The organism is Acinetobacter sp. AG1, assembly GCF_001005525.1.
Taxonomy (GTDB): Bacteria; Pseudomonadota; Gammaproteobacteria; order Pseudomonadales; family Moraxellaceae; genus Acinetobacter; species Acinetobacter modestus.
Window position 1 is genome coordinate 57,672 of sequence record NZ_LBMZ01000121.1, and the last position, 57,671, is coordinate 115,342.

Genomic DNA, 57,671 nt, shown 5'->3' on the forward strand with positions numbered 1-57,671 from the left:
GTAAGACCGCCACAGTAAAACCAATAATCGCAATACGGTTATACGGCAACATCAGGCTTGGCGTCAGGGCAATTCCACCACTAAGCCATGCGACATTCGACACTTCAACATTCTGTGCGCCAAAGATCATCCGAACCGATTGCATCAAGATTAAACTCACACCAAAGGTTGCCAATAATGTTTCTAGTTGGCGGCCATATAACGGGCGAATCACAGTGCGTTCAATCAGCATGCCGATCAATGCACTCACCAGAAATGCAGCAGGAATTGCAGCCAATAAATACCAATCGACTAGGCCGGCAAAGTGCGTTTTAAAAAAGCTTTGAATGACGTAAGTGGTATAAGCTCCAATCATAATGAGTTCACCATGTGCCATATTGATGACACCAAGCAAACCATATGTGATTGCAAGACCAAGCGCTGCTAAAAGTAAAATACTAGCGGTACTGAGACCTGAAAATACATGCCCTGACCATTCACTGATTTGAATACGCGTTTTAATTTTATTTTGTGCTTCGACCAACGCTACTTTTAATGCGGGATTATTTTGTGGTTGTTCTAAGCTTTGATTGATCAACGCCAATACATCGGGACGATTCGAATCCCCTAAAACTTTGGCCGCTTCGATCTTGGTAAACTCATCTGGGCTATTAAAATCTAAACGGGCTTTCAGTTGTGCCAAACGTGCATTAACCGCTTCACTTTTTTCATTTAGATAGAGTTGCTTAACTGTGGCAACATCGAGCTCATCTAAATTATTTTCTAAAATGTCCACCGCAGCTAAACGTTGTGATGCATCGTCTGAATTGAGTTTAACTTTGGCTTGTCCAAAGTTCAGTGCCTTACGCAAGGTATTGACCAGCGTCACTTGAGCTAAATCTGAAGGCCAAGTGTCGATGGCTTGCAATTGCGGATAACTTAATAATTTTTCATCGTTTTTTAAAATGTAAGTATGACCTGAACTATCGGTATATAACTCATTTTGATCAATATACGCGACCAATTGATCCAGTTGCTCAATACTCGCTGGCCATTGATTCAACATGGCACGACGAGCAGTAAAATCGGATTTAACAAAGGTCTGGATGGCATCCTGAGAAGTTGTAGACGTCACTGTTGTTGGTGAGGTAAATTCTGCCCATGCAGGATTAAAAATGATCTGTGCCATGATGCAGAGCAGTGCCAAAACATAGTGTTTCGCCATAAGACTCCCCTTATATTTTCTATTTAAACCAATCAATCAGAAATAAAACTAAGAAAAACCTGCTGCCAAAACAGCAGGTTGCATGAGAAAATTATTTAGGAATATATGGGCTCCAAGGCTCAGCTTTGATGGTTTGTGGTGTTTTATAAACTACATCAAACTGACCATCAGCCCGGATTTGCCCGATCATCACAGGTTTATGTAAATGGTGATTGGTTTCATCCATTTTGAGGGTATAACCCGATGGTGCTGCAAAAGTTTGACCTGCCATTGCATCACGAACTTTATCAACGTCCGTTGTACCTGCTTTTTCAACCGCTTGTTTCCACATATTGATACCAACATAGGTCGCTTCCATCGGATCGTTGGTCACAACTTTGTCGGCATTTGGAAGCTTGTACTCCACTGCATACTGTTTGAATTTATTGACAAATTCGGTATTCTTCGGATTTTTAACTGACATGAAATAATTCCATGAAGCTAAATGTCCAACCAATGGTTTGGTATCAATTCCACGTAATTCTTCTTCGCCAACTGAGAAAGCCATCACTGGAATATCAGCAGCTTTAATACCTTGGTTACCTAACTCACGATAGAAAGGAACGTTGGAATCGCCATTGATAGTTGAAATCACCGCAGTCTTTTTACCCGCAGAGAATTTCTTGATATTTGAAACAATGGTTTGATAGTTGCTATGACCAAATGGCGTGTACTCTTCCATGATGTCTGCATCGGCAATCCCTTTAGACTTCAAGAATGCACGTAAGATTTTATTGGTTGTTCGCGGGTAGACATAATCTGTGCCGAGTAACACAAAACGTTGTGCTTTACCACCCTCATCTCCCATTAAATATTCAACGGCAGGAATGGCTTGTTGATTCGGCGCTGCACCTGTATAGAAAATATTTTTAGACTGTTCCTGACCTTCATATTGCACTGGATAGAACAATAAGCCATTCAGTTCTTCCACGACAGGCAGAACAGACTTACGTGACACTGACGTCCAGCAGCCAAAAATCACCGCCACTTTATCTTGAGTAATTAACTGGCGTGCTTTTTCCGCAAATAATGGCCAATCTGATGCTGGATCAACAATAACAGGTTCGAGTTTTTTACCCATCACCCCACCATTGGCATTGATTTCATTAATGGTCATCAATGCAGTATCTTTCAGAGATGTCTCAGAAATTGCCATCGTGCCTGAGAGTGAATGTAAAATCCCCACCTTAATCGTATCGCCACTTGCTGCAGGTGCCGCTTTAGTTTCAGTTTTTGTTTGTTCTGTTTTTTCTGCTGGTTTTGAACAACCGACCAGTCCTACCCCCATCATCGCTGCCATAAGTACAGACATCGACATCAATTTATTTTGCATCTTTGTTCTCCACAGGTTGATATTGTGATTTTTACTGAGTGGAGTTATTCAATTTCTATGCCAATAATTTAAGTTTTTGTTTTATTTATATATTTATCAAATAAAATAAATAAGAATTCAATCTTGTATACAACATTGCATACAAAAAGAACGAGGTGAACTAAAATGATGCAGACTTTTCCATCAAACATGGAAAACTTATCTTGATAAAAAAGCCAAGCATGAGCTTGGCTTTTAATCTTTCAATTAAAAAGAATTAAACAACTATATCCGCTAAATTACCTTTCTGTTCTAACCAATGCTTACGATCACTCGAACGTTTTTTTGCAAGCAATTTATCTAATAATCCTGCGGTAAAATGCGCATCATCCAAATCGAGTTGGACTAAACGGCGGGTATTGGGATCCATAGTAGTTTCACGCAATTGACTCGCATTCATCTCACCCAATCCTTTAAATCGAGTGATTTGCGGATTTTTATTACCTTTCACTTTTTTCAAAATGCTTTCGAGTTCACTATCATCCAACGCATAATAAACATCTTTACCAATATCAATACGATACAGTGGTGGCATTGCGACAAACAAATGACCGTCTTCAACTAAAGTCGGGAAATGCTTCACAAACAACGCACAGAGTAATGTCGCGATATGTAGACCATCCGAGTCTGCGTCGGCAAGGATACAGATTTTGCCATAACGTAATTCAGATAGGTCATCGCTGCCCGGATCAACTCCTATGGCAATCGCAATATCATGTACCTCTTGAGAAGCGAGCACCTCATCCGAAGATACTTCCCATGTATTTAGAATTTTTCCACGAATCGGCATAATCGCTTGGAAATTCTTGTCACGCGCTTGTTTAGCACTTCCACCCGCAGAATCTCCTTCGACAATAAATAATTCGCTGTCTTCACGCGTTAAACCCACACAATCAGCCAGTTTTCCGGGTAACGCAGGACCAGAGACGATCTTTTTACGCTCCACTTTTTTCGCTGCTTTTAAGCGACGTCCAGCTTTAGCAATTGCCATTTCAGCTAACTGCGTTGCAATCTCAGCATGTTGATTTAACCATAAAGCAAAGGCATCTTTGGCAATGTTCAGAACAATATTGGATGCTTCACGGCTCGATAGACGTTCTTTAGTTTGTCCTGAAAATTGTGGCTCTTGAAATTTTAAAGATAGAATGAAATTGACACCATCCCAAACATCTTCCGCAGAGAGTTTCATATTACGTGGCAACAAATTACGTAATTCACAGAATTCACGTAAGGCTTCTGTCACACCAGAACGTAATCCATTGACATGCGTACCACCTTGTGCAGTTGGAATCAAATTAACGTAACTTTCTTGTATTTGTTCACCACCCTCAACATTCCAACAGATCGCAAATTCACAAGCTGCTCGCTCTGCTTGTCCACTACTGACAAAGGCAGGATCAGGTAGAATCTCTCGATCCTCAAGTTCATCCATTAAATAGTCGACTAGACCATTTTCAAACTGCCATTCAATTTTTTCATTATTGATTTTATCGTCATAAATAATTTTTAAGCCCGCCGCTAAAACGGCTTTAGCTTTCAAATTATGCTTCAATGCTTTTAGTGCAAATTTTGGACTATCAAAGTATTTTGCTTCTGGCCAAAAACGAACGGTAGTTCCTGTCGCACGTTTCGCAACTTTACCTTCTAACACCGATAATGGCGCAACAGGCTCACCTTGTTCAAATGCCATTTGATACAAGTTACCTTGGCGTTGTACCGCAACCTCAACGCGTGTTGATAAAGCATTCACGACAGAAATACCAACACCATGTAAACCACCAGAAAATTGATAATTATCGGTACTAAATTTTCCGCCTGCATGTAATTTGGTCAAAATAATTTCGATACCACTTTGTCCATATTCAGGATGAATATCGACTGGCATACCTCGTCCATTATCTTCGACTGACAACGAACCATCTTCATATACGGTGACACAAATTTGATTGGCATGTCCTGCAAGTGCTTCATCCACCGCATTGTCGATCACCTCTTGTGCCAAATGGTTTGGACGTGAGGTATCGGTATACATACCGGGACGACGACGAACAGGATCTAAACCTGAAAGAACTTCAAGGGATTGTGCCGTGTATTGTGTCACTGGGTCTGACTTCCTTATTAGAGGGCTGTCGATAAAAATCGGAGTACGAAAGGTAATTTTTCTTCAAAATCATCCATTGCATGATTACCATCAGCGTCGGTTAAAATCAATGCAGATGGCTGTGCTGCATTATAATAACGTTGTGCTTGACGATAATCCAAGACTTCGTCACCTCGTTGCAACAGTACAAGAATTTTATCAGCATGCTTTAACTTCGTGTCAGCAATTGATTGTAATTGCTGCAATTGGTCGGCATCGAGTGTCCATGAATCAGTGACTTTGAGCGGGATTTGTTCAATCCCAAATAAATCTTCGAATAACTGCCATGGTTGCATAGCAGGATTCACCAGTACAGCAGGGCATCCATATTTTGCGACAAAATATGTCGCATAGAATCCACCTAAGCTACTTCCAACCAATGTAACTTGATCGAGTGGTAAACTTTCAATCAGCTTAGAAACATCTCTTAAAACGTGTTCAGGCGGTTTATTCAAATCAGGTAAATGCACATCAGCATGCTCAACATTTGTGCAATATTGTTCTAATTCTTGCCCCTTTTTTGACATGGGGCTGCTCTGAAAGCCATGTAAATAAATAATTTGCATACGCACCATAATAGACAACAGCTTGACTTATTGCCAAATAAATCACATTATTCGGGTTAATAGATAAACAAATAACAATATAAATTACATTTAAGCTTGATATTGTCTGACACAAAAAACGATAGTGCACTCCGTTCATCAGTATTCTAAAAAAATTACTTATGAAACACATAAGATGTAAGCGTTTGTTGTAGTTTATCTAAAGAATATTAAGTCAATTACTTCAAACCTTCGGTATATATCAAGGATGGGGAAATCAATATGCCAAGTTTAACGCCTCTGCATGAAACCTACTGCAAATGGGACAGTACACCCCCGAGTCAGGCAGATGTTTTGGAAGGTTTGGCACAAGTTGTGAGCACAAGCTTAAGTGGTGTTCACGAATTGGTGCAATTAGTGCAAACAGAAGTGTTACGGACAACACTTGGTTTAAGCGCACAAAAAGCTAAAAAATTACAGAAACTTCCACAGTTGCAAAAATTTTATCAATTTTCTTATGACACATTACAGAAGTACGGTAGCAGTTTTCTTGCACCAAGTTTACGTCATATTATTGAAAAATTCCCGGTGCTGCATGATAAGCCCCTGACACCAACACTACATTTTGTGGTGGGTGCATTAAATGGGATTTTTGGAGACTTTTTCTTAAAACAACACAACCCAATGGCTTTACCTATGGTGCTTTATGATCATTATGGATCATTACAACAAGGTGAATTAACTGGTCGTATTGTCATTCTTACACATGGTCTGTGTATGAATCATCTCAGCTGGTCAAATAGCCGTTATGGTGGAATTGGTGAACGTCTGCTTGCGCAACGGGACAACAACACCATGTTATATCTGAACTACAATACAGGGCGTCGTATTTCTGCAAATGGTCGAAGCTTTGCAAATGTACTTGAAGATTTAGTGCAACGAAATCCACGAATCACTAGCATTGATTTAATCGGACATAGTATGGGTGGCTTGGTTTCACGGAGTGCCCTATTTTATGGCAAACAAAATCTCTACCAATGGGTGCATATGGTTGAGAATTTAGTTTGTATTGGTTCGCCACATCATGGTGCAGTGCTAGAACGCTTTGGTTTTATTTTGCAAGATAAATTGGGCGCGTTCCCTTTTATTAGCTTAATTGGTCAACTGGTCAATATTCGTAGTAATGGTATTTTAGATTTGCGTCATGGCAGTGTTCGAGATGATGATTGGGAACATAATGATGCACGTATTGGCTTTGCTGATGACAATCGTAAACCTGCACCATTACCCTCTCATATCAATACCTTCTTAATTGCAGGTACTTTAGAATTTGAGAAATTGCGTAATAAAGCACTCTCTGTCATTGGCGATTATTTGGTCAGTGTAAAAAGTGCGCTAGGTGAACATCAAAATCCACGCTTCCAACTTAAATTACCAGAAACCCATAAAGCCGTATTCTATGGTTTAAACCATTTTGAAATTCAGTACCATTCGAGTGTTGCTGAACAGATTACACGTTGGTTATATCCCGATGTTGACGAAGTCGTTGAGGAAGGTATCCAAACACATTTAATCAATGTTCCGAATAATTATACTTTTGATGATCTAGATGGCATCGTAGAAACCTGATGTCAGTCTTCTTGATCCAATAAAAAAGCCAACTTATCGTTGGCTTTTTTATTATTTAGCAGCACTATAATGTCTAAACAACTGCCACAAACATACCAATAAGATCAAACTAAAATATAGCAATGACCACACTGGTAGAGATTGTCCTAAGAAAGTCCAATCAATTGCTGCACATTCGCCTGAACCTGAAAGCACTTCCTGAAATACCGCTTTCATTGGCAATGCATCAACTAAATAGTCCAAGCCTGGACCACAACTTGGCACCTTATCAGGTGGTAAATGTTGTAGCCAAACATGACGAGATGCCACGCCCACTGACCAACCGATGGATAAGGTTGCTAATAGTGCATAAAAACGTTTAAAACCATTTGAAATCGGATTATGAATAAATGCGACTAACGCAATCAATCCCATTCCAATTAAGCCAATACGTTGGAAAATACACAGTGGGCAAGGCTCTAAACCTTGCACATGTTCTAAATACAACGCAAACGAGATACCAATAATACTCGTTAGTACCAGTAATGCACTAACTAAGCGGTAAGTCCATCGCATGGGAAGTCCTCTAAAATTTTAACGGTATTGTGCAAGATATTGTTCGAAGCTGATGTCGTTATCTTGTTCAAGTTGCACCTGTTTTTGCAACGATGTTTGCGCTAATTCTGCAAAATATTGTTCTCTTTCTGCACCCAACTGATGTTGTTCATAACGATTGACATGTTGTTGAGCCATGACACTCCCAAAGCTCCATGTCCCACCATTATCCAAAGTATCTTTAATCATATGCGCTGAAAGGGTATTTTCAACATGATCTAAACGCTGCTGCATCACTTGGATTGCCTCAGAATATAATTGTGAATCATCCATTTGATCTAACAAAGTAGCGCAGTCTTGAATCGCATTTAAATGACGCTGTGCCCAATCATGCAGTGAAACTATTGTTTCACCTTCTACAATTTTAGCATCTACTGCACGTCCACGATTGACCACTTCAGTTTGATTATGATCAATTTGTTCTTGCTCTTCTGCAAACAAATCAGGACTGTCATTTAATAAACAATACAATGCTAAACTTTCAAGAAAACCCGCTGAAATTTCATCAATTCCAATCGCACTATAAGGGTTCACATCTACGGCACGTAATTCTACATATCCAACACCACGATTCTTCAATGCTTGTGATGGGGTTTCACCTGCTTGTGGTACTTGCTTAGGACGAACTAGACTGTAGTATTCATTTTCGATTTGGAGCACGTGATCATTGATTTGAATCGGCTCACCCTGTTCATCATTTAAACCTAAATCGGTAAATTCAGGATAAGGGGTATGTACCGCTTTTTGTAATCCGTCAAGATAATCATGTAGATCGTTGTAATGAATACCTAATTCTTTTTGTGCTGAATTTTGGTAGCCCAAACGCCCCATTCGCAAAGCAGTCGCTTCTGGTAAGTATAGAGTCCCTTTAACCAAAGGCTGTAAATGATGCTCGCGCCCTGTTAAAAAGCAACGACAAACCGATGGGCTAGCACCCAACATATACATCACTAAAGGGATCAAACGAATAAAGTTTCGAATCAAACCAAAATAACGATGGCTACGATAATCCTGCAAACTGAGTTGTTTTAATTCTGGCTTGATTTCATGTTGTTGCAATACTGCAAACAATTGATCAGGAAAAGATAAGTTGTAATGCACACCCGAAATGGTTTGCATACGGCGACCATAACGTACACCTAAACCATGACGGTATAAGGTTTTAAAGCGGCCAATATTAGAAGTGCCGTACTGTGCTAATCGGATATTTTCTTCATTATCATCCAACATACACGGCATGGACAGTGGCCATAATCTTTCGCCTTCTTCTAGCTGCTGATGCACAATGCTATGAATATCTCTTAATTCATCTAATGCAGCCGCGATGGTTGTTTTCGGCGTAGTAATAAACTCCATCAATGCTTCTGAATAATCTGTCGTGATATGCGGATGTGTCAGTGCAGAACCTAAAGCTTCTGGATGATTTTTTTGTGATAAAAATCCATTGCTTTGCATACGTAAACTTTCGCGTTCAATGCCGCGTAGCATCCCCTTTAATAGCGAAGCATCTACCCAAGTCGGTATCACAGAGGAAGAATGTATGCTGGGTTGATTCATAATTTATATGCTCGCTTATTTAAGATCAGCCAACCACATAAATGGTCGCGACTTGGTTATTCTGCCAATTATAACGACAATTGTGATCTAGTCATCTGATTTAGTTTGGCAATTTTTATCACAATCTTGTTATATAAGACATGCTGAAATTGTGATTTTATTAAAAAATAAATCTTCCCATGAGCACTGAACTATGCAAGCACAGGACATTCTTAATTTTTGGTTTAATCCTGAACACCGTTCACTTTGGTTTGCCAAAAGTGATGAATTTGATGCAAAAATTCGCGACCAATTTCAAATAATTCACCATCAAGCGATCCAAGCAGAGCTTTGGTCTTGGCGACACACACCAGAGGGTCGCTTAGCCGAGATCATTGTGCTAGATCAATTTTCTCGCAACTTATATCGTGATCAAGCGCAAGCTTTTGCCTATGACAGTATGGCATTGATGCTTGCTCAAGAAGCAATTAGTTTACAACTCGATGCTCAACTTAATCCTGAACAACGCTCATTTTTATATATGCCATTTATGCATAGTGAATCTAAATTAATGCATGAGTTTGCTTTAAAACTGTTCCAACGTTTAGGGAGCGAAATTAATTTGAGCTTTGAAAAAAAGCATAAAGTGATTATTGACCGTTTTGGGCGTTATCCACATCGTAATGCCATCTTAGGTCGAAGCTCGACACCTGAAGAACTGACCTTTTTAACAGAACCGAATAGCAGCTTTTAAGTCTATCGTCTCCTGAGACATTGAACATAGGAATTGCAAAATGAAATCTTTATTCATATGTGCCCCTCTCCTTGTTACATTAACACTGGCAGGATGTGCAACTGTTCCATCAAAACCTAAAACTTTCGATCAACTTGGCCAGTTCACAGCCTATCCACTAAACAATAAAACGTTCCGTGTCGGTTTTCAGGCAGATAATAATTTGAGTTATGGTACGGCAGAAGAAATTACTTTACTCAAAGCTGCACAAACTACAGTCAAAAACGGTTTCCGTTATTTTACCGTTGTCGATGATCCAAGTAATGCACGTCACAAGACACAACGCCAAGCTGTGATTTATCCGACACCCTCTTATTACCCATATGGTTATTATCGCCGACATCCTGCCTTTTGGCCTGATCCATTCTATGATATGCCTCAAGTGGTCAATCTTGATCCAATCCAAGTGTCGTATACTATCGAGTGTTTTCAGACTCAGCAGCAATCACCTGATGCTTTTGATGCGCAACTCATTTTGCAATCATTAGGGCAAAAATACGGATTGAGTCCAACAGGAGACGTGTTGCAGCCCCCTGCACCACCTCAAAACAAAAATTAAATTAATAAGGATGACTCAATGAATTCAGTCGAAGAAATTCACGTACCGAGCCTGCAAAGAAGTAAGTACTTCGCCACTATGGCATTGATCATTGCGGTTGTAGCATGGATTGGCTTAATGGTCGCGGCGCATTTTTTACCTGAATATAAATGGGTCATTCATATTTTTATGTTAGGTGCGGAAGCAGGTGTAGTTGGTGGGCTGGCTGATTGGTACGCTGTCACTGTGCTTTTTCGCAATCCTTTTGGAAAAATGCCTTTACCCAAACTATTGCGTGACCATACCGAAATCATTCCACGGAATAAAGCTCGCATTGCAGAATCAATGGGCCGATTTGTACAAGAAAACTTTTTATCTCCTCAAATTGTTGAACGCAGTTTAAAAAATGCCGACCTCAGTTTGGCCGTCGGTCAATGGCTAGCAAACCCTCAAAATAACCAGCAAGTCGTACAGATGATTCAACATACTGTACCGAAAATTTTTGAATTTGTGAGCCAAGATCAAATTGCCCACTTTGTGCAAAACAATAGTGTGCAATGGGTCCGCAGTACTAAAATCAATAAATTGGCCAGTGAAATGTTACGTGCTGTTTTGGAAAATGATTTCCATCAAGACGTATTGCAACGCGGTCTTGATCTGGCGCATGAGTGGATGGTCTCTCATCCTGAAGAGGCACGAGATCTATCACGTAAACTGTTCCAAGAATTAGGTGTTTGGAAGCTTGCTAAAGGCGCAAGCTGGATTGGGATTGATGTTCAACAACGGACGATTGACTCACTGATTGAAAAAGTTGAATCGATGTTGGCTAATCCTGAACATCCATGGCGACAAGATATTGAAACAACCACACATTCACTCATGTTACAACTCGCTGATACGGAGAGTGAGGCCAGTCAACGTTTGAATAGTGGTAAAGATGCCCTTCTTAATAGCCCTCAAGTTCTGAACTTTATTAGTGGTGCTGTGGCAATTTTATGTGATGCGATTAAAACGGATTTAATGCAGGAAGATTCTGGTATTGCAACTAATTTACAGGCTGCGATACAACAGCTTGGTGAAAGCTTGATTCAGAATGAAAAAGTACGCCAAGTATTGAATGAGAAAATGGTCGGCTTAGCGACGAATTTCAGTGAGCAATACAGCGATAAGATTATTCGCTATATCAGCGAGCGTATTCACGAATGGGATTCACGCGAAATGATCGCCAAAATCGAAAGTGAGGTGGGTGGTGATCTGCATATGATCCGCGTCAACGGTGTGATTGTCGGTGCTTTTATTGGTTTAGCCCTCGGTATCATTCGTGCCATTGTTGAAAATGTTTTGTAAATGATATGATTAAGGACGGTAAAACAGTGATGTTTTGTCGTCTTTTTTTATTCCTTCATTGAAATAAAATAAGCTCCAATGTGAATATAATCAAATTTAGAGATGTGTTATTTCACTCCCTTTTCGTAGATCAAACCATGTATTTACTTTCTTGATAATAACGAATCAAAGTATCTGTATCTTGTTTTAAAAATGCAGTTAGATAGACTTTCACTTGTACCAATGAAAGTTGTTTAAAATGAACTTTTTCTTTCGCCTGTCGTGTAACTAATCCAAACATTTGTTTTTTAGCAACAACAGCTGGAATATCTGTCTTGACGATAAAATTAAGCTCTTGAAATGACCCATAGGTATTTAATACGATTTCGATCGTCTGTTCTGTCTTTTCATCGGTAATGGTAAACGTTGGGCTAGCACCATTAAGCTGCAGCCAACGGCTTAATTGTTTTTTCCAGCCCATTTTATCAAAACGAGTTAATACCCCAATGGTATTCAGTGCCTCAAGCTGCTCTACATCTTTTAAATCAATATGATGTGGGTAGCGTATTTTTAGATCGAAACTGTCCATTACTGAATGCCCTATTTGACAAAAAATAGTATTTATTTTAATCACTATCTGTAAATTATATCGCTTAAAAAATAAAATTTAAACACCATATATATTTGAAAATTAACAATTAAATTTACAATTTTAAATCAAAATTGACCAATTCTGTCAGTATTGTTTTTATTAAGACACAATTCCAATATTTCTCTTGATGTGAAACACATGTTTCAAACCAATAACAGACATATCTCTTTTTATTTAGAGATCGATAATTTGGAAAAGGCCGCTCTTTCTAGATACAATCAGTCCTAAATAAAACATCAATCAGGTTAAAAACCATGTTGCAGCTTCAGTCAAAACTCCCAAGCCAAGGTGTTACTATTTTTAGCGTGATGACTGAACTCGCACAACGACTGAATGCACTGAATCTGTCTCAAGGCTTCCCCGATTTCCCTGCTCCACCTGCATTGCTTGAAGCGCTGAGCCAAGCCACGCTTTCAGGTTATAACCAATACCCTGCGGGAGATGGTGTTTTAGTACTCAGAGAACAACTGGCCAAACAGTTTTTACGAAGAGATCAACTGCAACTCGATCCTGTCACCGAAATTACCATTACCCCTGGTGCAACCATTGCGATTTTTTGTGCCATTCAAGCCTGTATCCATGCAGATGATGAAGTCATTATTTTTGACCCGAGCTATGACAGTTATGCCCCTGCAGTACAACTGGTAGGGGGAAAATCCGTTCATATTCATTTAGAAGCACCAACATTTCAGGTGAATTGGCAAAAAGTTAAAGATTGTATCAATGCAAAAACTCGCATGATTATCGTCAATACACCGCATAATCCAACTGGTTCGATTTGGTCAGAACAAGACTGGCATCAACTGATTGAACTCATTCAAGATAAAAATATCGTTGTGCTATCTGACGAGGTCTATGAACATCTAGTTTTTGATGGACAAAAACATTTTAGTGCGCTGCAATTCCCCGAATTACGTGAACGCAGTTATGTAATCGGTTCTTTTGGCAAAAGTTATCATGTTACAGGTTGGAAAACGGGGTATTGCGTTGCAGCACCACATTTAATGCGTTTGTTTCGTCAAATTTATCAATTTGCCAATTTTTGCGGAACCACACCTTGCCAAATAGCATTAGCGAACTATATGCAACAACATCCTGAGCACATTCAGGAGCTCCCGAACTTTTATCAGGCAAAACGAGATCTTTTTAATACTCAAATTCAAAGTTCACGTTTCAAATTTATTCCATCACAAGGTACCTACTTCCAAAATTTAGATTACAGTGCGATTCGCCCTGACTTGAATGATGTGGAAATGTGCCAATTCCTCGCAGAACAACACAAAATTGTCGCGATTCCTATTTCCGTTTTTTATCAACAAGCGCCTGAATCACTACGCCTGATTCGTTTTTGTTTTGCCAAAACAGACCAGACTTTAGAGCGTGCGAGTCAAATTCTCGTACAATGTTGATCTACAAAAATAAACTGAACAATCATGCCTCCAACAGTAACGATAATGTTATGTTGGAAAAAATATTGCCGTTTCAGGATGAAGCGTGAAGGAAACTGAATGACACCACGCCAACCTTTGGTCATGCAACCCAATCTATGGAAAACTTTTTTTGTTTTTCTTGTTCCGTTGATTGCTACCAACATTTTACAGAACTTATCGGGAACGATTAATACCATCTTTGTAGGTCAAATGATGGGAGTTGATGCGATTGCTGCGGTGTCTGTATTCTTCCCAATTCTTTTCTTTTTATTGGCATTTGTGATCGGGATCTCCGCGGGAACGACTGTACTGATTGGACAGGCATGGGGTGCACAAAATCTTGAAAAAGTCAGAAGTGTGATTGGCTCTACCCTATTTATGACTTTGATTGGTGGCAGCATTATTGCTGTTTTAGGTTGGAGCTTTGCCGAGCATATTTTGCAATTATTAGGTACAGACCCTAAAGTCATGCATCTTTCTTTACCCTACGTTCGCTGGATGCTCGTGGGTAGTCCATTATTGTTTGTCTATATTATTTATACTTCGATTTTACGCGGTGTCGGTGATAGTGTTACCCCTCTGATCGCATTGAGCCTAACCAGCCTGATTGGTCTGGCAGTAACGCCTGTTTTACTCAAAGGCTATTTTGGATTCCCTGCTCTAGGCATTGTTGCGCCTGCTGTTGCAACGATTATGGGATATGCTGCTGTACTGATCTTTCTAAGCTTCTACCTCAATTATAAGAATCACCCTCTCAAAATAGATGCGCGACTTTTGCAAAGCATTCGCCATGATGCAACATTAAGTAAACTGATCCTAAAACTTGGTATCCCAACAGGCATCCAGATGGTGACAACTTCATTGGCAGGCTTAGTCATTATTGGTTTGGTTAATCATTATGGTGCACATGCGACCGCAGCATATGGTGCAGTGAACCAAGTCCTCAACTATATTCAATTTCCAGCCCTCTCTATTTCAATTGCGGCTTCTATTTTTGCCGCTCAAGCGATTGGTGCAGGCAAACCCGAATTATTAGCCAAAGTCACACGAACGGCTTTAGGAATGAATGTCATATTTACTGGCAGTTTGATCACTTTGGCTTACTTATTTTCCAAATATTTAATGGCTCTATTTATTACCGATCATAGCGTCATTGAACTTGGGCAGCAGCTCTTATTTATTGTGTTATGGTCAATTTTATTCTTCGGTGCAAGTGCTATTTTTGCTTCAATCATGCGGGCTAGTGGAACCGTCAATGTCACAATGATGATCAATATTCTGACCATTATTTTAATTGAAGTTCCTTGTGCCTATTGGTTTAGTTCGTTATGGGGCTTAACGGGCATTTGGACTGCTTATGCACTTTCTTTTGTGTGCTTATGTGTATTACAAGCATCTTATTATCAGTTTGTTTGGAAGAAAACCAAGATCAAAGTCCTTATTTAAAAATTTCTTTGATCCTCAAATAAAAAAGCCATTCTCTAAGAATGGCTTTTTTATGCTTGCAACTTACATCATTTTTGTTGCAAGTGCAGCAATACGTTGATAACCCGTCGGGAATAGACGTTGGAAAGAATCCACAATACGAGCATCTGTTCCAATTAACAGACGGCGTTTATCTTTCAACACTGCATTTAAAATCTGACGTGCAGCTTCTTCTGGTGGTGTACGTAAGAATTTATCAAACTGCTTGATCGATTTATTTGGATCCATACCCAAGCTCTTTAAGCTGTCATTCATTTTGGCAGCTTTTGCGATATTGGTACGGATACCACCTGGATGTACGCAAAGAGAACTTACGCCACTCTTTTCAATATCAAGTTCTTGACGTAATGATTCAGTAAAACCACGTACCGCAAATTTTGTTGCATTGTATGCAGATTGTGTTGGTTGCGAAGTTAAACCAAAAATACTTGAGATATTGATGATATGACCATCTTTGGTTTGCTTAATGAATGGTAAGAATTCTTTGGTGCCGTAAACTACGCCCCAGAAGTTAATTCCCACGATCCACTCTAAATCTTCATAGCTTGCGCCTTCAACAGTTGAGCCAAGTGCCACACCTGCGTTATTGAAAATCATATTCACTGAGCCATGATCTTGAACAGTTTCTTGCGCCCATTGCTTCACCGCTTCACGGTTTGAAACATCAAGAACTTTGGTCGTTACTGTGATTGGGTTTTGTTTTACCAACTCAACAGTTTGCGCTAATCCTTTCTCATTGATATCACTCAATGACAAATGGCAACCTTGTTTAGCCAATAAAATTGCCAATTGTTGTCCAATCCCAGAACCTGCACCTGTGATCGCTGCGACTTTATTTTTAAAATTTTTCATTGCCTATCCTTTGTATTGCGAATGATATGCACACATTTGTCTTGATCATGTGCAGTTTAAGCTATAACCAATATAATTTTGACAATACGGGTTGTCAATATAGTACACTACAGCTTTAAGACAAATGGCAATAACCAACATATTGCTTGTCATATTAGGTCTATTTACATTTCATGACGTAAGATGTTTAGACACGATGAAATAAGTTTTACGAAATTTAGTTATTCTAAATTCGCAAGACCTGTTTAAAATGCAAATAAATCTTAGACATACGATTTAAAGACTTTTTTAGGGAACGGTTTTTCCATGGCAACTGAAGATCTAGCGACACGCAAGAAAAATAATACCGAAGCGAAAGAGCGTCAGTTTAAAGGTCTTTCTTTAACTGAACGCAAAGAAGCTCGCCGCGAAAAGTTGATTGAAGCAGGTATTGCAACCTACGGTACACAGGGGTTTTTTTCGGTCACTGTCAAAGATGTCTGTAATGAGGCGAAGCTGACTGAGCGTTATTTTTACGAATCATTTAAGAAAAGTGAGGAGCTTTTCCAAACGGTATTCTTAAAAATGATTGGCAAAATGCAAAATTGTTTAACCCAAGCCGTGCTCATGGCTGCACCTGAACCTAAGAATATGGTCACGGCAGGTTTATCCGCATTGTTGAGTGCGATTAAAGATGACCCTCGTATGGCACGAATTATTTATATCGATGCCATGTTGGTGCAAGATTTACATAATCAGGCGACGATTCAAGAAACCTTGACTCAATTCGATCGTATTATCCAAGCTTTCGTGATGATTACCATGCCGAATGCACCTCAAAGTGGTGAAGAAGTTTCATTAATGGCAACAGGTTTAAATGGTTATGTGACGCATATTATTATTCGTTGGGTTTCCGAAGGCTTTAAACAACCCTTAGAAGATGTGTTATCTGCTTGTTGTGCTGTGTTTTTATCATTTATTGAAACCACCTCACAAAAAAATTAAAATCCTTTTACAGTTTTGTGACGAACACAATAAAAAGGTTTCAATGGTATTAACCAAATGAATTCATTTGTTTTATTTGCAAACAACTTGTCATCATTTGGTCACTGCTCTGCCCTAGAATTGTCACAATTTATTGCTAAATTCGACTTTATTAACTCTTTTGCAATGATATTGTCATAATTAATCTTTGTAATAAGCCTGTCATAACAACAAAACGGTTCACCGTTACAGATTTTAAGGGTATTGCGCAGTGAAAGATGACTATATTTTAATTGTCGATGATGAGCTACCGATCCGCGAAATGATCCATACCTCTTTGGATATGGCAGGCTTCCAATGTTTACAAGCTGAGGATGCCAAACAAGCGCATCAGATTATCGTCGATCAGCGTCCTGCTCTTATTTTGCTGGATTGGATGCTACCAGGTGGTGTCAGTGGTGTAGATCTATGCCGTCGTCTCAAACGTGATGAAAACTTAGCTGAAATTCCTGTCATCATGCTGACAGCACGTGGTGAAGAAGACCATAAAGTGCAAGGGCTAGATGCGGGTGCAGATGATTACATGACCAAACCATTCTCTACACGTGAATTGGTTTCTCGTATCAAAGCCGTATTACGTCGTGCAAATGCACTCAGTGGCGAAAAAGTCATTGATGCTAATGGCTTAATGCTCGATCCGGTCAGCCAGCGTGTGAGCTTTGGTAACAGTATTCTCGATATGGGTCCAACCGAATATCGTTTATTGGCTTTCTTTATGACACACCCTGAACGTGCATATACACGTGCACAATTACTGGATCAAGTTTGGGGCGGTAATGTCTATATCGAAGATCGTACCATTGACGTGCATATCCGACGTTTACGCAAAGTGTTAGAACCTTTTGGCGTAGATCGTTTTGTACAAACAGTACGTGGCACAGGCTATCGTTTTTCTACACGAGCTGATTTAGCAGCAGGTTAAAATCCTTTATGTATGAACCTTATCCCGTCCCTGAACTGGCACGTGAACATCAACGTTTCCGTCACAGCAATTTATGGACGTTTGCAAAACAAGATCTAAGACTGCTACTTTTTTTCTTATTGATTGCGAGCTTAATTGGATTCGGGGTTGGATACTTTTGGAGCTGTATTTTTGTCGCGTTTGTCGTTTTTTTTATACTCCAACTCCGCTCACTGTATTTAGTCAATGAGTGGATCTCAAATCGTCCCTATGATGTCCCCCCAAATCTAAGCGGTATTTGGGGTGCATTATTATTTAATGTCTATCGAGCGCAGCGACAAGAACGTATCGTTCAAGCCGAAATGGTAGGTTTGATTGATCGTGCACAATCATCTCTGGTTGCATTGGCTGAAGCTGTCGTTTTGATTGATGACCAACATCAGATTGAATGGTGGAATCCTGCTGCCGAGAAGTTATTGGGCATCAATCCTTTGGATCGTGGACGTAATTTACTGGCTATTTTGCGTCAACCCAGTTTTATTGAATATTTTAATCATATCGATCAAGCACCTGATGGTATCCGTCTACAGGCTCAAATGGACGAAGACCGATATGTGCAAGTGAAGTTAACTCGCTTTGGTGGGGAAAGTCGCTTATTGGTGGCATATGACACCACTCGCGTACATAATCTTGAACAAATGCGTAAAGACTTCGTGGACAACATTTCTCATGAATTACGTACACCGCTCACCGTATTGAGTGGTTATATCGAAACATTTATCGATCAAGATGACATTACTCCTCGCTGGAAACGCGCTTTCACTCAAATGCAATCACAAACCAAACGCATGAATGCATTGGTGAATGATTTATTGCTTTTATCCAATTTAGAAAACAATAAAAAAGTCGCAAAAAATCAAATTATTGACATGGCAAATTTGATGAATCAATTATTTGATGATGCGCGTGCTTATAATCTCGATTATGGTCATACTTTAAATTTAGATATCGACAGTCATTGTGATTTAATCGGCTCTGATATGGAAATTGCCAGTGCGTTTAGTAATTTAATCACCAATGCAATTAAATACACACCGAAAGGCGGCATTATTACGATTGGCTGGCATGAAGATGGCGATCACGCTTACTTTACCGTACAAGATAATGGGATTGGCATTAATCCAAAACATCTACCCCGTTTAACTGAGCGTTTTTATCGTGTTGACAGCGCACGTAGCCGTCAGACAGGGGGGACAGGTTTAGGCTTAGCAATCGTCAAACATGTGTTAATGCAACATGGTGCGCATTTAGAAATTAGCTCCAAAGAAAACGAAGGCTCAACCTTTACCGCTGTCTTTCCCAAAGAACGTTTGTATCGTATAGGTTAAAATAGAGGGAGCTAAAATTGCTCCCTAAATATTTGATATTACAATTTAATTACAATAATAATATAATAATATTTTGATTAATTTCACCGCTCACACATTCTTCTTTAGACGTAATATATTTTATGAATTCTCATTTCTTTCGTAGTTTCGCCTTTCTCCTAGGCTTAAGTAGTTCATTTTCAGCGATCGCAATGCCTACTGATCCATTGATCGGTACTTGGAAAGTGGTAGATGAACGGAGTGGTTCTTATCTATCTGATATTGTGATCAGACGTAATTCTAAAACTGAACAATATAGTGCTGTCATTGTGAAAATGTACCCTCAAGGCAAAGAGGAGGTTCCTACACTATGCACCCCTTGTACTGGTGCTTTAAAAAATCAGCCGATTATTGGTATGGAAGTACTGAGTAATCTTAAAATGCTGAATCTAAATGAAGAATTTGGACAAGGTGTATGGATAAATCCTTATGATGGATATAAATATAGTTTGAATGCGCGTTTAAGTAAAACAGGTAAAATGCTCACAATAAATGCTAAAAACCCGAATAATAATACGTTTAGAAATATGACGTGGATTCGTCTCTAAATTAGAAATCTCCCTTTCAAAATTAGATTAAAAATCCATCAAAAAGAGCGTATATAAATACGCTCTTTTTTCAAATAATTCTGTGATTTTGAGATAAATAACACATAGATAAAAATACATTTCAAATGAAGGAATGACTTAAACAGATACAGGTTTCGACTCCACCAAATGACTGGGTAAACCAAAAATATGGTCGAAAAGATAATTATAAACAAAGGTATAACAAGGTATCAGAACCATCAGGCTGAAATCTAACAAAAATGCTTTTATTAAACTGATCTGCATCCACCATGCAATAAGTGGAATCAAAATCATCACTAAAACAATCTGAAAGCCGATGGCATGTACTACCCGTCTCATTACTGTGCGTTTTTTGGAGATCTGCTTTTTTTCCCACATCTCAAATACATGGTTATAAAAGTAATTGATCGTCACTGCGATCACAGCAATCAAGATCGACAAAGGTCCCGTATGACTTATGCTTGTATTCGAAAGTACAGCCAGCACCATCGCACAGATAAAAAAGCTAAAAACTTCATAGAAAAACACGTAGGTGACTCTTCTCTTGGTTCCTTGCATGACCACGCCTTAAAATTAATAATAAGTGGATTTTACGCTTTAAATTTGATAAAAAAAGTTAATCGTCATCAGATTTACTGACAAGGAAATTGTCATGAAACTTAGTAGTGATCAGCTAGAGTTGATTCTTGAAATTATTGATCGTGGTAATTTTTCCGCAGCGGCACGTGCCTTGAATCGAGTGCCCTCGGCTGTCAGCATGGCGATTGCGAACCTCGAAGCTGAATTGAATTTAAAATTATTTGAGCGCAGTAAAAATCATCTCGCCCCTACCGAAGTCGCTCTTTCAATTGAACCGCATGCTCGATTGATTGTCACCAAAATGCGCCAACTTGAAATGCATTTAAGCGAGCTTTCGATGGGACTCGAAACTGATATTTCGATTGGGGTTGCGGCAGACGTTAACCAAAAATTTTTATTAGCGGGAATTGAACAACTGATTCAACGTTATCCACTACTCAATATTGAAATGGTTTCAGCGCCTCAACAAGAATTAAAAGAGCGCCTAGAAAAAAATGAAATTGACTTATATGTTGCTTATAGTTCTTCAAATATTGATACCAACCAACGTTTTCGATTATTAGCGATGGAAAAGTTTGTAGCAGCCATTTCACCCCATAATGCACAGAAATTGAAAGAACAACAGCGCAATGAACTCACCACGCTGTCTGAATTAAGACAAATTATTGTGGCGAGTAAACATTATGCTTTACCCGATCCACGCATTCTAGTTTCTGAAACCTATTGGACGACTGATAATTTGTCGATGGCAATTCAGATGGTCGAGCAAGGATTAGGTTGGGGAAATTTTCCCCTTTCTGTTGTGAAAGAGCCTTTTAACCAGCAAAGTTTAGTTCGTTTAGCATTTAGTGATACGACCAATGGGTTAGATATGCCAATTCATGCGATTTGGCTAAGCTACAAACCACTCAGCCAATCTCTGCAATTTCTTATTGAGTTTTGGGCAAAACAAATTCAAATCGAATAAAAAAAAGCCCGACATCCTGTCGAGCTTTTTTCATATTCCTTTCACTAGGTACAACTCCTGTCATACCTCACATCCTGATGCACAAACTTATCATTCTTTTTTTATGTTTTGGAACTTCCTGTTCCTGATGAATCGATATTAGACAATTCAATTAAAGCTGCAAATGGGATATTCACCTTAATCAATGTAAGAAAAAGCGTACATGATTAAATCTTAGATCAATTTATCAAATAGATTAAATCTAAGCTTGAACTTAAATGAATGCTGTTAATCACCCAATAAATTCATATGATCTATTGAACTCGTCATTCCCATATAAGCATCATAGCTTTGAGCGAGTAGACAAATGATAACAAAAGCGATCAATATTAATATTTTCTTTGTCATGGTCATCTTCAGTTACTCAAATAAAGAATCTATGAAAAAGGTATAAGATTTTTACCATCTAATCTAATATAGAAAAAACAAGCAATGATCTAATTTTGAGATATGTGGACATTAAAACAATTCAATTATCTAATCACGATTGTTGAAACTGGTGGCTTTATTGCAGCGTCAGAAAAGCTTTTTATTGCCCAATCAGCACTCAGCAGGCAAATTAAAAACTTAGAAGAAGAACTGGGTTTTGAAATTTTTGATCGCTCAGAGAAAAAAATAAGACTCACCCCTGCAGGTGAAGCACTATATAAAAGTTTAAAGACCAATCTTGATCATTTAAAAAGCTCGATTGTGAGTGCTCAAAGTATTAGTCGCGGTGAAGGGAGAATTATTAAAATCGCACATTCTAGTAGTATTGTGCTTGATCAAAATAAGCTCGAAATCTTTGAGCAGTTGTGTGATACACATTTGATTGATATTGAAATGAATACTTTATCATCTGAACTACAGCTCGAATATTTATTAAATGGCAGCATTGACTTGGGCTTTATTCGCCCACCGATTTATCACAATCTAAATGATGTAAATTCGATCAGTTTATACACTGCACCCCTATATGTTGCTTCTCATAGCTCAGACTCCTTTTTCTACGAAAAAGAAAGTGTGACGATTCGTGAGTTAGCACAACTTAATTTTGTTTCTGTGCCTCATAAAGGGCGTGGTGGGCTAAGCTATCTGGCTGCTAATTTATGTTTGGTTAATGGTTTTACTCCCCAAAGAACCAAAATCTATTCGAGAAAAAGGTCTCAACTGGAATTAGTTGCGAATGGTTTTGGCATTTGTATTGTACCTGAGGAATTTAAAGTGATTCTTCCAAATAATGTCAGACTCATTCCCATTCATGATGACAATGCATTGAGTGAAGTTCGATTAATTTGGAAAAAGAATGAAGATCCAATCATTAACAGTTGTGCAGATGCTATTCATGCTTATTACAATGCTAAGCAGATGAACTTTTAGAAACTTACTGAGTTTCAGATCAAATGAAAAAGCCCGACATCCTGTCGGGCTTTTTCGTATTTCGCACTTTAGGTATAACTCCTGTCCTACCTCACGTCCTGATGCCTAAACTTATCATTTTTGTTTTATGTTCTAGAACTTCCTGTTCCTGATGAACCCATATTAGGTGATTTAGATAGGTACGGATATGGGTCATTGACTGGAATTGGTGTAAGAAAAAGCGTACATGGTTAATTTTATACTTGGTAAAAAATATCAAAACTGCTCAAAAAGAAGCCAACTTGTTTCTGTGTCGGCTTTTGGGTGTTTTTTTAGGTTATGTTAAATTTATAAAAAATTGATTTAATTAAAATAATTAAGATTTATTTCGGATACCGCCCATTATGTTAAATGGAATGCTATAGCTTTAAGTGTATTGTATATTGCATTTTCTAATTTTTAGGGGCCGATTTTGATGAAATTTGAATTTTATATTGATGAGTCTGGTAATACAGGGGATATTTTTTGTAATGATTTTTATGCAAAGTTATCAGATCAACCACATTATGTTTCTGTAGCTATAGGCATAGATTCAGAAAAAAAAGAGAAATTAGAAGAAAGTCTTACAGAACTTTTTTCAAAGTATACTAAGACTGGGAAAGAAATAAAATGTAGGGATTTTTATAAAAAAAGACCTGCCTTAATTAAAGAAAGTATTGATTTTATTGTAAAAAACAATATCCCATTTTTTATAGATACAGTAGATAAAAAGTATTGTATTAATACAACTATGTGTAATCATTATTTATTTAACCCTTGTTCACTTAAAGATTTCGATAAGGAACAACATCAAAAGGTTGCAGATTTTTTAACTAAATATATGGATGAAAATTATTACCAAAATTTTAATAATTTTTTGTTAGAACCAAATGACTCTAATCTAATAGAACTATTCCAACTATTTAAGGATGCAATGAATAGAAATATTAAGGGGCTATTAAACAAGAATTATTTAACAAAACAATTAGAAAAAAATAAAAATTTGTATTTATCTTTAAAAGATAAATACAATGAAAAATCTTTAGGTTGGTTTACTCCTATTCCGGATTACACAAAGAACGGAAATAAAATTATTCTCTTACCTAATTTATCAACACTAGCTCACCTAGTAGCAAGAGTGAATTATTTTTATGATCTGAAAAATGTTCAATTCATTCATGACACACAAAATGATTTTGATGATATATATTCTCAATTAATAGCATCTTTATCTGATAAAAATAAATTTGATGTGATGGAAACACCTTATGCTAACTTTTATACAGATACAATCCCCAATGTAAGTTATTGTAATTCAAAAGATTCTGTTTTTATTCAGCTAGCAGATATACTTTCTGGCTTCATCTCTAGATATTATAAAAGCTTGTTTTCAAACCCTAAGGAGATAGAAAAAATTTATGATGATATTTTTTGCCAAATATGGTCGAAAAGTTTAGATAGAACTGGTTTTGGTATTCATATGACAATGGGAATATCTTCAAGAAAATTAATTGAAAATAGATTTAACACTTGTAAAAATAAATAGTTACTTTAATATTCTACATGTCCAGTTAGGATTGCTATCTAACCAACGCAACTGGATTTAAAAATGAAATTAGATAGCAATAGTCTGGGTGTTGCGTACCTAACTCATCATGAGACCCGCAGCAGTTTTTTAAAGGAAGTGATTATGTCACAACTGAAGAAAACAAACTCAGCGGGTTTAGTTCTTGGGTTTCCAGCGGTATTTAATGTACTCGTCGGTTATTTTGATCCAAGTTTAGCGTACTTGTTGACTTTGATTTTTATCGTTAGCTTGTGTGTTGTTCAAAACTAAGCTGACGGCCACTCAAAAGGTGGCTTTTTTTATTCTTAATGATTAAGTTTCCCTAAAATTAACATAATACGCTTTATGCGAAATACGTAACAATAAAAAAGCCCTTTAAAGTTTTAAAGGGCTTTTTAAACTTATTTCTAAATTAAACCGAGTGACCTAAACGCTCACCCATCACCACACTCGAGTTCGCTTTAAACTGCGCTTCCCACACCATTTTATCTTTTTCAAATAAAACCACAGCAGTAGAACCTAGGTAGAAACGACCTAACTCAGCCCCTTTTTCTAACTGCATTTGGTGATGTTGTAATTCAACACGACCTGTAGGTTTTACTTTACCCGTTGCAACAGTTTCAATGCCTGCCACAATCATTGCACCGACTAAGACCACCGCCATACGACCAAGTTCAGTATCAAATAAACACACCATACGCTCGTTACGTGCAAACAAACCTGGTACATTTTCAGCAGTGGTCTGGTTGACTGAGAACAACTCACCTGGAATATATAGAGTTTCGGTCAACGTGCCCGCCAATGGCATATGTACACGATGATAATCTTTCGGTGATAAGTAAACCGTTGCAAACTGACCATCAATAAATGGTTTCGCCAATTGCGGATCACCAATCAATTTATCAACAGAAAAACTTTGAGCTTTGGCTTGAAAAATATCACCTGCTTCAATTTTACCCAACTGTGAAATCGCACCATCCGCAGGGCAAACAATACTATCCGCTTGTTCATCTACACCACGTACACCTTGTTTTAATGCACGAGTGAAAAATTCATTAAATGATTTATATTGATTTGGATTCGTTTGTTCGGCAATGCTCATATCAATGCCATATTTTGCTTTGAATGCTTGAATCACAGCAGTTTTCACCAAAACATTTTCACTTGCGGCAACTTTACCAATGACACGGCTCAGTTGATGTTGCGGTACTAAATTTTGTGCTTTGATAAAAAGTTGTTTTTTTAAATCTGCTGAAAAACTCAAGACGGTGACTCCCCTGAAATAATAGGACTATCGAGGCGATTGCCCCATTCACTCCACGCACCATCGTAGGCTCTGACTTGCCAATTGAGCAATCTTGCCAATATATACGCCAAACCCGAACGATGATGTGACTGACAATACACCACCACAGGTTGTTGTAAATTAAAGCCTAATTGTTCTAAACGTTGTTGAGTGCGTTCAAGCGGGTGTAATTTTAGATGATTTTCACGGTTTAGGGCAGTACTCCATTCAAAATGCAATGCATTTGGGATGTGACCACCGCGTCGCGCAGCTAAACGTAGTCCAGTATATTCTTCATTAGTACGACAATCCCAGAGCTGAATATTCTGTTCTTGAACCTGCTGAAGTAATTCATTGTATTCAACTCGATACTGTTGCAAACTATTCAAATTAACTTGCACAAGCTCGCTCACAGGGGTGACTTTATCTATATCTGCTGTAGTCGGTAAGCTTGCTCCCAACCAAGCATGAATCCCACCATTAATCAAACTGGTGCGGTTAAAACCAAGACAATGTAAATTCCAAATTAAACGCCCTGCCCACGCCCCACCTTCATCGTCATAAACGACAATATGATGTTGAGATGAAATATTTAATTTTTCGACGAGAGCTTGTAAACCTGCTAGATCAGGTAATACCCCATTCGCCTGTTCATGCTGTGCAACCAAGAATTTAGGCTGTAAATGAATGGCATGAGGAATATGCAATTGTTCATAAACCGATGCTCGGCTTAAATCAACGACACGAATCAGCTCATGTCCTAAATAAGGTACAAGTTCTTCAGGCTCAATCAGTAAACCCAGTTTAAAATCTACATCAGTCATTTTTATGCTATTTTCTATCCGCATTGAATCAATTTTAACATAGCCGACTTTTTATCTTTGTCTGATTTTTTGCTTTCAATTAGCAGAAAATCAGCTATAGATTAGCTGACATCTTCGATCTCAAACACCTGTCTTAAATATGCAAGGAAAGTTTCATTGTCAGTCATGGTTTTGCCCGAACTATCGGAAATTTTGGCCACTGATTGACCATTACACTCAACTAACTTCAATACAATATTCAGAGGCTTTTGCCCCATATCATTGGTCAGATTCGTCCCAATGCCAAAACTGACTTGAAAACGATCTTTAAAATATTGATGCAATAGCCATGCTTTTTCTAAATTGAGACCATCACTAAAGGTCAGCATTTTGGTTTTGGTATCAATTTTTAATTTGCGGTAGTGTACATACGCTTTATCCCCCCATTCATAGGGATCACCACTGTCATGACGTAAGCCATCAAAGAGTTTGGCAAAGTACAAATCAAAATCACGTAGAAAAGCATCCATTCCGACCACATCGGTCAAAGCAATGCCTAAATCACCACGATATTCTTGTACCCATGCTTCTAGAGCCGCTTTTTGAAAATTACGTAATCGGACATCTAAAGCTTGAAACGCTTGTAAAAACTCATGTGCCATCGTCCCGATTGGGCTAATACCCAAATCTTTAGCAAGTAGAACATTACTGGTTCCACGAAACACTTTTGGTGCAACCGCATGAAAGGCTTGTACCACATGTTTTTGCCATTCAAAACTATAACGACGGCGTGTGCCAAAATCCGAAACTAAAAATGGTGGATCACTCTCTTTTTGTTCTTTAGCATATTGTTCTAACTGAAGTAATTTCTGTTGTAAGCGACGTTCACCTTCCGCCAATACTTCATCGCTACGGATACGGCGGAAATACAATTCATTGACGATCGCCAATACAAAAATCTCAAACATCATGGCCTGAACCATCGGCCCTTCAATCCGAATATCTAACCGACCCGTCTCATCAATACTGGCTTGGATAAAACGTCTTTTTAGCTGGAATAATTCAAGGTAATCAACAAAATCACTTTTGATGAAACGTAAAGAACGAAGATATTGCAACTCATCTTCAGCAAAACGCAATTCACAGAGTAAATCAAGCTGATGATTCAGATCTTCTAGAATCTCAACCAAAGGATAAACCGTATCTTCTAAGTTTCGACAGCGAAATAAATACACGCTATGCGTCTGTGGAAATTGATGCAGCACCACTTGTAGCATGGTGAATTTATATAAGTCAGTGTCGAGTAAAGATCGAATAATGGCAGACATAGCGGATGGTTATAACCGATTCTTTTGCATAATAGCTATTGTTATACAATCAATTGACTCATATTGAATAGTAGACTTTTGCTGCACAACTCATTTTTATATGCGGTGTCTGATACACTGCCTCACTCTATTTCATCTATTTTTTAATCTTATGCGCGCATTAATTCAACGAGTTCTAGAAGCGAAAGTCGTGGTTGAGGGTCAAACCACTGGCGAAATTCAGCACGGCTTACTCGTATTCTTAGGTCTAGGTAAAAGCGATACTTTAGAGCAAGGACAAAAGCTCATTGATAAGATTTTAAAATATCGAATATTTGATGATGAACAAGGCAAAATGGGGTGGAATCTAAGCCAAGCTCAGGGTGGACTTTTATTGGTCTCACAATTTACTTTGATGGCACAAACACAAAAAGGCTTACGTCCTGATTTTGGACCTGCAATGCCCCCTTCGGAAGCCAAAGCGCTCTATGAACAATTGGTTGAATACGCACAACAGCAATTTACTCATGTCCAAACAGGTATTTTTGCTGCTGATATGAAAGTCCATTTAATTAATGACGGACCTGTGACTTTTAATTTAGAAATTGAATAAATGAGACATAAAAAAACTCCCTTTTAGGGAGTTTTTTTATGTTGGTTTATTTACCTGTTTTTTCTTTAATAAATGCACGTGCTTGGCGAATTTTTTCTTTTACTGGTTTTGGCACTTTCGGTGGAATCAATTTAGCTGCTTGGTTAAACCAAACTAACAAGCTGAAATCACCTTCCATTTTAATGCTGCCATCTTGCATACCTGTCATGAATGCAGTTGGATCACCCTTCACTAAAGTTTTTACGCCTTGCTCACTTGAAGCAAATTGCAAAATAAAATCAGCTTTTTCAGGACTACCCGCAACCGTATCAATTTTGCCACGATTAACAATAATCTGACGTGCCAAACCTAAATCTGTACCAATTTGAATACGAAATTCACGGTCATGAACCAATTCAATAAACTTTGGGCTCGTACGTGCCAATTGCTTCATACGTAACGCCAAACCTGCCACTAATAGATCAAGTGGGTCAGTGCTTACATCAACGATCGGTAACTGAATCACAGGTAAAGAAGAAAGCTTCATGACATTTATGCCTACAGTATAATGATGAAAATTAAGACAACCGTATCCTAGCACAATTGTCGATATGTCTGTAAAAGCTTTGTTGCAGAAAGTTAGCACAAAAAAGGCATGCTGAGCATGCCTTTTTTGTAGTTCAAATTATTATAAATTATCGGCTAGAACATTGTTGTTGGTCATCCTTGTAGACTGGCGTATGTTCAATATACTGACGTTTCGCCAATTGCTTTTGTGTTTGTTTGTCTTCACGTAAAAGTATGAATGTAACCGTTACCATCGCAAGGCTCAGGGCTGTCAAATAACTATAGGCGACCGACATTTCGAACATGGTTTGCATACCAAAGCGCACCACTTCTAATAGTCCCCAACTCAACATACCCGCTAGCATAAAGCCTAACCAACGACGATAAGGAGAAAAGAAAACAGCAATAACTGCGACAGCGATTAAGCCAAATCCAACCCACATGGTGAAATTCGCTGCTTCCATAGAAACCTCCGTCTTTAAAAGGTGGTTTGGATCGTGTCCAAACCTCATATTTGTTCTGTAATCTCTAAACAGTATTCGGTATTGCATTAACGTCTTTATGCATTATGGAGGTTTTTTTATAGAAAAAAAGAGCTTGAAATTAACCATACGACACAAGGTGTCGCAATATGCTTTTGTCATTACATTTTTTTAAATTACAAAAGTCTCAAAGTGCTATATAGCATCAATTGCGGCGTGTCATTACAAAAAAATATCGCTCTTTTTAATCATTCAGAAACTTTTTTCAGAATTTTTTTATCGTTGTTTTTCTATACATTTAGACATAAATATGACGAATTAATGACGCTTGTAGAATAAATAAAACCGCTTCGAAAGCGGCTTTATTTACGTCTAAGAACTCGCGTGTTAAGCACGATTTAAATCTTTATCATGCATACCCAATAAGTACAAAACGCCATCTAAACCTACACTCGAAATCGCTTGATTCGCATTTTGACGAACAAGTGGTTTAGCGCGGAACGCCACGCCTAAACCAGCGATTGATAGCATTGGTAGATCATTAGCACCATCACCAACAGCCATCGCCTGCTCTAATGAGATTCCCATTTTATCTGCCAATTGACGCAATAATTCAGCCTTACGTGCGCCATCCACGATTGCACCTTTGACTTCACCTGTCACCAACCCGTCTTGTACATCTAAAATATTGGCATGTACCTCATCAATACCGAGCTTTGCTTGTAAATATTCAGCAAAATACTGGAAACCACCCGATAAGATTGCCGTTTTATATCCTAATGCTTTCAGAGTTGAGATTAAACGTTCCGCCCCTTCCGTCACGGTTAAACGTTCTGCAATTTTAGGTAATACAGAAGCATCCAAGCCTTTTAACAATGCAACACGTGCACGAAAACTTTGTTGGAAATCGAGTTCACCTTGCATAGCACGCTCAGTAATTTCAGCGACCTGTTCACCGACACCTGCTTCTAGCGCCAATTCATCAATCACTTCTTGTTCAATCAGTGTTGAGTCCATATCGAAACAAACTAAACGACGATTACGACGGTAAGCATTATCTTCTTGTACCGCCACATCAATATTCAGTTCACCTGACAAACTCAAACATGCAGCTCGCATCGCTTGTGCATCCAACATTTGTCCACTTAAGCCAAACTGAACACAAGCACGACGTGGAAATTGGCTTTCTGCATCGAGATCTAAACGACCAGATAAGCGTGTTACTGTTTCAATATTGAAGCCCTGACTCGATACAATTTTAGTGACTGCCTGCAAATGCGCAGCGGTAAGCTCAGGTGCAAGTGCCGTCACGATATAACGTGTACGCCCACCTTCACTCACCCATTGATCATATTCTGCGTTGGAGATTGGTTTAAATCGCACAGTTAAGCCAATATCATGTGCTAAAATCAAAATCTCTTTCATTGCTAATGCTGTTGCAGTCTCATTATCCGAAGCAATAACAATTCCTAAAGTGAGTTGATTATGGATAACAGCCTGACCCACATCGAGTATTTGCAAAGAATGCACGGAAAGTACCTGCATTAATCGAGTAAACTGATTCGGTTGATCTGGTCCTAAAAAGGATATAAGAATGATTTCACGCATGAATTGACTCGTGTTTGAGCGACAACTATTGTATGTAAGAATCATAACATAACCCAACCTAAATCTATTTGCCTTGGAAGTTTAACTTGAATGCGCCTCGCCAAGGGCTATTTGCTAGCCTACTAATTGTAAGTTTTGCATTGCATACCTTTTTATTGGTGATTGCAACGACACATCAACTCAATGAAAATCGCGCCAGCCAAGGACAACTGATGACCAGTCAGTTAGTGGCGGATAGTCTTTCAGAGTTGGAACCTGCCAATACCGTCTCATTGGCATTGGTTGCCAATCGCTATGCCACCAATCCCAGTATTGCTTCAATTCGTATCTTAGATGCCAATAAACAAGTCCTTGCAACCAGTGGTATGGCAAAGACGCGTCAAGGTGAAGTCTTTGTTCGAGATGCACTACAAAATGAGAAGAAAGTTGGAACGGTTGAAATTACGCTTATCCAACCAAGTATTGGTGAAATCTTACGCACGCAGTGGCTGGCGATTTTGGCATCTTTATTTATTCATGGGTTGATCTGGTTGGCGTATCGTGCCATTGCACGTCCAACACGTAGTGAATATTTAGCTCGTATTAACCAAGAAAATCATCTTAAACATGAAATTCAACGTTTAACTCAGGCTCTCGCACTTGAGAAGCAAAATACAGTCACGTTAGTTGCACAAGCACAGCAACAGGCAAAAGTACAACCAAAATCACGTATTGAAAAAGCTTCAACAGATCAACAAGTCAATCTAGATCATCAAACTGTCGCACTGAATATCCAGTTTTATGATCCAAAACAACTGTTGAGTAGTGTCAATCAATCGGTTTCTGTGCCTTATTTTAAACTCTGTCAATTATTCTTGGATAAAAGCATTGATCTCTGTGCGAAACATTACCAACTCGACGCTGCACAAATGAACGTCGTTCAAGAATTTAATGCCGAAGGCGCAACCTTGTCGACGACATCAGAACATCCTCATGCATTAGAATGCCTGATGATGATTGGTGCTGTTTTCCAGTTATTGGCAGATGTTTTATATAAGCGTTATCGTGAAGATAAACGTTTTGCACTACAAACACGCGGTGCTGTTGCTAGTGCTGTAGACGCGATGCAATTAGATGCCATTGAAGCAGCCAAGCGCTTAACTCAACACTTACATGCCAAAGAAGCAGCTTTACACCTCAATCATGAGCAACTCAAAACGGTTCAAAACAGTTATGAATTAGTTGTGATGCCAAATCCGAGTAGTATTATGACTCGTCATGCCTTTATGATTAATGGGATGAATGAGCAATGTGCTACCGTAGCACAAAATCTGCGCACTGAAATTTTGATGGGTAAAAAAGTAAAAGCTTCGACTGAATCTTAGGTCGATCGAATGTATCGGTTCAAATTCAAAATGCAACGCTCCCTTACAGGGCTATAAATGCCCATTAGGATAAAGCGTTGCTTTATTATTTGCTTGATTCACTTTTTTAATTGATAAAGAAGCACAGGCGAAATTTATTAAAATACGGTAAACTACACCAGATTTATCGAATACTAGTGCCCTAAAAGGCAGCATAAAAGGTGAAAGCGAATGCCGCTGAGTCGTGTTGAAGAGCTTGTCGCAGATATTCGTGCAGGCAAAATGGTCATCCTAATGGATGATGAAGATCGTGAAAATGAAGGTGACTTAGTCATCGCTGCAACGCATGTTCGCCCTGAAGATATTAACTTCATGATTACGCATGCACGCGGCCTAGTTTGCCTAACTTTGAGTCGTGATCGCTGTAAACAGCTTAATTTACCGTTAATGGTAGATCAAAACGGTGCACAACATGCCACTAACTTCACGCTGTCGATTGAAGCAGCAGAAGGGATCAGTACTGGTATCTCCGCTGCTGAACGCGCGCATACGATTCGCACCGCAGTTGCAGCACATGCTAAACCAAGTGATATCGTTCAACCTGGTCATATTTTCCCATTGATGGCTCAACCGGGCGGCGTACTGCATCGTGCAGGTCATACGGAAGCAGGGTGCGACCTCACCCGTTTAGCAGGTCTAGAGCCTGCCTCTGTTATCTGTGAAATTATTAATGATGACGGCACTATGGCTCGTCGCCCTGATTTAGAAGTGTTCGCAGAGAAACATGGCTTAAAAATCGGTACGATTGCGGATCTGATCCATTACCGCATGACCAATGAACAAACTGTTGAACGTTTGTCTCAAGAAAGCATTGATACAGAATACGGTACATTTGAACTGTATAAATACCGTGAAATTGGTAATCCAGATATCCATTTAGCTTTAGTAAAAGGCGAACCGAAACAAGGCATCACCACTGTTCGTGTGCATGGTTTTAATCCTGTTCGCGACTTATTAAAATTAAATAAGGCCGATGGTTCGGCAGCGTGGAATTTAGATCTAGCAATGAAAACAATTGCTGCAAGCGATCGCGGTGTATTGGTATGGATTGGTCAAGATCATTTAGAAGATCTAGGACATGCCTTAGAGCAGTTAAATCAACCAAAACCGCTTAAGTCTAATGCAGCACTTTCGCATCAATACCAGACGATTGGTGTTGGCGCGCAGATTTTACGAGATTTAGGTGTTGAAAAAATGAAGCTTCTGAGTTCTCCGCTTCGTTTCAATGCTTTATCTGGTTTCCATTTAGAGGTAGTGGAATATATCACTGCCGATCAAATCACAGCAAAATAATCGAGGTTGCTATGGCAATTCGCCGAATTGAAGGTTTATTACATCTCGCAAGCGAAGGTCGTTATGCGATCTTAGTAGGACGTTTCAACAGCTTCGTGGTTGAACATTTACTTGAAGGCGCGATCGACACTTTAAAACGTCATGGCGTTTCAGAGGATGCGATTACTGTTATTCACGCACCAGGTGCGTGGGAACTTCCTATCGTTGCAAAAAAATTAGCGGCTTCAAACAAATTTGATGCCATCATTGCACTCGGTGCAGTGATCCGTGGTAGTACACCACATTTTGATTTTGTTGCAGGTGAATGTGCAAAAGGTTTAGGTGTAGTTGCACTTGAAAGCACAATGCCTGTGATCAATGGTGTCTTAACTACAGACAGCATTGAACAAGCAATCGAACGTTCAGGTACGAAAGCAGGAAACAAAGGTAGCGAAGCTGCATTGACTGCAATCGAAATGGTTAACTTATTAAAGGCAATTTAAAGCATGTCGCAAACACTTCAGGCCGCTTATGCAGCGAAACGCAAAGCACGTCGTTTTGCTGTACAAGGGATTTATGAATGGCAAATGAGTCATAACCCTGTCCATGAAATTGAAGCACGTACACGTGTGGAAAATGCTATGCACAAAGTTGACCTTAACTATTACCATGAATTGCTCACTCAAGTGGTTGCTCAACATGAAGCTTTAGATGAGTTACTCATCCCTGTACTTGATCGTGAGTTAACTGCACTAGATGGTGTAGAGCTTGCAACCTTACGACTTGGTGCTTATGAATTACGAGATCATCTCGAAGTTCCATACCGTGTTGTACTTGATGAAGCAATTGAGCTAGCAAAACACTTTGGTGGTGCAGACAGCCATAAATACATCAATGGTGTATTAGACCGTCTTTCATCAAAGCTTCGTGAAGCTGAAAAACAACAAGCAAAATAATAGGCTTGATGTTGCATGGCTGAGTTTTCAATTATTGAGCGGTACTTTAAACGTACATCAAAATCTGATGTCAGTTTAGGCATCGGTGATGACTCAGCCATCGTCACCCCTCCTTCTTCACAACAACTGGTGATCTGTGCAGATACATTGGTTGCTGGTCGACATTTTCCCTTAGATACGACAGCCCATGCCATTGGCTGGAAAAGTGTCGCGGTCAATTTATCTGATCTCGCCGCAATGGGTGCAAAACCCCATAGTATTTTACTCGCACTCAGCCTCCCTACCGTTGATCATGACTGGCTGGCTGGATTTAGTCAGGGTCTTTTTGATTGTTGCGATCAATTTGGTGTTAGCCTAATCGGTGGCGATACCACTCAAAGTACCCAACTTACTATAAGTGTTACTGCTTTAGGCTGGATTGAACAAGACCAAGCCATCACGCGTGCTGGTGCACAAGTGGGCGACTACGTCTGTATTAGTGGACAGATCGGTGATGCTGCGTTCGGATTACAACACTTAGGACATCCTCTGCAACAACGCTTAGATTATCCAACACCTCGTTGTCATTTAGGGCAACAGCTAAAAGGTTTAGCCTCAAGTATGATTGATGTTTCAGATGGACTCGCACAAGATTTAGGACATATTCTGAACGCCTCAAAAGTAGGTGCAACATTACAGCTTGAGCAACTTCCGATAGATCAGTCACTAAAAAATATAGATTTGCGACAAGCTTGGCATTATGCCCTCGCAGGCGGTGATGATTATGAATTATGTTTTACAATATCACCGCAAAATTTTGAAAAACTGTCGCGACAACAATTAGATATTCCGCTTACAATAATCGGCAAAATTACCCAACAAACTGGATTGTTATTTGAGTATATGGGTGAAAATTGCCCACTACAAATTCATGGATACCAACATTTTGCATAAGCCTCCCATTCACTTCAAACAGATGACTTGGTTCGATCGCTGCATCGTTTTCTGCGGGGTTGGATTTGGTTCTGGTCTCAGTCCTAAAGCACCGGGAACATTTGGTTCTGCATTTGCATTGTTATTTACACCATTATGGTTATATCTCGGTTTTAATTTGAGTGTTTTAGCAGTTTTTATCATGTCTTTGGTGGGCATATACATCTGTGGGCAAACAGCTAAAGTCATTCATGTACACGATGATGGTCGAATTGTGTGGGATGAATTTGCAGGGCAATCTATTACGCTCCTACCCTTGCTCTATCTACAGCAATTAAATTGGTTATGGGTCATTGTCGGTTTTATTTTTTTCCGTATATTTGACATCTGGAAACCATTTCCGATTAGTTGGGCAGACCAAAAAGTTACTGGTGGTCTAGGGATTATGCTTGATGACATCATTGCAGGTCTTTGGGCTGCGCTTTGTATTTTTATGATTCATTTTTATTTTTTGACTTAAACCATTGATATTAGGGTTAGTTATGTCAACAACTGTTATTATTCTTGCAGCAGGGAAAGGAACGCGGATGCGTTCGAAACTACCCAAAGTTCTCCAACCATTGGCAGGTCGTCCACTTTTAGGACATGTGATCCAAACTGCAAAAAAATTACATGCTCAAAATATTATTACGATTTATGGACATGGTGGTGATCTAGTTAAACAAAGCTTTGCTGCTGAACAAATAGAGTGGGTTGAACAAGCAGAACAGTTAGGAACAGGTCATGCTGTTCAAATGACTCTCCCTGTATTACCTCAAGATGGTATTTCTTTGATTTTATATGGTGATGTTCCACTCGTTCGTCAAAGCACCCTTGAACAGTTGCTTGAAGCTTCTAGCCAATCTGGTATTGGTATGATCACCCTGAATGTTGAAAATCCAACAGGCTATGGTCGTATCGTTCGTCAAGCAGATAAGATTCAAGCGATTGTTGAGCATAAAGATGCTACTGACGAACAGCGTCTAATACAAGAAATTAATACTGGCATTTATTGTGTAAGTAATGCCAAATTACATCAATGGTTGCCAAAGCTTTCGAACAACAATGTTCAAGGTGAATATTACCTCACGGATATCGTGGCAATGGCCGTTGCGGATGGCTTAGAAATTGCTTCAATTCAACCTGAGCTTGAATTTGAAGTTGAAGGTGTGAATGACCGCCTACAACTTGCAACTTTGGAACGTCAATTTCAGCAACAACAAGCAAAAGAATTGATGCAACAAGGCGTACATTTAATTGATCCAAATCGTTTTGACCTACGTGGAACTGTGAAATGTGGTCAAGATGTACAAATTGATGTCAATGTCATTATTGAAGGTGATTGCGAATTAGGTGACAACGTTCAACTTGGCGCAGGCTGTATTTTAAAAAATACTCGTATTGCGGCAGGCACTAAAGTTCAAGCCTATAGCATTTTTGAAAATGCGATCGTTGGAGAAAACACCCAAATCGGTCCTTTCGCCCGTCTTCGCCCAGGAGCAAATCTTGCGAATGATGTGCATATTGGCAACTTCGTCGAAGTCAAAAATTCAAATATTGGATTAGGTTCTAAAGCCAATCACTTTACTTATCTAGGTGATGCAGATATAGGTGCTGATTGTAATATTGGTGCAGGGACAATCACTTGTAATTATGATGGCGCAAATAAACATCGTACTGTTATTGAAGACAATGTATTTATTGGTACCAATAACTCATTGGTTGCACCAATTAAAATTGCTCAAGGTGCAACCACAGGTGCAGGCTCAACTTTAACTCGAGATGTGGCAGAGCATAGTTTAGCTGTCGAACGATCAAAACAGTTTGAAAAAGCAAATTATCAGCGCCCCCAAAAGCTGAAAAAATAAGAGGATAAAATTATGTGTGGTATTGTTGGTGGCGTTGCTGAACGATGTGTAACTGATATTCTGATTGAAGGATTAAAACGTCTTGAATATCGCGGTTATGACTCTGCGGGTTTAGCGTTATTGAATAATCAACAAATCTTACGTGAACGTCGTGTAGGTAAAGTTGCAAATTTAGCTGAAGCAGTATCTGAGCAGCATTTGACTGGTAATGTAGGTATTGCACATACCCGTTGGGCAACCCATGGTAAACCGACTGAAAATAATGCTCATCCACATGTTTCAGGTGATGTAGCTGTTGTACATAACGGTATTATTGAAAACTACCAAGAGCTTAAAGATGAATTACAAGCGCTAGGTTATATCTTTACCTCACAAACAGACACTGAAGTTGTTGCTCATCTTGTCAACGATGCTTTAAAGCAAACTGATAGCTTACTTGAAGCTGTACAAAAAGTTATTCCTCGCCTAAAAGGCGCTTTTGCGCTGGGTATTGTGCATACCGCACATCCTGATGAACTGATCACTGTGCGTGAAGGTTCTCCATTGGTGATTGGTGTAGGTATTGGCGAGAACTTTATTAGTTCAGACCAATTGGCTTTATTACCTGTTACTAATCGCTTCGTCTATCTCGAAGAAGGTGATATTGCGCGCTTAACACGTACTAGTATTGAAGTTTTTGTCAATGGAACCCGTGTTGAACGTCCAATCAAAGAATTGGATGCAACCGTCAGCAATGCATCAAAAGGCGAATATAAGCATTTCATGCTCAAAGAAATTTATGAGCAACCAGAAGCAATTCAACAAACGATTTCACAAGCATTGAATGGCAATAATTTGCGTGAAGATTTTCTTCAACATGCCAATGCGGATTTTGACAAAATTCAGCAAGTACAAATCATTGCCTGCGGTACCAGCTACCACGCAGGTATGATTGCAAAATACTGGTTCGAGCAATTGATTGGTGTACCTTGCCAAGTTGAGATTGCAAGTGAATTCCGTTATCGCACGCCTGTCATTGTTGCTCATACACTGTATATCTGTATTTCTCAGTCTGGAGAAACTGCGGATACCTTGGCTGCATTACGCGAAACACAAAAACGTGCTCAAGCTCAGAACATCGACATTAGTACCATGACCATTTGTAACGTTGCCACTTCATCAATGGTTCGCGAAACAGATCATCATTTACTCACGCTTGCAGGTCCTGAAATCGGCGTTGCATCAACCAAAGCCTTTACCACTCAACTTGCAGCATTGATGTTGTTGATCTTAAAAATTGGTCAAGTTAAACAACGTCTTGCAGATGCTCAATTGAATGAAATTACAGAAGCGCTATGGCATTGCCCGAAAGTAATTTTAGATACTTTACAAGGCAATACTGAGATTCTGCGTCTATCAGCACTATTCGTTGAAAAGAACCACTGCTTGTTCTTAGGACGTGGCACACACTTCCCTATCGCACTAGAAGGTGCATTGAAACTGAAAGAAATTTCATACATTCATGCTGAAGGATATGCGGCTGGTGAATTAAAGCATGGTCCATTGGCTTTAGTAGACAATGAAATGCCTGTCGTGATCTTGGCTCCACAAGATGAAATGCTCGATAAGTTAAAATCGAATATGGAAGAAGTTCAAGCTCGTGGTGGGGAACTCTTTGTTTTTGCTGATGAAAACAGCGGTATTCATGGCAAAGATCGCCAACATGTCGTTCATGTTCCAGCTGTCAATGAATGGTTAGCGCCAATTGTGTACAGTATTCCTGTGCAATTGCTCTCGTATCATGTTGCTGTATTACGTGGTACCGACGTTGACCAACCACGTAACCTTGCTAAGAGCGTAACAGTCGAATAATTACAAAATAAAAAAGGAGGGTTAACCCTCCTTTTTTATTACCATTGATGATTATTTTTAAGCCACATAACGACTACTTTTATGATTCAAAAGAATAATTAAATTTAAAATAACAGCCCCTAAAATTGAAATTAGAATCAATTTCCAATCTACGAAAAACAACGAAACTAATAAGATGGTAACATCAATTCCCATCTGTACTTTACCTGCTGGAATGTTAAAGCGTTCTTGTAAATATAGAACTAAGAGGTTGATTCCTCCTAAGCTTGAGCGATGGCGAAATAAAATCAGAAAGCTTACCCCCATCAATACATTCGCAAAAATCGCAGCATAAATTGGATTTACACTAGATAAATGAAAAAAATGAGGAATAATTTCGGTAAAACCAGCTAATAATCCAACGGCAATAAATGTCTTGACGACCAATGCCATGCCCATTTTTTTATAAGCAAAATAATAAAATGGAATATTTATCAGGAAAAATAAGATGCCGAACTTCAGATCGGTAATATAGTGGATCAACAACGATAAGCCCGCTGTACCACCTGTCATAATCCCTGCTTGCTGCAATAAAGTCATGGCAAACGATAGAATGAATGTTCCAATTAACATGGCCAATCCATCTTCAATCTTAGAGTGTTGGTCAATCACGGGCATGACTGGACTGACCAAAGATATATTCTGATCGGTATTCATAAGGATACAACTCAATAGGAGAACAACAGCAGGGAGAAAGATCTTTCAAAGAAAGATATGGCATATTTGATCATTTTTATTCAAATTTCGCAATTTATTCTTATATTTTCACCATAAATGCAATTTATACTCAAAATATCCTTTTTTGAATAATCTTTATGCAATAAAGTCCAATGTCTTAGTTTGAATGGTATTCGTCTAAGAGAAAGATTTTTTACTTAATCGCGATCCCATTTTCTTTTAATTTTTCCAACACAATCGATGTATTTAAATTACTGACGCCAAAGTTACTAGATGACAAAATCCCAATCAACTTGACCATTTCATCTAAATTTTTGACTGCAACCTTCAGTGCAAAATCATAACTTCCTGTGAGTTTATGAATATCTTTCACCGCAGGTTCATTTAAAAGAAACTCAACAAAGCGATCGTGTGTCGCATCATTGTAGTTTTGCAATTTCACTTCAATAATACCCATGATCGGTGTTGGATCTGCGCTTAATGCGATTTGCGCATAGTAACCCGTTATAATTTTGTTTTGTTCAAGCTGAATACGACGACGTGAACATTGAGAAGTTGATAATCCCACCAATTCTGCTAATTCTTGATTAGCTAATCTTCCATTCATTTGTAAATAATGAATAATCTTCTGATCAAAATCATCAAGTTCAACTGACATAAAACGCTCAATTCTGTCTGAAGTTAGAGTTTAACTGATATTGATTTATCAGTTTAAGAAGTTTATCGCCTTTAGATCAAGCGGCTCAAGCTTATGACAAAATTGTAGTCGATTGAATACGCTCAATCCCCTGCTCTAACATACTTTGCCACGCGCTTTGTAGTGAACCATCCAAATCAATCGCTTTACAGGCATCTTCAATGACATAAGTTTTAAAGCCCATCTGTGCAGCATCTAAGGCGGTCCACGCCACGCAAAAGTCTGTGGCAATCCCTACGATATATACTGTATCAATTTGATGTTCTGTTAAATAACCCTTCAAACCCGTTGGAGTTTTACGATCTGCTTCCATAAAAGCAGAATAACTATCAATATCGGCATGAAAGCCTTTACGAATAATCAGTTGTGCAGTTGGAACATCCAGATCAGGATGAAATTCTGCATCGTGAGTGCCTTGAACACAATGTTTCGGCCATAACACTTGGGTTCCATACGGCAATTCAATGGTTTCAAACGGCACTTTATTGTCGTGATTATCTGCAAAAGAAATATGTTGCTCAGGATGCCAGTCCTGTGTCAGCACGATATGCTCAAACTTTTTTGCAAGTTGATTAATAATCGGAATAATTTGATCTGCTTTTGCAACGGCCAAATTCCCCCCAGGAGTAAATCCATTTTGGACATCAACAACAATTAATGCGACATGATGAGATTGTGTCTGCATACCATGCTCCAGTTTAAAACTTGTATTTTTACAATACCCTGCTGATTATATTCTGGCTACTCATGTTTTAACTTTTACAAAAGATGAAAACGATTCAAGATAAAGATGAATTAAAGTTTTCCACAGTTTGACTAAAGCATATTGTTCTTATGCCTCCGATCAGTCATAATTTGCGTAATTGTCATTCAACCCGATCGAATTGTTGGATGACCAATCAAAATACTGCAACCATCCAATATTTCGTTTCAACTAATTCAATCTCGGATGGGAAAATAGGATAGTTTTTTAAAATGACTCAGCTAGCACAGAATATTCAAGGCTCAATTGTCGCAATCGTCACCCCTATGTTTGAAGATGGCAGCGTAGATTGGAAGAGTCTTGAGAAGCTCGTTGAGTGGCATATCCAACAAGGTACACATAGTATTGTTGCGGTCGGCACAACGGGCGAAGCGTCTACATTAAGCATGGATGAACACACACAAGTCATCAAAGAAGTGATTCGTGTAGCCAACAAACGTATTCCAATTATCGCAGGTACAGGTGCAAATTCAACGCGTGAAGCGATTGAATTGACTAAAGCTGCAAAAGAATTAGGTGCTGATGCGGCCTTACTCGTTACGCCATATTATAATAAACCAACACAAGAAGGCCTATATCAACACTACAAAGCGATTGCTGAAGCTGTTGATATTCCACAAATTCTTTATAATGTACCAGGTCGTACTGGTGTCGATATGCAAAACGAAACCGTTATTCGTCTTGCTGATGTTAAAAACATTGTTGGTATTAAAGATGCAACAGGCGACGTACCACGTGGTCAAGCCCTCATCGAAGGTTTAAATAATAAAATCGCTGTTTATTCAGGTGATGATGAAACTGCTTGGGAACTCATTTTACTGGGTGCAAAAGGTAATATCTCTGTAACAGCCAATGTTGCACCAAAGCAAATGAGCGAAATTTGTGAAGCTGCGTTAGCTGGAGATAAAGCAAAAGCACAAAGCTTGAATCAACAAATTGCAAATCTACACAATATTTTGTTTTGCGAATCAAACCCAATTCCTGTGAAATGGGCATTGCATGAGATGGGCTCAATTGGTACGGGTATTCGCCTACCATTAACCGCTCTAGCACAACAATATCGTGAACCGCTCCGCACAGATTTAAAAGCTGCGGGAATTATTTAATACGAGCAATTTATGATGCAATTACGTCTTGGTGTTGTCCTAGTCATTTCAGCTTTAAGTTTGGCTGGTTGTGGTCGTTTTGCCCTCAATAATCATTCTTTAGATTATAAAAAAGCACAAGCACTTGAACCACTCAAATTTCCTGAGGGCATAACGGCAAGACCATTTACGCCATTGTATCCAGCGCCTACGGTTGATCCACTTGCAATTGAGCATGCACCAAAGCTTGAAAATGAAAGTGGCAACCGCTATGCATTGCCTCGTCCAAAAGCGATGCAAAATTCAGCCGATAATACTTCAGCAACCGCTTCAACAGTGGGTCGCCCACAGCTCGTCACTGATGGGAATAAAAACCCATTACTCAAAGTTGATGGCCCGACAGCAGGTGCGTGGCAATATACTTTCGCAACCTTGAGTAGCCTCAACTACAAAGTTATTTCTCAAGCAGAAAATGGCTATGAAGCAACGATTAAAGTAGGCGATCAAAATTACCTACTGAAATTATCGGCTGTAGGCTCAAGCAATACAGTTGCGCTATTCAAACTTGATACAACATTTGCAGACCCTGCTGTTGCAGCTGAAGTGTTAACCCAGATTTACCAAAATTGGCCAGCCTAGTCGTTTACTAGGCATACTTTTTCAAAAGGTTCCCCCATGTTAAAACAAACCTTGCTCTATACTGGTAAAGCAAAATCTGTATATGAAACAGATAATGCTGATCACCTGATTTTAGTCTTTCGTGATGATGCATCAGCATTCAATGGCGAAAAAATTGAGCAACTAGATCGTAAAGGCAAGGTGAACAACCGTTTTAATGCCTTCATCATGGAAAAGTTGGCTGAAGCGGGTATCGAAACTCATTTTGAAAAGTTACTTTCTCCAACAGAAGTACTTGTGAAGAAATTACAAATGATCCCTGTTGAATGTGTGATTCGTAACTACGCAGCAGGTTCATTATGCCGCCGTTTAGGTGTTGAAGAAGGTAAAGAATTAACGCCTCCAACATTTGAATTGTTCTTCAAAGATGATGCGCTTGGCGACCCAATGGTAAATGAATCTCAAGCAATTGCTTTAGGTTGGGCAACAGCACCTCAACTTGAAAAAATGAAAGAACTGACTTACCAAGTGAATGATGTACTGAAAGCATTATTCGATGCAGGTAATATGATTCTTGTTGATTTCAAACTTGAATTCGGTGTATTCCACGATCGTATCGTATTGGGTGATGAATTCTCTCCAGACGGCTGCCGTTTATGGGATAAAGACACCAAGAAAAAATTAGACAAAGACCGTTTCCGTCAAGGTTTAGGTGGTGTGGTTGAAGCTTATGAAGAAGTTGCTGCACGTTTAGGCATTAACTTAGATAATATCTAAGCCTTAAGCTGTCGTTCTTAATAAAAAAACCAGCCTGATTAGGCTGGTTTTTTTATTGGTTTATCTAATTTCCCAGTTTCTGATAAATCAGATTCCCTTCTTTATAGGTTGCCAATACCTGAATATTCTTGATCTCTCGACTTGGCACAGTCAGCGGATTTTGATCCAAGATCACTAAATCAGCCAGTTTCCCTTGAGTTATCGTGCCCTTATGCTGATCTTCAAAATATTGATAAGCTGCCCAATCAGTCATCGATTTTAAAGCCATATAGGGACTTACGCGCTCCTCTGCACCCAATACATAATTACTGCGTGTCACTCGATTGACGGTTGCATCTAACATCATCAAACTATTCGGCGGCACAACAGGTGCATCATGATGCTCTGTAAAAATAAGCTGTTTCTTCAAAGCACTTGCCGTTGGTGAAATACGTGCTGCTCTCGCCTCACCTAAGGTTTGTTGACGATGCCAATCCCCCCAATAGAACGTATGCAATGAGAAGAAAGATGGAATAATATCCAAGGCTTTCAGTTGATCCAGTTGATCATCGCGAATCGTTTGAGAGTGAATCAATACGCTTCTGCGATCTGCTTTACCTTGTTTTAATGTGGCATCTTTTACAGCTCCAATAAATTGATCAATTGCCGCATCACCATTGGCATGTGCAAGTACTTGCCAACCCTGTTTAAACGCTAAATTAATATATTGATTGACCTGTTGGTTATCTTTAATCGCAGGATAGCCCTTATAGTTTTTATCTTTACCTTCAGGTGTAATTAAGTAAGGTTGTGTCAACCAAGCTGTTTTACCTTGTGGTGAGCCATCTAAACTGATTTTCACGCCACCAATACGGAAGTGCTGATCATACTGACGACTACTGCCTTGCTTAAGCATATACTCCTGACTGGTGGTAATATCTGGATAAGAGACCACATCAATTGGCAATTGATTTTGTTTGGCTAAAGCATGCCACATCTCCGTTGTGCCCTGATCTGCACGCCCTTCCTGTACCGTGGTAAAACCATTTTTGACGTAGGCATCGATACCTTTTTGTGCGATTTGGAACATCACTTGTGGTGGTACATCTTTAAAAATTGAACCAATCGCAGTAAATAAAGCCGACTCTTCTAAGACCCCATTCGGAACATTCGAATTCGCTTCGCGACGAATCACTCCTCCTTCTGGATTTGGTGTATTTTGATTAAAATTCAGTAATTCTAATGCTTTATGATTCACAGAAGCTAAATGCCCAGACTGATGTAAAATCATCACTGGTTGATCTTTGGACACCCGATCTAAATCACTTGCCGTAGGATGACGTTGTTCAGATAATTGTGCATCATCATAACCATTTCCCAAAATCCAACCGCCCATCATTTTAATCACTGCTGGATTTTGTGTCTTCCACGTATTCATTACGTTTACAAGTGAGTTGATATCAGAAACTGAACCATCAGGCATAGGATAAAGATTCGCTACCATTTGATGAAAACCAACCATGTTTACATGGCTATGCGCATCAATAAAGCTCGGTAATAAGGTTTTGTTGTTTAGATTAATATATTGAACTTGGGTATTTGCCAACCGCTCTGCTTGCTGCTTCGAGCCAACAAATACAATTTTTCCATCCTTTACTAATAGCGCCTCAGCATATTTAGGCTGCATTCCTTCCATCGTCAGAATAGAGCCACCATAAAATAATTTCTCCGTTGACTGCTGTGGAGCTGACTTGATGCTCATACAACCAGATACAGCAACGGCAAACAAAGTGATGAGAGAAACAGGATAAAAATATTTTAAATGCATAGAGCTAATTCCATGTTTTTATTATGCCTTTATTATTAAACCTTATTCTTTTTCTGTTGAAAAAGGTTAAAAGGATTCTTTTTGTAATACGAAAATAATATTTATAGTGCGATACAATATTCAAAAGACGAAATGAATACTGTGAAATTAAAATATCTTTGTAAGCCTATTAGAGACTTTAATTGCAATATCATCCACATAGCGACTATAAGGAGTAGCTAAAACAATACTTATCATCACTGTAAACAAACTCGCCCACAGACCCGCTACCCAATACGAAAAACCCAATTTAATATGCAATAGATTAAAACAAGGAATTGCTAAAGCATAAATCACAGCAAGATGAATTAAATAAATAGAAAATGAGATCTTGCCTAAGAAAACTAAAAATGGCGAATCAAAAAATTGTGCTAACCATTTGCCTTTTAATACCGCATACACGATACAAAAACCGCCAATAAAATTCAGGTAATCGTAGGTTTGCTCACCTAAAAATTGAGCAAAAATCCGATAACTCAAACTTTCATTATGCGCACCACAGAAATATAGCCCCAGCGTGAATAGCAACACAGATAGCCCTGTTGCTAATTCTGATGCATATAGAAATAAACCCATACCTAAAATAAAACTCAGGATACCGAGTAATACTGTTTGTGAAATCGTATAGGCTGTCGCAATACTCAACAGCAAGAACACACCTGCAAGCATCGGTCGTTTGCTATAAAAATAACTGGCGAGATAAATTACCAATGAACCGAGCAGCTCAATCTGCATCGTCCACAATACCCAATTATAGCTTGAGTCCCCAAATAGAAATGCTCCGATACTGCCCTCATACAAAGCTATACTTAATTTTGGATGAGGATTTGCCAAAGCTGCCCCCCATTCAGAAACATGCGTAACATCGACAGGAAGGAAACACACGAGGTAGGCAATAATACAAGATATAAACGCGGGAATAGCCAAACGTGGATAACGCTTAATTAATGATTTTTTTAGTTTTTCAGCTGAATTTTTCTTTTTTAAACTCGATAAACTTAGGACATAACCGCTTAAAACAAAAAAGACAAAAACCGCGCCTGTACCTGAATAAAAGAATGCAAATGGAGAATGATAAAGTTGATCAAAAAAGGGATATTGAGGTACGACACTTAAATCAAAATGATGCATTTGGGGAAAGAAAGTCAGCGATAGATGTGACAATACAACTGCAAGGCAGGCTAAGCCTCGGATACTTTCCGCAGCATTGATTTTGTTTGTGATCATGGCAGAGCTTTATCATCCGTGATATGCCGCGATAATGCGATCTTTTATGTGAAGTGTCTAGTAGCCTCTTACAAAAATATAGTGACTATAAAGCACTTAAATAATAATTCCGCTACACACTTAAACTAAGTTGATGATTTCACTCGGGTCGAAAACCAACATAAGATCGATCCAACACACACCATAAAAGCACCATACCAGAAAGAAACCGTCAGTGGCGTACTGAGTAAAATTGCAGAGAAAAAAGCTGAGAATACAGGAATGAAATACGAAGCACCTGCCAATAACGTGACATTGCCATGCAAAATCCCAACATTCCATGCAGCATAACCAAAGCCCATAGCGGCAGCGGCAAAAAGTAAGGACGTGGAAGATGACCAATCAAAATCAAATGCGCCGCCGCCCATCAATGCATATTTAATCCAAAGCACTATCGAGACCAACATAAAAAATACGGTAATCCCATTACTACCCTTAGCCATCTTCGCAGTGAGGGTACAATAAGCCGCCCAAAGTAGGGTTCCAATAAAAGCTAATCCATAACTCAGTGGGTTATGTTGTACGTTTACCCACATGCTAGGTAAATCAATACCTTGCTCACCGCCTAATACCCAGCAAATGCCCAAGAGAGAGATCATAAAACCGGGAATAATAAGAAAATTGGCTTTTTGTTGATTAAATACAATAGCCGCAACCATCGTGAATGTTGGCCATAAATAGTTCACCATCCCAACTTCAATCGCTTCTCGATTATTACTGCTATAGCCAATAGATAGTGATAAACACACTTCATAACTAACAAATAAAATACTGCCCCAAATTAAATAGGCTTTTGGAAAACTTTTAAGATTGCTCCAACCTACTGAAAAAAATAGAAAAATAGAAGCAAGCGTATAAATTAATGCTGCGCCACCGACTGCACCAAAATGCGAACTGACATCCTTGATCAATGCAACAATCAAGCTCCAAAGGAAGATTGCAAGCAATCCAATGAATGTGGCTTTTTTTGAGGTCATATTGAAATAAATCGAATATAAAACCGCGGCCAAATTCCCATTTACACTTTTGGGAACTTGACTAGGTGAAATGTGAAAATACAACTCATCTGTTTAAACAGATCTTTATTGTTGCTGTTGTTCCTGCTGCCAACGGCGTTGCTGCAAACGTTCGGCTTCAACTTCACGTTTATTTAAGGCTCGCTCATACAGCTTCGTACCCCGCAATTCAGGCGGCAAATATTCCTGTAAAACAAAATGCTCAGGGTAATTATGCGGATAGAGATAATCCACGCCATAACCTTGTTTCTTCATCAATTTGGTTGGCGCATTCCGTAGATGTAACGGCACAGGTAAATTCGCAGTTTTTTCGGCAAGCTCCAAAGCTCGGTTAATGGCGAGATAGGTACTATTACTTTTCGGGCTGGTTGCGAGATATACAGCACATTGACCTAAGATAATCCGTGCTTCAGGCATACCGACCGCTTGTACTGAACGGAAACACTCACCCGCCAACAACAAGGCATTTGGATTAGAATTGCCAATATCTTCCGATGCTGCAATCAACATTCGACGTGCAATAAAAACAGGGTCTTCACCACCTTTGAGCATGCGTGCCATCCAATACAGGGTCGCATCCGCATCGCTACCACGAATCGATTTGATAAATGCCGAAACCAAATCATAATGCTGCTCACCTGATTTGTCATAACGTGCAATATTCTGCTGTGCGACTTTAACCACAATTGCATTGGTCACGATATTTTCAATATCAGGCTCAAAAGTACTGGCAATTAAATCAATCAAATTAAGCGCTTTACGTGCATCACCCGCAGCAAATTGAATCAGCGCATCATATTCTTCAATCTGAATAAAACGCTCTTTCAAAAACTTATCACTTTGAATCGCTTTATTGATCAGGGTTTGAATCGCATCAGCATCCAAACTATTTAAGGTATAAACCTGACAACGAGAAAGCAGTGCACTATTCACTTCAAAAGATGGATTCTCTGTGGTTGCCCCAATCAAAGTGATTTTGCCTTTTTCAACTGCATTCAGTAAGGCATCTTGCTGCGACTTATTAAAGCGGTGGATCTCGTCAATAAACACTACTGGCGTTAGCAAATCGCCGCTTTCAGCAATCACTTCACGCAGCTCTTTTACGCCAGTATTCAATGCAGATAAACTAATAAAAGGGCGATCAACTGCCTGTGCCAATAACAAAGCAATTGTGGTCTTACCTACCCCAGGCGGCCCCCAAAAGATAATCGAAGGCAAATGCCCCTGATCAATCATTTGGCGTAACGGTGCATGCTCACCGAGCAAATGATCTTGCCCGATGATTTCTGACAAATCACGAGGGCGTAAGCGTTCAGGTAAAGGAATATGCGTATCTGACATCATCACGGACTTTATACTGTTTTATCCTAGTCTATTGCGTCTGATCCAAATCTACAATTTGAATCTGCAACCACGCGACATTCTATTGCGCAGTATTCTTTTGAAGTAACTGTTGCATGACATGGTAGCTTGCAGTAATTCGAGCTTCATTCGGAAAATTAGTGTTAGCGAGCATCACAATTCCAATTTTCTGCTGCGGAATAAATGCAGCATAGGCACCAAAGCCATTACTTGAACCAGTTTTATTAAACAATGTTGCTGCTGGAGCACGCTTTGGTTGTTTGATCTGTGTGACGATATGACTTTCTAAAGCCATTTTACTGGAGTTACCTTGTAAAAGTGTTTCAAGTGATACTGGATAAGCATACTGTTCCCAGCCCAAACCTTGGGTCATTGCACCAAGTTTAAAATATCCTACATGCGTTGTTTCAACCGCTGCTCTTAAGGGCTGTTTTAGCTTTTGTGGGTGAATTTGAATATCTAAAAATTTCAGCATATCCGAACTACTGCTTTTGACACCATAGGCTTCAGCATCAAACATCCCCGCTGATACACGAATTGCTTGGTTATTCTTATAGCCCCAAGCATATTGTGACATCTTTTGTTCAGGGACATGAATATAACTCTGCGTCATTCCTAATTGAGGAAGTAAGGTTTTTTCAATCAGTTCGCTATAGGGCTTTTTCATTGCCAATGCTGTGACATAGCCCATCAAACCAATACTTGGATTAGAATATTGACGGGCTGCACCGACTTTAGTTTTTGGCTGCCAAGTCTGAAAGTATTGAACCATATCCTGCTGACTAATAACTTCATCTGGAAATTGCAGCGGAAAGCCACCTGCGGTATATGTACCTAAATTTAAAATCGTAGCTTTATTCACTGCGGTATTTTTTAATTCAGGGAAATACTTGGCGGGATGATCAGACAATAATAACTGCCCTTGCGTCTGTGCATAGCCCGCCAAAGTTGCATTAAATGTCTTACTGACAGAGCCAAGTTCAAATAAAGTATTATTACTTACGGGTTGTTCGTTTGATTTTGATGCCAAGCCATAATTGATAAAATAATGCTTACCATCTAATGTGACACCGACCGCTAATCCAGGAATCTTATATTGATCTAATAGTGGTTTAAATTGTTGATCTACAATTTCCTTAACTTGTTGCTCACTAAGCGATTTTGCCCAAATCGAAGAATTATAGGACAAAAGCCCTGCAAGTAAAAAAAGCATTCTTGATGCGATCATGTATATTTCCCAAACTCATTTCATTCAAACAAAGAGGCTCTCAAACCACATCGACCTCTCAGTGTTCATCATATGGGAATGTATAGATAAAATACTGTAAAAGTATTGTTTTTTATTGATAAAAAACACAGGTATAAGAAATATATATCAAGATCTAACGTACCCAACGTACGACATAATCTTCTATATCTTCTTCATTTATATCTTGTTCTGAAATACAGCGACCAGCTGCTGATTTCTTCGCTTTAATCACACTTTGACGTGAGCCCGTATTTAAATAATGCCATGACGGTAAATTTTTACCTTCATTCAAGCGACGATAAGCACAACTAGGAGGTAACCATGTAATTGTTTGCAATCGTTCAGGTGTTAATTGAATACAATCTACAACATGCTGTTGACGATTCGGATAATCAGAACAACGAGCAGTTTTACAGTCTAATAATTTACATGCAACTTTGGTGTATGCGACTTCTGCCGTTTCTTCATCTTCAAGCTTAACCAAACAACATAAACCGCAACCATCACACAATGCCTCCCACTCAGTATTATTCAACTGATCAAGTGGATATAGTTTCCAAAAGTTAGGGCGCAATTCGGTAGACATGGCAAATGTTTTAGGCTTTTAAAATTTGTCTTTATTATAGCATTTATTCTCAATCAAGCTGTTTTCCAAGCGACTTAAGCGATTAACAATACTTAAGTTATTGAACATTTCAACCACAGAAACACCACATTTGGTTCAAAAAACACACGCTATAGTAATCCCATAACGATAAATTTAGGAGGAAGTAATATGTTCCGTTGGGCTATTATATTTGCAGTGATTGCATTAATCGCCAGTTTATTAGGTTTTGGTGGTGTTGCTGGTTTATCCAAAGACTTTGCCGTCATTTTATTAGTGATCGCGGCTATTCTTGCTGTAGTGGGTTTCTTATCACGCGGTAAAGCTTAGTTTAAAGAGAAATAAAAAATTCAGAAAGAAAAAAGAAGAATCGCCGTATTCTTCTTTTTTTATTGCCATCATTTCAGCCAAATAAAAATTTGTCCTTCCGCAAACATCATCAATTTTTGCTTTTTTATGCTTTAATCAAAGCATTGAAAATATAGATCAGGATTAGAAAATGAGCTTTCCAATTACAACGCGTGAAATTGAATACACTGCACCAGATGGTCAGCGCCTTATTGGCTATTTTGCGACACCTATCTGCGATGTACCAGTTGCAGGAGTTATTGTTGCTCCAGAATGGTGGGGACGTACCGAATATACCGAGCAACGTGCGCGTGAACTTGCAGAACACGGTTTTGCCGCTCTCGCAATTGATATGTATGGAGACAAAAAAGTTACTTCTGATGTTCCTCAAGCATCTGCATGGATGATGCAAACATTTGATCATGTAGACACCGTGGTTGATCGTGCTCAAGCAGGCTTAGATGCTTTAAAAGCACAACCAGAGGTCAATACTGAAAAATTGGCAGCAATTGGTTTTTGTTATGGTGGTAAAGTTGTTCTGGATTTGGCGCGATCTGGTGCCGATTTGAAAGCGGTGGTGACCTTCCACGCGAATTTAAGCCCGAAAGCACCTGCACAAAAAGGAAAAATTCAGGCTGAAATTCTTGTATTACATGGTGAGATCGACACCATGGTTTCTTTAGATGATGTCGCAAGCTTCCGTCAGGAAATGCACGATGCAGAAGTCGATCATGAAGTGATTATTTTTGAAGATGCCAAACATGGCTTTAGTAACCCCCTCGCAGATGAGCGAGCTAAAGCAAATAATGTTGACTTAGGCTATAACGCCGAAGCTGAACATCAAGGATTAGAAGCAATGTATGAATTACTAGATAAACATTTAACCTGATTCAAAATATTGGCATAAACTTTCGCAAAGACTTCATTCTGTGTAGGTGGCCTTTATGTCTCCTACACACAAACAAATGTTTTTATCATTTAAATGAGTCCACGATTATATTTTCATTATACTAAGTCTCTGCTTTTGATTGTTCTGATTCATGTCTGATTTCTCATTTTCTGATGCACTACTCACGTGGTTCGACCAACATGGCCGCCACGATTTACCATGGCAAGTCGCTGATGATCCCTACAAGGTTTGGGTATCAGAAATCATGCTACAACAGACTCAAGTTAAAACTGTTCTGCAATATTTTGATCGCTTTATCGAAAGGTTTCCAACCGTAGACGATCTTGGTCAGGCCAGCTGGGATGACGTTGCCCCTTATTGGGCTGGTTTAGGCTATTATGCCCGTGCACGCAATCTGCACAAAGCCGCTGTAATCGTAAAGCAGAAAGGAAAGTTTCCTGAAACATTAGAACAGTGGATTGAATTACCAGGCATTGGTCGTTCAACTGCTGGTGCATTAATGTCTCTTGGCTTACGACAATATGGCGTCATTATGGATGGCAATGTGAAACGAGTTTTAGCACGTTTTTTTGCGATTGAAGATGATCTATCTAAGCCACAGCATGAACGTGCTTTATGGCAAATTGCGGAACAGCTATGTCCGAAAGAACGTAACCATGATTACACCCAAGCAATCATGGATTTGGGTGCTACAGTCTGCACACCGAAAAAGCCTTTGTGTCTATACTGCCCAATGCAACAAAACTGTCAAGCCTATCAACAAGGTTTAGAACAAGAACTCCCATTTAAAAAAGCAAAAAAACCTGTCCCTGTTAAAACGGCGAATGTTCTCCTAATTCAATCAGGTCATGAATGGCTTTGGCAACAACGTGAAGCCCATGGTCTATGGGGAGGTTTGTATTGTCTGCCTATTATTGACCAGGCAACCGAATTACAACAGATTGAACAGCAATTTAAGCTCCAAGCTCAAGTATCATCACTACAGATTAGCCATAGTTTTACTCACTTTACATGGATACTGCATGAACAACTGTTCCACGTGGAACATGATCAAAAAGAACAGCTCAGTATCGAATTAAATGGAGTATGGCTAAGTCCAGAAGCTGCGATTGCCAAAGGCATTCCAACCGCCATGAAAAAATTGATTACAGCAAAACAAAAGACCTCCTCTACTTAATTGCTGTAAATCGAAATCACAAGGAGTTTGTGTGCGTCTTTCGATTCCATTTATCGTGATTAGTCTGTTGGCTATTCTAATGTCTGCATGTACGACAACGCCTAGTAAGCCTACGCCCCTATCAGCCACTCAAATCAATAAACTTAAAAATCTGCGTTTAGATAGCCGTTTGCCCGTCCCAGTCAAAGGTGTCAATCGAGGTGAATTACGAGATACTTGGGGAGCTGCACGTAGCCAAGGACGTAACCACGAAGGGATTGATATCATGGCGGAGCGTGGGACGAAAGTGTATAGTGCTACCGAAGGGTTAGTCGCTGATTTACGTAATAATAATTTAGGTGGCAAAATCATTTGGATTCTTGGACCTTCTGGTTCTTGGCACTACTATGCCCATTTAGATGGTCATAAACGTGGTCTTAATGTGGGAGACTATGTTCATAAAGGCGATCTCATTGGTTATGTAGGCAATACAGGCAATGCCCGTGCGACTGCCCCACATTTACATTATGGTATTTATTTAAATGGCAAAGGGCGTGGAGCAGTCAATCCATACTCATATTTACGTTAGGAACATAGAATGTCAGAAGCATTGATTGAACGACTGGTTAAATTTGCAGAGTCTGGAAATCAGCAAAAAATCATCATCAATGGTACAAGCTATCAAGGCTGGATTATGGAAATTACCGAAGATGCTCTGCTGATTAGCACAGGATTTGCAGATAAATCTGGTAAAGACTTTTGGCTTAAATTTACTGATTTAAATACAGCTGAACTGTATTATTGGGATACTCGCCCAAATGAATGGGTGACATTCACACTTTAATGATTTTATATGAATAAAAAATAAGGAGCATCAAATATGACGATTCAACGCTGTGGCTGGTGCTCCAATGATCCACTCTATATTAGCTACCACGATGAAGAATGGGGCAAAGTAGAACAAGATGAAAATCGATTATTTGAGATGCTTTGTCTTGAAGGTCAACAAGCTGGATTATCATGGATCACGGTACTAAAAAAGCGCGAGAATTACCGTTCACACTTCTTTCACTATCCAATTACTAAGATTGCAGAGTTTACTGATGATCAACTCGAAGACAAACTAAGTGATGCCGGATTAATTCGTCATCTAGGTAAACTTAAAGCGATTCGAGACAATGCAATTGCATGGCAGCAACTCAAAAATGAAGTTGGTGATGTATCTCATTGGCTATGGGCCTTTGTTGACCATCAGACTCCAAATAACGATGTCATTCATTATCGTGATGCACCTGCACAAACCGAAATCAGTCAAAAACTTTCAAAAACACTGAAAAAACGTGGTTTTAAATTCGTTGGTCCCACAACGTGTTATGCGTTTATGCAAGCGGTAGGAATGGTCAACGATCACGAAAATCACTGCCATTTTAAATAATACGAATTCATTTTCCTTTCCAAGGAGTTATCGAATGAGCAATAACCAAATTCGTGCTTATGCTGCAATGAAAGCAGGAGAGCAATTGGTTCCTTATCAATTTGATGCAGGTGAATTAAAGCCACATCAGGTTGAAGTTAAAGTTGAATACTGCGGTTTATGTCACTCAGATTTGTCTGTGATCAATAATGAATGGCATTCATCCGTTTATCCTGCTGTCGCTGGACATGAGATTATTGGCACAATTATCGCACTCGGTTCAGAAGCCAAAGGGTTGAAACTCGGTCAACGTGTTGGCATTGGTTGGACAGCTGAAAGTTGCCAAGCATGCGATCCTTGTATTGGTGGTCATCAAGTTTTATGTACGGGTGGCAGCGTTGCGACTATCGTTGGTCATGCGGGTGGCTTTGCAGAAAAAGTTCGCGCAGGTTGGCAATGGGTAATTCCTCTACCAGAAGATTTGGATCCTCAAAGTGCAGGACCATTGCTTTGTGGCGGCATTACCGTGTTTGATCCTTTACTTAAACATCAGATCCAAGCAACACATCACGTCGGTGTGATTGGGATTGGTGGTTTAGGGCATATGGCCATCAAGCTACTTAAGGCTTGGGGTTGCGAGATTACCGCATTTAGTTCAAATCCAGACAAAACCGAAGAACTCAAAGCCATGGGCGCTGACCATGTGGTAAATAGTCGTGATGCTCAAGCGATCAAAGCGCAACGTGGCAAATTTGATCTATTGCTTAGCACCGTCAATGTAACCCTGAATTGGCAAGCCTATCTCAATACATTGGCACCAAATGGTAGTATGCATTTCTTGGGTATTACCTTAGAGCCTATTCCAGTTTCTGTGGGTACTATCATGAGTGGCGCCAAATCGGTTACAGCTTCACCAACTGGGTCACCTTTAGCACTGCGCCAACTACTACAATTTGCCGCACGTAAAAATATTGCGCCACAAATTGAGCTATTTCCAATGTCTCAACTCAATGAAGCCATTGAACGACTCCATTCAGGTCAAGCACGTTATCGTATCGTACTTAAAGCAGACTTTGATTAATTTAAAACCGACGACATACGTTCTCTCACCCAATCCGCCAACTGTTGAATTGCTTGGCGGATTTCGGTGGTCAACGCATGCCCTGCATTTAAGCGGATGAAGTGCTGATAACGCTGATCTTCACCAAACACTTCCCCTGGTACGATATTAATCCCTTGGCGCTGCGCTAAATAATATAACTCTAAGCCCGTAATATTTTCTGGCAGTTGCAACCACAAAGCATAACCACCTTCTGATTGACTCAAGGCGATTGGAATCCCATCAAATACTTCCAAAATATAAGCACGATACTGTTCGACTTGTTGCATCAACTTCGGTCTTAAGTCATCCAAATGCTCACGATAACCACGACTATAAATGAAATCAGCCAAGCCTAACTGTAAGGGTGTATTGACACCGACGTTATTTGATAAGAGTTGTGGTCGTAAGTGTTGCAATTGTTGTCCCAAGCAAAACCATCCTACACGATAGGCGGTAGACAGTGACTTCGAGACTGAACCACACCAAATTACGTAGCCTTGTTGATCCCAATAACGAATCGGCAAAGGTCTCTCTTTTTGGAAACTGCATTCACCATAAATATCATCTTCTAAAATAAAACATTGGTATTGCTGTGCAAGTTGAGCAATTTTTTGCTTCTGTGAATGACTTAAACAGTAGCCCAATGGATTTTGAAAATTAGCAGTGAGTAAACACAACTTGGCATCGCCCTGTTTCATAAAAAACTCAAGACGTTCAAGGTCAATACCACGATGATCTGCTGGAATCTCAATAATCTTACGCTTAAGACTTGCCAACATTTGCAACTGACCATTAAAAGTAGGTGTTGGAATTAAAATACTGTCCCCTTCCTGACTGATCTGCTGAATTAACAGGGACAAAGCTGGCATACAGCCATTGGTAATAAAAATATCCTCTGTAGCGACATAAATCCCATCTTCACGCCAATGATCTGATAAAGCCTTACGTAACTGCTCATGTCCCTGTTTATTACAATATAAAAAATCTTCGGGCTGACAGTGTTTAAGCGCACGCTGTAAGGAACGACGTAGCCCATCTACAGGAATTAAATGGGGCGACAACTGAATAGCCCCTAAAGGGGTTAAATGATTTTGAATCGATGCTGTTTGAATCTGATTCTGTAAGTCTAAATTCGAGACTTGCCGTGCTTTGGACTCAAAGCTTGGACTTTTAGGGGCAGCACTTTGATATTGTCTTGAACTGACAAAATAG

The 57,671-nt window shown here is 39.2% G+C and carries 58 protein-coding genes (2 of these 58 cut by a window edge); 33 read left to right on the top strand and 25 right to left on the bottom strand.

The window, feature by feature from the left end; translation table 11 throughout:
* From urtB to AAV96_RS14655, 4 genes are all read right to left on the bottom strand, one after another.
* Window positions 1-1,204, bottom strand: the 5' portion of a protein-coding gene (gene urtB / locus AAV96_RS14640) for an urea ABC transporter permease subunit UrtB (protein WP_046739839.1). It extends 419 nt beyond the left edge of the window; only the first 1,204 of its 1,623 coding nucleotides appear in the window; the start codon lies at window positions 1,202-1,204; its stop codon lies off the left edge, out of view.
* Window positions 1,205-1,295: 91 nt separating this feature from the next.
* Entirely contained in the window at window positions 1,296-2,576 is a 1,281-nt protein-coding gene (gene urtA, locus AAV96_RS14645; RefSeq protein ID WP_046739840.1) for an urea ABC transporter substrate-binding protein, read from the bottom strand.
* A gap of 256 nt (window positions 2,577-2,832) precedes the next feature.
* Window positions 2,833-4,716: a DNA topoisomerase IV subunit B gene (gene parE, locus AAV96_RS14650; protein ID WP_004659820.1), complete on the bottom strand. Its 1,884-nt coding sequence runs from the start codon at window positions 4,714-4,716 to the stop codon at window positions 2,833-2,835.
* A gap of 17 nt (window positions 4,717-4,733) precedes the next feature.
* Window positions 4,734-5,321 (bottom strand): YqiA/YcfP family alpha/beta fold hydrolase, encoded by a 588-nt coding sequence (locus tag AAV96_RS14655; RefSeq protein ID WP_046739890.1) that lies wholly within the window; start codon window positions 5,319-5,321, stop codon window positions 4,734-4,736.
* A 261-nt stretch (window positions 5,322-5,582) separates the two neighbouring features.
* On the opposite strand from AAV96_RS14655, the gene AAV96_RS14660 reads away from it, so the two are divergent.
* Window positions 5,583-6,929: a hypothetical protein gene (locus AAV96_RS14660; protein WP_004659815.1), complete on the top strand. Its 1,347-nt coding sequence runs from the start codon at window positions 5,583-5,585 to the stop codon at window positions 6,927-6,929.
* 51 nt (window positions 6,930-6,980) lie between these two features.
* Here AAV96_RS14660 and AAV96_RS14665 read toward each other — a convergent pair whose 3' ends face one another.
* Window positions 6,981-7,484 carry a disulfide bond formation protein B gene (locus tag AAV96_RS14665; protein WP_004659814.1) on the bottom strand — a complete coding sequence of 168 codons (504 nt, stop codon included), beginning with the start codon at window positions 7,482-7,484 and terminating at the stop codon, window positions 6,981-6,983.
* An 18-nt stretch (window positions 7,485-7,502) separates the two neighbouring features.
* Window positions 7,503-9,080 (bottom strand): glutamate--cysteine ligase, encoded by a 1,578-nt coding sequence (gene gshA, locus AAV96_RS14670; protein ID WP_046739841.1) that lies wholly within the window; start codon window positions 9,078-9,080, stop codon window positions 7,503-7,505.
* A gap of 193 nt (window positions 9,081-9,273) precedes the next feature.
* On the opposite strand from gshA, the gene AAV96_RS14675 reads away from it, so the two are divergent.
* Genes AAV96_RS14675 through AAV96_RS14685 form a run of 3 tightly spaced genes read left to right on the top strand, consistent with a single transcriptional unit; the run spans window position 9,274 to window position 11,737 of the window.
* The gene (locus tag AAV96_RS14675; protein ID WP_046739842.1) at window positions 9,274-9,813 is read left to right on the top strand and encodes a DUF924 family protein; all 540 of its coding nucleotides are present in this window, start codon (window positions 9,274-9,276) and stop codon (window positions 9,811-9,813) included.
* Between the two features lie 40 nt (window positions 9,814-9,853).
* The gene (locus AAV96_RS14680; protein ID WP_046739843.1) at window positions 9,854-10,411 is read left to right on the top strand and encodes a CC0125/CC1285 family lipoprotein; all 558 of its coding nucleotides are present in this window, start codon (window positions 9,854-9,856) and stop codon (window positions 10,409-10,411) included.
* 18 nt (window positions 10,412-10,429) lie between these two features.
* Window positions 10,430-11,737, top strand: coding sequence for a DUF445 domain-containing protein (locus AAV96_RS14685; protein ID WP_046739844.1), 1,308 nt, complete (start codon window positions 10,430-10,432; stop codon window positions 11,735-11,737).
* Between the two features lie 130 nt (window positions 11,738-11,867).
* On the opposite strand, the gene AAV96_RS14690 is transcribed toward AAV96_RS14685, so the two are convergent.
* Complete coding sequence (locus AAV96_RS14690) at window positions 11,868-12,305, bottom strand: hypothetical protein (protein WP_004659805.1); 438 nt, start codon at window positions 12,303-12,305, stop codon at window positions 11,868-11,870.
* A gap of 317 nt (window positions 12,306-12,622) precedes the next feature.
* Here AAV96_RS14690 and AAV96_RS14695 point away from each other — a divergent pair, with 317 nt between their 5' ends.
* Together AAV96_RS14695 and AAV96_RS14700 are read left to right on the top strand one after the other, a co-directional pair.
* Complete coding sequence (locus AAV96_RS14695) at window positions 12,623-13,777, top strand: pyridoxal phosphate-dependent aminotransferase (protein ID WP_046739845.1); 1,155 nt, start codon at window positions 12,623-12,625, stop codon at window positions 13,775-13,777.
* Window positions 13,778-13,876: 99 nt separating this feature from the next.
* Entirely contained in the window at window positions 13,877-15,244 is a 1,368-nt protein-coding gene (locus AAV96_RS14700) for an MATE family efflux transporter (protein WP_046739846.1), read from the top strand.
* Window positions 15,245-15,307: 63 nt separating this feature from the next.
* On the opposite strand, the gene AAV96_RS14705 is transcribed toward AAV96_RS14700, so the two are convergent.
* A complete protein-coding gene (locus AAV96_RS14705) occupies window positions 15,308-16,135 on the bottom strand; it encodes an SDR family NAD(P)-dependent oxidoreductase (protein WP_004659799.1) in 828 nt (275 codons plus the stop codon).
* A gap of 306 nt (window positions 16,136-16,441) precedes the next feature.
* On the opposite strand from AAV96_RS14705, the gene AAV96_RS14710 reads away from it, so the two are divergent.
* The 4 genes from AAV96_RS14710 (at window position 16,442) to AAV96_RS14725 (ending at window position 20,034) form a co-directional block, all read left to right on the top strand.
* Window positions 16,442-17,119 carry a TetR/AcrR family transcriptional regulator gene (locus tag AAV96_RS14710; protein ID WP_004659796.1) on the top strand — a complete coding sequence of 226 codons (678 nt, stop codon included), beginning with the start codon at window positions 16,442-16,444 and terminating at the stop codon, window positions 17,117-17,119.
* Between the two features lie 250 nt (window positions 17,120-17,369).
* Window positions 17,370-18,080 carry a phosphate regulon transcriptional regulator PhoB gene (gene phoB, locus AAV96_RS14715; RefSeq protein WP_004659793.1) on the top strand — a complete coding sequence of 237 codons (711 nt, stop codon included), beginning with the start codon at window positions 17,370-17,372 and terminating at the stop codon, window positions 18,078-18,080.
* 8 nt (window positions 18,081-18,088) lie between these two features.
* A complete protein-coding gene (gene phoR, locus AAV96_RS14720; protein ID WP_004659791.1) occupies window positions 18,089-19,447 on the top strand; it encodes a phosphate regulon sensor histidine kinase PhoR in 1,359 nt (452 codons plus the stop codon).
* Window positions 19,448-19,569: 122 nt separating this feature from the next.
* On the top strand, window positions 19,570-20,034 hold the full coding sequence (locus AAV96_RS14725; protein WP_046739847.1) for a DUF2147 domain-containing protein: 465 nt from the start codon (window positions 19,570-19,572) through the stop codon (window positions 20,032-20,034).
* A 138-nt stretch (window positions 20,035-20,172) separates the two neighbouring features.
* Here the strand turns inward: AAV96_RS14725 and AAV96_RS14730 are convergent, their stop codons facing one another.
* Window positions 20,173-20,613 (bottom strand): PACE efflux transporter, encoded by a 441-nt coding sequence (locus tag AAV96_RS14730; RefSeq protein WP_046739848.1) that lies wholly within the window; start codon window positions 20,611-20,613, stop codon window positions 20,173-20,175.
* 94 nt (window positions 20,614-20,707) lie between these two features.
* Between AAV96_RS14730 and AAV96_RS14735 the strand changes: the two genes are divergently transcribed.
* The 4 genes from AAV96_RS14735 (at window position 20,708) to AAV96_RS14750 (ending at window position 24,854) form a co-directional block, all read left to right on the top strand.
* The gene (locus AAV96_RS14735; protein ID WP_046739849.1) at window positions 20,708-21,601 is read left to right on the top strand and encodes a LysR family transcriptional regulator; all 894 of its coding nucleotides are present in this window, start codon (window positions 20,708-20,710) and stop codon (window positions 21,599-21,601) included.
* Between the two features lie 489 nt (window positions 21,602-22,090).
* Window positions 22,091-22,999: a LysR family transcriptional regulator gene (locus tag AAV96_RS14740; RefSeq protein WP_046739850.1), complete on the top strand. Its 909-nt coding sequence runs from the start codon at window positions 22,091-22,093 to the stop codon at window positions 22,997-22,999.
* 454 nt (window positions 23,000-23,453) lie between these two features.
* Window positions 23,454-24,563, top strand: a complete 1,110-nt coding sequence (locus AAV96_RS14745) for a DUF3800 domain-containing protein (protein WP_046739851.1) — start codon at window positions 23,454-23,456, stop codon at window positions 24,561-24,563.
* Between the two features lie 63 nt (window positions 24,564-24,626).
* Window positions 24,627-24,854, top strand: coding sequence for a hypothetical protein (locus AAV96_RS14750; protein WP_046739852.1), 228 nt, complete (start codon window positions 24,627-24,629; stop codon window positions 24,852-24,854).
* Window positions 24,855-24,996: 142 nt separating this feature from the next.
* On the opposite strand, the gene asd is transcribed toward AAV96_RS14750, so the two are convergent.
* The 3 genes from asd to pncB form a co-directional block, all read right to left on the bottom strand.
* Window positions 24,997-25,848, bottom strand: a complete 852-nt coding sequence (gene asd, locus AAV96_RS14755; protein WP_046739853.1) for an archaetidylserine decarboxylase — start codon at window positions 25,846-25,848, stop codon at window positions 24,997-24,999.
* Window positions 25,845-26,693: a sulfurtransferase gene (locus AAV96_RS14760; protein ID WP_046739854.1), complete on the bottom strand. Its 849-nt coding sequence runs from the start codon at window positions 26,691-26,693 to the stop codon at window positions 25,845-25,847. Before AAV96_RS14760 ends, asd begins: the two co-directional genes overlap by 4 nt.
* 101 nt (window positions 26,694-26,794) lie before the next feature.
* Complete coding sequence (gene pncB, locus AAV96_RS14765; protein WP_046739855.1) at window positions 26,795-28,000, bottom strand: nicotinate phosphoribosyltransferase; 1,206 nt, start codon at window positions 27,998-28,000, stop codon at window positions 26,795-26,797.
* Between the two features lie 151 nt (window positions 28,001-28,151).
* Between pncB and dtd the strand changes: the two genes are divergently transcribed.
* Complete coding sequence (gene dtd / locus AAV96_RS14770) at window positions 28,152-28,592, top strand: D-aminoacyl-tRNA deacylase (protein ID WP_046739856.1); 441 nt, start codon at window positions 28,152-28,154, stop codon at window positions 28,590-28,592.
* A gap of 46 nt (window positions 28,593-28,638) precedes the next feature.
* Here the strand turns inward: dtd and AAV96_RS14775 are convergent, their stop codons facing one another.
* The 3 genes from AAV96_RS14775 to serB all read right to left on the bottom strand — a co-directional run bounded on the left by AAV96_RS14775 (window position 28,639) and on the right by serB (window position 31,228).
* On the bottom strand, window positions 28,639-29,118 hold the full coding sequence (locus tag AAV96_RS14775; RefSeq protein WP_004659770.1) for a hypothetical protein: 480 nt from the start codon (window positions 29,116-29,118) through the stop codon (window positions 28,639-28,641).
* A gap of 148 nt (window positions 29,119-29,266) precedes the next feature.
* Window positions 29,267-29,602 (bottom strand): ciprofloxacin tolerance protein AciT, encoded by a 336-nt coding sequence (gene aciT / locus AAV96_RS14780; RefSeq protein WP_004659768.1) that lies wholly within the window; start codon window positions 29,600-29,602, stop codon window positions 29,267-29,269.
* 405 nt (window positions 29,603-30,007) lie between these two features.
* Window positions 30,008-31,228 (bottom strand): phosphoserine phosphatase SerB, encoded by a 1,221-nt coding sequence (gene serB / locus AAV96_RS14785; RefSeq protein ID WP_046739891.1) that lies wholly within the window; start codon window positions 31,226-31,228, stop codon window positions 30,008-30,010.
* Window positions 31,229-31,296: 68 nt separating this feature from the next.
* Between serB and AAV96_RS14790 the strand changes: the two genes are divergently transcribed.
* The 8 genes from AAV96_RS14790 to glmS all read left to right on the top strand — a co-directional run bounded on the left by AAV96_RS14790 (window position 31,297) and on the right by glmS (window position 39,529).
* Window positions 31,297-32,592 (top strand): hypothetical protein, encoded by a 1,296-nt coding sequence (locus tag AAV96_RS14790; RefSeq protein ID WP_171249165.1) that lies wholly within the window; start codon window positions 31,297-31,299, stop codon window positions 32,590-32,592.
* A gap of 210 nt (window positions 32,593-32,802) precedes the next feature.
* Window positions 32,803-33,924 carry a bifunctional 3,4-dihydroxy-2-butanone-4-phosphate synthase/GTP cyclohydrolase II gene (ribBA, locus tag AAV96_RS14795; RefSeq protein ID WP_004659765.1) on the top strand — a complete coding sequence of 374 codons (1,122 nt, stop codon included), beginning with the start codon at window positions 32,803-32,805 and terminating at the stop codon, window positions 33,922-33,924.
* A gap of 11 nt (window positions 33,925-33,935) precedes the next feature.
* Window positions 33,936-34,406 (top strand): 6,7-dimethyl-8-ribityllumazine synthase, encoded by a 471-nt coding sequence (ribE, locus tag AAV96_RS14800; protein ID WP_004659764.1) that lies wholly within the window; start codon window positions 33,936-33,938, stop codon window positions 34,404-34,406.
* A gap of 3 nt (window positions 34,407-34,409) precedes the next feature.
* Entirely contained in the window at window positions 34,410-34,859 is a 450-nt protein-coding gene (nusB, locus tag AAV96_RS14805) for a transcription antitermination factor NusB (RefSeq protein ID WP_004659763.1), read from the top strand.
* Window positions 34,860-34,874: 15 nt separating this feature from the next.
* On the top strand, window positions 34,875-35,792 hold the full coding sequence (gene thiL, locus AAV96_RS14810) for a thiamine-phosphate kinase (protein WP_046739858.1): 918 nt from the start codon (window positions 34,875-34,877) through the stop codon (window positions 35,790-35,792).
* Window positions 35,770-36,291: a phosphatidylglycerophosphatase A gene (locus AAV96_RS14815; protein ID WP_046739859.1), complete on the top strand. Its 522-nt coding sequence runs from the start codon at window positions 35,770-35,772 to the stop codon at window positions 36,289-36,291. The genes thiL and AAV96_RS14815 overlap by 23 nt, the downstream gene beginning before the upstream one ends.
* A gap of 22 nt (window positions 36,292-36,313) precedes the next feature.
* Window positions 36,314-37,678 (top strand): bifunctional UDP-N-acetylglucosamine diphosphorylase/glucosamine-1-phosphate N-acetyltransferase GlmU, encoded by a 1,365-nt coding sequence (gene glmU, locus AAV96_RS14820; protein WP_004659760.1) that lies wholly within the window; start codon window positions 36,314-36,316, stop codon window positions 37,676-37,678.
* A gap of 12 nt (window positions 37,679-37,690) precedes the next feature.
* Window positions 37,691-39,529 carry a glutamine--fructose-6-phosphate transaminase (isomerizing) gene (gene glmS / locus AAV96_RS14825; protein ID WP_005219173.1) on the top strand — a complete coding sequence of 613 codons (1,839 nt, stop codon included), beginning with the start codon at window positions 37,691-37,693 and terminating at the stop codon, window positions 39,527-39,529.
* 57 nt (window positions 39,530-39,586) lie between these two features.
* On the opposite strand, the gene AAV96_RS14830 is transcribed toward glmS, so the two are convergent.
* The 3 genes from AAV96_RS14830 to pncA all read right to left on the bottom strand — a co-directional run bounded on the left by AAV96_RS14830 (window position 39,587) and on the right by pncA (window position 41,628).
* On the bottom strand, window positions 39,587-40,225 hold the full coding sequence (locus AAV96_RS14830) for a YitT family protein (protein WP_046739860.1): 639 nt from the start codon (window positions 40,223-40,225) through the stop codon (window positions 39,587-39,589).
* 214 nt (window positions 40,226-40,439) lie between these two features.
* Entirely contained in the window at window positions 40,440-40,904 is a 465-nt protein-coding gene (locus tag AAV96_RS14835) for an Lrp/AsnC family transcriptional regulator (RefSeq protein ID WP_004659756.1), read from the bottom strand.
* A 91-nt stretch (window positions 40,905-40,995) separates the two neighbouring features.
* Window positions 40,996-41,628 (bottom strand): bifunctional nicotinamidase/pyrazinamidase, encoded by a 633-nt coding sequence (gene pncA, locus AAV96_RS14840; protein WP_046739861.1) that lies wholly within the window; start codon window positions 41,626-41,628, stop codon window positions 40,996-40,998.
* Window positions 41,629-41,918: 290 nt separating this feature from the next.
* Between pncA and dapA the strand changes: the two genes are divergently transcribed.
* From dapA to purC, 3 genes are read left to right on the top strand one after another with little or no spacing between them, the layout of a single operon-like run.
* On the top strand, window positions 41,919-42,812 hold the full coding sequence (gene dapA, locus AAV96_RS14845; protein WP_004659751.1) for a 4-hydroxy-tetrahydrodipicolinate synthase: 894 nt from the start codon (window positions 41,919-41,921) through the stop codon (window positions 42,810-42,812).
* Between the two features lie 15 nt (window positions 42,813-42,827).
* A complete protein-coding gene (locus AAV96_RS14850; RefSeq protein WP_005219165.1) occupies window positions 42,828-43,430 on the top strand; it encodes a hypothetical protein in 603 nt (200 codons plus the stop codon).
* 36 nt (window positions 43,431-43,466) lie between these two features.
* Window positions 43,467-44,186: a phosphoribosylaminoimidazolesuccinocarboxamide synthase gene (gene purC, locus AAV96_RS14855; protein WP_004659747.1), complete on the top strand. Its 720-nt coding sequence runs from the start codon at window positions 43,467-43,469 to the stop codon at window positions 44,184-44,186.
* Window positions 44,187-44,250: 64 nt separating this feature from the next.
* On the opposite strand, the gene AAV96_RS14860 is transcribed toward purC, so the two are convergent.
* The 6 genes from AAV96_RS14860 to AAV96_RS14885 form a co-directional block, all read right to left on the bottom strand.
* Complete coding sequence (locus AAV96_RS14860) at window positions 44,251-45,993, bottom strand: amidohydrolase (RefSeq protein WP_046739862.1); 1,743 nt, start codon at window positions 45,991-45,993, stop codon at window positions 44,251-44,253.
* Between the two features lie 147 nt (window positions 45,994-46,140).
* Complete coding sequence (locus AAV96_RS14865) at window positions 46,141-47,259, bottom strand: acyltransferase family protein (protein WP_046739863.1); 1,119 nt, start codon at window positions 47,257-47,259, stop codon at window positions 46,141-46,143.
* Window positions 47,260-47,384: 125 nt separating this feature from the next.
* The gene (gene yddG, locus AAV96_RS14870) at window positions 47,385-48,275 is read right to left on the bottom strand and encodes an aromatic amino acid DMT transporter YddG (RefSeq protein ID WP_046739864.1); all 891 of its coding nucleotides are present in this window, start codon (window positions 48,273-48,275) and stop codon (window positions 47,385-47,387) included.
* 105 nt (window positions 48,276-48,380) lie between these two features.
* On the bottom strand, window positions 48,381-49,655 hold the full coding sequence (locus AAV96_RS14875; protein WP_171249166.1) for a replication-associated recombination protein A: 1,275 nt from the start codon (window positions 49,653-49,655) through the stop codon (window positions 48,381-48,383).
* Between the two features lie 82 nt (window positions 49,656-49,737).
* Window positions 49,738-50,904: a class C beta-lactamase gene (gene ampC / locus AAV96_RS14880; protein WP_046739866.1), complete on the bottom strand. Its 1,167-nt coding sequence runs from the start codon at window positions 50,902-50,904 to the stop codon at window positions 49,738-49,740.
* 154 nt (window positions 50,905-51,058) lie between these two features.
* Window positions 51,059-51,511 carry a YcgN family cysteine cluster protein gene (locus tag AAV96_RS14885; protein ID WP_004659734.1) on the bottom strand — a complete coding sequence of 151 codons (453 nt, stop codon included), beginning with the start codon at window positions 51,509-51,511 and terminating at the stop codon, window positions 51,059-51,061.
* 189 nt (window positions 51,512-51,700) lie between these two features.
* Here AAV96_RS14885 and AAV96_RS18030 point away from each other — a divergent pair, with 189 nt between their 5' ends.
* The 7 genes from AAV96_RS18030 to ahr all read left to right on the top strand — a co-directional run bounded on the left by AAV96_RS18030 (window position 51,701) and on the right by ahr (window position 56,438).
* Window positions 51,701-51,859, top strand: coding sequence for a DUF1328 domain-containing protein (locus AAV96_RS18030; RefSeq protein WP_004659733.1), 159 nt, complete (start codon window positions 51,701-51,703; stop codon window positions 51,857-51,859).
* A gap of 169 nt (window positions 51,860-52,028) precedes the next feature.
* Complete coding sequence (locus AAV96_RS14895) at window positions 52,029-52,766, top strand: dienelactone hydrolase family protein (RefSeq protein WP_046739867.1); 738 nt, start codon at window positions 52,029-52,031, stop codon at window positions 52,764-52,766.
* A 151-nt stretch (window positions 52,767-52,917) separates the two neighbouring features.
* Window positions 52,918-53,964 carry an A/G-specific adenine glycosylase gene (gene mutY / locus AAV96_RS14900; RefSeq protein ID WP_046739868.1) on the top strand — a complete coding sequence of 349 codons (1,047 nt, stop codon included), beginning with the start codon at window positions 52,918-52,920 and terminating at the stop codon, window positions 53,962-53,964.
* A gap of 79 nt (window positions 53,965-54,043) precedes the next feature.
* Window positions 54,044-54,532 (top strand): M23 family metallopeptidase, encoded by a 489-nt coding sequence (locus AAV96_RS14905; protein WP_171249167.1) that lies wholly within the window; start codon window positions 54,044-54,046, stop codon window positions 54,530-54,532.
* Window positions 54,533-54,541: 9 nt separating this feature from the next.
* Window positions 54,542-54,787, top strand: coding sequence for a hypothetical protein (locus AAV96_RS14910; RefSeq protein WP_005219140.1), 246 nt, complete (start codon window positions 54,542-54,544; stop codon window positions 54,785-54,787).
* Window positions 54,788-54,823: 36 nt separating this feature from the next.
* On the top strand, window positions 54,824-55,378 hold the full coding sequence (locus AAV96_RS14915; protein ID WP_046739870.1) for a DNA-3-methyladenine glycosylase I: 555 nt from the start codon (window positions 54,824-54,826) through the stop codon (window positions 55,376-55,378).
* A gap of 34 nt (window positions 55,379-55,412) precedes the next feature.
* On the top strand, window positions 55,413-56,438 hold the full coding sequence (ahr, locus tag AAV96_RS14920; RefSeq protein ID WP_046739871.1) for an NADPH-dependent aldehyde reductase Ahr: 1,026 nt from the start codon (window positions 55,413-55,415) through the stop codon (window positions 56,436-56,438).
* Here the strand turns inward: ahr and AAV96_RS14925 are convergent.
* On the bottom strand, window positions 56,435-57,671 hold the 3' portion of the coding sequence (locus AAV96_RS14925; RefSeq protein ID WP_046739872.1) for a PLP-dependent aminotransferase family protein. It continues 191 nt past the right edge of the window; only the last 1,237 of its 1,428 coding nucleotides appear in the window; the start codon falls outside the window, past its right edge — the gene reads right to left on this strand; it ends in the stop codon at window positions 56,435-56,437. The two genes, ahr and AAV96_RS14925, sit on opposite strands and share 4 nt — an antisense overlap.

Excerpts from the sequence above, each read along its gene's own strand:
- urtA (WP_046739840.1), bottom strand. The coding sequence starts at position 2,576 with ATGCAAAATAAATTGATGTCGATGTCTGTACTTATGGCAGCGATGATG.
- AAV96_RS14655 (WP_046739890.1), bottom strand. The coding sequence starts at position 5,321 with ATGCAAATTATTTATTTACATGGCTTTCAGAGCAGCCCCATGTCAAAA.
- AAV96_RS14660 (WP_004659815.1), top strand. The coding sequence starts at position 5,583 with ATGCCAAGTTTAACGCCTCTGCATGAAACCTACTGCAAATGGGACAGT.
- AAV96_RS14665 (WP_004659814.1), bottom strand. The coding sequence starts at position 7,484 with ATGCGATGGACTTACCGCTTAGTTAGTGCATTACTGGTACTAACGAGT.
- gshA (WP_046739841.1), bottom strand. The coding sequence starts at position 9,080 with ATGAATCAACCCAGCATACATTCTTCCTCTGTGATACCGACTTGGGTA.
- AAV96_RS14675 (WP_046739842.1), top strand. The coding sequence starts at position 9,274 with ATGCAAGCACAGGACATTCTTAATTTTTGGTTTAATCCTGAACACCGT.
- AAV96_RS14680 (WP_046739843.1), top strand. The coding sequence starts at position 9,854 with ATGAAATCTTTATTCATATGTGCCCCTCTCCTTGTTACATTAACACTG.
- AAV96_RS14685 (WP_046739844.1), top strand. The coding sequence starts at position 10,430 with ATGAATTCAGTCGAAGAAATTCACGTACCGAGCCTGCAAAGAAGTAAG.
- AAV96_RS14690 (WP_004659805.1), bottom strand. The coding sequence starts at position 12,305 with ATGGACAGTTTCGATCTAAAAATACGCTACCCACATCATATTGATTTA.
- AAV96_RS14695 (WP_046739845.1), top strand. The coding sequence starts at position 12,623 with ATGTTGCAGCTTCAGTCAAAACTCCCAAGCCAAGGTGTTACTATTTTT.
- AAV96_RS14700 (WP_046739846.1), top strand. The coding sequence starts at position 13,877 with ATGACACCACGCCAACCTTTGGTCATGCAACCCAATCTATGGAAAACT.
- AAV96_RS14705 (WP_004659799.1), bottom strand. The coding sequence starts at position 16,135 with ATGAAAAATTTTAAAAATAAAGTCGCAGCGATCACAGGTGCAGGTTCT.
- AAV96_RS14710 (WP_004659796.1), top strand. The coding sequence starts at position 16,442 with ATGGCAACTGAAGATCTAGCGACACGCAAGAAAAATAATACCGAAGCG.
- phoR (WP_004659791.1), top strand. The coding sequence starts at position 18,089 with ATGTATGAACCTTATCCCGTCCCTGAACTGGCACGTGAACATCAACGT.
- AAV96_RS14725 (WP_046739847.1), top strand. The coding sequence starts at position 19,570 with ATGAATTCTCATTTCTTTCGTAGTTTCGCCTTTCTCCTAGGCTTAAGT.
- AAV96_RS14730 (WP_046739848.1), bottom strand. The coding sequence starts at position 20,613 with ATGCAAGGAACCAAGAGAAGAGTCACCTACGTGTTTTTCTATGAAGTT.
- AAV96_RS14735 (WP_046739849.1), top strand. The coding sequence starts at position 20,708 with ATGAAACTTAGTAGTGATCAGCTAGAGTTGATTCTTGAAATTATTGAT.
- AAV96_RS14740 (WP_046739850.1), top strand. The coding sequence starts at position 22,091 with ATGTGGACATTAAAACAATTCAATTATCTAATCACGATTGTTGAAACT.
- AAV96_RS14745 (WP_046739851.1), top strand. The coding sequence starts at position 23,454 with ATGAAATTTGAATTTTATATTGATGAGTCTGGTAATACAGGGGATATT.
- AAV96_RS14750 (WP_046739852.1), top strand. The coding sequence starts at position 24,627 with ATGAAATTAGATAGCAATAGTCTGGGTGTTGCGTACCTAACTCATCAT.
- AAV96_RS14760 (WP_046739854.1), bottom strand. The coding sequence starts at position 26,693 with ATGACTGATGTAGATTTTAAACTGGGTTTACTGATTGAGCCTGAAGAA.
- pncB (WP_046739855.1), bottom strand. The coding sequence starts at position 28,000 with ATGTCTGCCATTATTCGATCTTTACTCGACACTGACTTATATAAATTC.
- dtd (WP_046739856.1), top strand. The coding sequence starts at position 28,152 with ATGCGCGCATTAATTCAACGAGTTCTAGAAGCGAAAGTCGTGGTTGAG.
- AAV96_RS14775 (WP_004659770.1), bottom strand. The coding sequence starts at position 29,118 with ATGAAGCTTTCTTCTTTACCTGTGATTCAGTTACCGATCGTTGATGTA.
- aciT (WP_004659768.1), bottom strand. The coding sequence starts at position 29,602 with ATGGAAGCAGCGAATTTCACCATGTGGGTTGGATTTGGCTTAATCGCT.
- serB (WP_046739891.1), bottom strand. The coding sequence starts at position 31,228 with ATGCGTGAAATCATTCTTATATCCTTTTTAGGACCAGATCAACCGAAT.
- ribBA (WP_004659765.1), top strand. The coding sequence starts at position 32,803 with ATGCCGCTGAGTCGTGTTGAAGAGCTTGTCGCAGATATTCGTGCAGGC.
- ribE (WP_004659764.1), top strand. The coding sequence starts at position 33,936 with ATGGCAATTCGCCGAATTGAAGGTTTATTACATCTCGCAAGCGAAGGT.
- nusB (WP_004659763.1), top strand. The coding sequence starts at position 34,410 with ATGTCGCAAACACTTCAGGCCGCTTATGCAGCGAAACGCAAAGCACGT.
- thiL (WP_046739858.1), top strand. The coding sequence starts at position 34,875 with ATGGCTGAGTTTTCAATTATTGAGCGGTACTTTAAACGTACATCAAAA.
- AAV96_RS14815 (WP_046739859.1), top strand. The coding sequence starts at position 35,770 with ATGGATACCAACATTTTGCATAAGCCTCCCATTCACTTCAAACAGATG.
- glmU (WP_004659760.1), top strand. The coding sequence starts at position 36,314 with ATGTCAACAACTGTTATTATTCTTGCAGCAGGGAAAGGAACGCGGATG.
- glmS (WP_005219173.1), top strand. The coding sequence starts at position 37,691 with ATGTGTGGTATTGTTGGTGGCGTTGCTGAACGATGTGTAACTGATATT.
- AAV96_RS14830 (WP_046739860.1), bottom strand. The coding sequence starts at position 40,225 with ATGAATACCGATCAGAATATATCTTTGGTCAGTCCAGTCATGCCCGTG.
- AAV96_RS14835 (WP_004659756.1), bottom strand. The coding sequence starts at position 40,904 with ATGTCAGTTGAACTTGATGATTTTGATCAGAAGATTATTCATTATTTA.
- pncA (WP_046739861.1), bottom strand. The coding sequence starts at position 41,628 with ATGCAGACACAATCTCATCATGTCGCATTAATTGTTGTTGATGTCCAA.
- dapA (WP_004659751.1), top strand. The coding sequence starts at position 41,919 with ATGACTCAGCTAGCACAGAATATTCAAGGCTCAATTGTCGCAATCGTC.
- AAV96_RS14850 (WP_005219165.1), top strand. The coding sequence starts at position 42,828 with ATGCAATTACGTCTTGGTGTTGTCCTAGTCATTTCAGCTTTAAGTTTG.
- purC (WP_004659747.1), top strand. The coding sequence starts at position 43,467 with ATGTTAAAACAAACCTTGCTCTATACTGGTAAAGCAAAATCTGTATAT.
- AAV96_RS14860 (WP_046739862.1), bottom strand. The coding sequence starts at position 45,993 with ATGCATTTAAAATATTTTTATCCTGTTTCTCTCATCACTTTGTTTGCC.
- AAV96_RS14865 (WP_046739863.1), bottom strand. The coding sequence starts at position 47,259 with ATGATCACAAACAAAATCAATGCTGCGGAAAGTATCCGAGGCTTAGCC.
- yddG (WP_046739864.1), bottom strand. The coding sequence starts at position 48,275 with ATGACCTCAAAAAAAGCCACATTCATTGGATTGCTTGCAATCTTCCTT.
- AAV96_RS14875 (WP_171249166.1), bottom strand. The coding sequence starts at position 49,655 with ATGTCAGATACGCATATTCCTTTACCTGAACGCTTACGCCCTCGTGAT.
- ampC (WP_046739866.1), bottom strand. The coding sequence starts at position 50,904 with ATGATCGCATCAAGAATGCTTTTTTTACTTGCAGGGCTTTTGTCCTAT.
- AAV96_RS14885 (WP_004659734.1), bottom strand. The coding sequence starts at position 51,511 with ATGTCTACCGAATTGCGCCCTAACTTTTGGAAACTATATCCACTTGAT.
- AAV96_RS18030 (WP_004659733.1), top strand. The coding sequence starts at position 51,701 with ATGTTCCGTTGGGCTATTATATTTGCAGTGATTGCATTAATCGCCAGT.
- AAV96_RS14895 (WP_046739867.1), top strand. The coding sequence starts at position 52,029 with ATGAGCTTTCCAATTACAACGCGTGAAATTGAATACACTGCACCAGAT.
- mutY (WP_046739868.1), top strand. The coding sequence starts at position 52,918 with ATGTCTGATTTCTCATTTTCTGATGCACTACTCACGTGGTTCGACCAA.
- AAV96_RS14905 (WP_171249167.1), top strand. The coding sequence starts at position 54,044 with ATGTCTGCATGTACGACAACGCCTAGTAAGCCTACGCCCCTATCAGCC.
- AAV96_RS14910 (WP_005219140.1), top strand. The coding sequence starts at position 54,542 with ATGTCAGAAGCATTGATTGAACGACTGGTTAAATTTGCAGAGTCTGGA.
- AAV96_RS14915 (WP_046739870.1), top strand. The coding sequence starts at position 54,824 with ATGACGATTCAACGCTGTGGCTGGTGCTCCAATGATCCACTCTATATT.
- ahr (WP_046739871.1), top strand. The coding sequence starts at position 55,413 with ATGAGCAATAACCAAATTCGTGCTTATGCTGCAATGAAAGCAGGAGAG.